Below are 57,671 nucleotides of genomic sequence, written 5' to 3'. Positions count from 1 at the left end.
GCGCGGGATCACCTCGTAATGGCTCGTGACCTTGCCGTCATGCAGCAAGGCAACGGAGCAAGCTTCAGTCGCGGTGTCCAGGGCCAGCAAGGTGCTCATCGATGTATCCGTAACAAGAGGTCAGAAAAAGTGCGTCAGTATAAACAACTACGGCCCGCAAGCGGGCCGTGGAAGATGAAGCGATTCAGACTTTTCAGCTCAGGGCTTCAAGCACCTTGGCGGTGATCGCTTCAACCGAACCGACGCCTTCGATATGGCTGTACTGCGGCTTGCCATTGGCGGCCGACAGCTTCTGGTAGAAATCCACCAGCGGCTTGGTCTGGGAGTGGTAGACCGACAGGCGATGACGCACGGTTTCTTCGGTGTCGTCCTTGCGCTGTACCAGCTCTTCACCGGTGATGTCGTCCTTGCCGGCGATTTTCGGCGGGTTGTAGACGATGTGGTACACGCGGCCGCTGGCCTCGTGAACACGACGACCGGCGATACGCTGGACGATTTCTTCGTCCTCGACGGCGATTTCAACCACTGCGTCCAGCTCGACGCCGGCAGTCACCAGGGCTTCGGCCTGGGGAATGGTGCGCGGGAAGCCGTCGAACAGGAAACCGTTGGCGCAGTCGGACTGGGCGATGCGGTCCTTGACCAGTGCGATGATCAGGTCATCGGACACCAGGCCACCGGCATCCATGATGCTCTTGGCCTTGATGCCCAGCTCGGTGCCGGCCTTGACCGCTGCACGCAGCATGTCGCCGGTGGAGATTTGCGGAATGCCGAATTTTTCGGTGATGAACTTAGCCTGAGTACCTTTACCGGCCCCGGGAGCTCCCAGCAGAATGACGCGCATCGATGTGCTCCTCAATTTTTTATATGGATAACGTCAGATTCGCCTCGTGGGGCCAATCTCAAAAAAGGGTCGTGGCCGCCCAAACGGCCAAAGGCTGATCAAGATACACAGCAGGCTGCGCCCACACAAGACGCCAAAAGTCGGAGAAACCGCTGCCTCCTGCGACCATTGCGCACGGTTCCCCAAGTCGCAACCCCAACATTAACTGTCGCCTGACAGCACTTTTCAACCCGTCCTGCGGCGGCATCCGCCTCACCTGCCGGATGCCTGACCCCACGGCAAAAACCTTAGCCGGTGTTACGCAAACCGGCGGCAATCCCCGCGACAGACACCAGCAGGGCCTGTTCTACCGGGCTGCCCTGCGCGACATCCTGCAATCGTGAACGGGCCAGCAACTCGGCCTGCAATAGATGAAGCGGGTCGAGGTAGGTGTTGCGCAAGCGGATGAATTCAAGGGTCGCTGGGCTATGTGCCAGCAGCTGCGACTGCCCGGTCAGGCCGAGAACGATGGAGCATGCCTGCGACAATAGGTCGCGTAAGTGCGCACCCAATGGCAACAGATTCGGCTCCACCAGACGCTCGTCATAAGACCGGGCAATGTCGGCATCCGCCTTGGCCAGGACCATCTCCAGCATATCGATGCGGGTGCGGAAGAACGGCCATTGCTCACGCATCTGCCCCAGCAGTTCACCTTCACCACGCTCCAGCGCCTTGCTCAGGGCGGCTTCCCAACCCAGCCAGGCCGGCAGCATCAGACGCGTCTGGGTCCAGCCGAAGATCCACGGAATCGCCCGCAGGCTTTCGATCCCCCCGGCCCGGCGCTTGGCCGGGCGACTGCCCAGGGGCAAACGACCGAGTTCCTGTTCCGGCGTGGACTGGCGGAAATACTCCACGAACTGCGGATTTTCCCGCACCACGGCGCGGTAAGCGCTGACACCATCGGCGGCCAGTTCGTCCATCAAATGGCGCCACTCGGGCGTCGGTGGCGGCGGCGGCAGCAAGGTCGCCTCAAGCACGGCGGCCAGGTACAGGTTGAGGTTTTGCTCGGCGATGTCCGGCAGGCCGAATTTGAATCGAATCATTTCACCCTGTTCGGTGGTGCGGAAGCGCCCCGCCACCGAACCCGGCGGCTGCGACAGGATCGCCGCGTGGGCCGGTCCGCCGCCACGCCCCACTGTGCCGCCGCGGCCGTGGAACAGCAGCAGTTCCACTTGTTGTTCGCGGCAGATATCCACCAGTCGTTCCTGCGCCCGGTACTGCGCCCAGGCCGCCGCGGTGGTGCCGGCGTCCTTGGCCGAATCGGAATAGCCGATCATCACTTCCTGCGGACCTTGCAGACGCGAGCGATAGCCCGGCAACAGCAGCAGCTTCTCGATCACCGGACCGGCGTTGTCGAGATCGGCCAAGGTTTCGAACAGCGGCACCACGCGCATCGGCCGCAGCACGCCGGATTCCTTGAGCAACAATTGCACCGCCAGCACATCGGAAGCGGCACCGGCCATCGAGATCACATAGGAACCGAGGGACGCCCCCGGTGCAGCGGCAATTTCCCGGCAGGTCGCCAGCACCTCGGCGGTATCGGCAGAGGGCTTGAAGTACGCCGGCAACAACGGCCGGCGGTTATTCAGTTCGCGCATCAGGAAGGCGATGCGTTCTTCCTCGCCCCAGTCCTCGTAGCGCCCCAGGCCGAGGTAGTCGGTGATTTCGGTCATGGCAGCGGTGTGTCGCGACGAGTCCTGGCGCACATCCAGACGAACCAGGAACAGGCCAAAGGTCACCGCCCGGCGCAGGCAGTCGAGCAACGGTCCGTCGGCGATCACGCCCATGCCGCATTCATGCAGCGAGTGGTAGCACAGCTCCAGCGGGTCGAGCAGTTCGCGGTTGTTTTGCAGCACGTCGGCCGGTGCCGGCGTGGGTGTCGACAACGAGGTGTGCGCCCAGTTGCGCGTCGCCCGCAGGCGTTCGCGCAGCTGTTTGAGCACAGCCCGGTAAGGTTCGGCGCTGTCACCCGCCTTGGCCTTCAATTCATCGCTGGCCTGCTGCATCGACAGCTCAGCCGCCAGCTGATCGACATCGCGCAGGTACAGATCAGCCGCCATCCAGCGCGCCAACAGTAAAACCTCTCGGGTAACCGCCGCCGTCACATTGGGGTTGCCGTCGCGGTCGCCGCCCATCCACGAGGCAAAGCGAATCGGCGCCGCCTCCAGTGGCAAGTGCAGACCGGTGGCAGCGTGCAGGGCCTGGTCGGCCTTGCGCAGGTAATTGGGAATGGCCTGCCACAGCGAATGCTCGATCACCGCGAAACCCCACTTGGCTTCGTCCACCGGTGTCGGACGCGTGCGGCGGATTTCCTCGGTGTGCCAGGCTTCGGCGATCAGGCGCTGCAAGGTGGTTTTGATCTGCTCGCGCTCGGCACTGGTCAAGTCGCGGTGATCCTGAGCCGCCAGTTGCGCGGCGATGGCGTCGTACTTCTGGATCAGCGTGCGGCGCGCGACTTCGGTCGGGTGCGCGGTCAGCACCAGCTCAATCTCCAGTCGCCCCAATTGCCGGGCCAGTGCTTCGGCACCATGACCCTCGGCACGCAGGCGAGCGAGCAATTCGGGCAACACCCGGGCTTCGAACGGCGCCTGTTGAGACGCCTCCCGACGGTGAATCAACTGGTATTGCTCGGCGATATTGGCCAGGTTGAGAAACTGATTGAACGCCCGCGCTACCGGCAACAGTTCATCTTCGGTCAACTGGTTGAGGCTGGCGCTGAGCTCGGCGTCCATGGAGCCGCGCCGGTCCGCCTTGGCGCCCTTGCGGATCTGCTCGATCTTGTCGAGAAAACCGTCGCCATATTGTTCACGAATGGTGTTGCCCAACAGCTCACCCAACAGGTGAACGTCCTCGCGCAAGCGTGCATCAATATCGGTCATCAGCAGGTCTCCAGCAAAGAATCCGGGCGGCTTGGAACCTAGAGAGTGCCGCCCCAGACAGGTTCTTACAAGCAAGACGACGAAGGGCCTTCAAACCTTGCCTGTTGAAGCTAGTCTGAAGATAAGCCGTACAACGGCTGTCGCCGGCCAACGCCGGACACTCACCCTGCCTGCCACGAGCGGTCGCGCCATGAGGTCACTATGAAAATTCGCGAGCTTGCCCACCACTGGGAAGAAAACGCCAAGGGTCGCCTGACCGACACCGGCTACTCGATTCATCTGGATGTGGAGTCTGCCGCACGGCTGGCCGCGCTCGTCGAGATGTACCCCAAGCGGCATCCCGAAGAACTGCTCGGCGATCTGATCGGCGCCGCGCTCGAAGAGCTGGAAAGAAGCTTCCCATACGTCAAGGGCTCGACCGTGGTCGCCACTGACGAAGAAGGTGATCCGCTGTACGAAGACATCGGGCCGACCCCGCGTTTTCTGGCGCTGTCCCGCCGGCATCTGCACGATATGTCAGTGCCTGACGACAAACAGAAACACTGAGGTTGCCTTGAACCCTGTGGGAGCGGGCTTGCTCGCGAAAGCGGTGTATCAGTCAACATTATTGTTGAATGTTAAACCTCATTCGCGAGCAAGCCCGCTCCCACATTGGCCCGTATTTCACTTCAAGAATTGCGTTACTCCGGGCCTGTAAAAGGTCCGGTATACCGCTGTGCGTGACGCAAATCTCCGACTTAGAGCCCTGTCGATTCGGTCAAAGTTTTTTCGATAGCTGGCTAAATTCTCTGAACTTTCAAAAAAAGCCTCGGGTCAACCCAAGTAACCATGCCTGGGACGAGCGTTTCAAAACACCCCGCAATTGATGGCTTCAGCGCCCTGCCCAGGATGGATTCAACGCTTTTCAGGAGTTAGCCCAATGGAGTTGAAGACCATGAAAACCCGAACCGGCACATCCTCGTTCACTCATTCGCGCGGCCTCCAGCTGGCGGCGCTGGCCCTCGGCAGCAGCCTGATCCTGGCCGGTTGCGCCGGCAACCCGCCGACCGAGCAGTACGCGGTGACCCAATCGGCCGTCAACGACGCCGTGAGCGCCGGCGGCACCGAGTTCGCCGCTGTGGAAATGAAGTCGGCCCAGGACAAGCTCAAGCAAGCCGAAATCGCCATGCACGACAAAAAATATGACCAGGCCCGGATGCTCGCCGAACAGGCCGAGTGGGACGCTCGTGTCGCAGAGCGCAAGGCCCAGGCGATGAAGGCCGAACAATCCGTGAAGGACGCGCAGAAAGGCGTTCAGGAATTGCGTCAGGAAAGCCAGCGCACCGTTCAGTAAGCGGCGCGGCCCCACGCATTCCCACTCGACTAAAAGGACGAAATCATGAAACACAATCAACTGATGATCCCTGCCCTGCTGGCTGCCAGCGTAGCCCTGGCGGCCTGCTCCACGCCGCCCAACGCCAACCTCGAACAGGCCCGCACCAACTACACCGGCCTGCAGGCCGACCCGCAGGCCAGCAAAGTCGCAGCCCTGGAAACCAAGGAAGCCAGCGATTATCTGGACAAGGCCGACCAGGCCTACAGGGACAAGGAAGACCCAGCAAATGTTGACCAGCTTGCCTATCTGACCAACCAGCGGGTTGAAGTGGCCAAGCAGACCATTGCCCTGCGCACCGCCGAAGCCAATCTGAAAAACACCTCGGCACAACGGGCCGAGGCCCGCCTGGCAGGCCGCGATCAGCAGATCAAGCAACTGAAGGACAGCCTCAACGCCAGGCAGACCGAGCGCGGGACGCTGGTGACCTTCGGGGATGTGCTGTTCGCCACGGACAAGGCCGAACTGAAATCCAACGGCCTGATGAACATCAACAAACTGGCGCAGTACCTCCAGGAAAACCCCGACCGCAAAGTGATTGTCGAGGGTTATACCGACAGCACCGGTACGGCGTCGCACAACCAGTCGCTGTCGGAACGTCGTGCGGACTCCGTGCGAGCAGCCCTGGTGAAGATGGGCGTCGATCCGGCGCGTATCGTTGCGCAGGGGTACGGCAAGGAGTATCCGGTGGCGGATAACTCAAGCACCTCGGGCCGGGCGATGAACCGTCGGGTGGAGGTGACCATTTCCAATGATAACCAGCCGGTGATGCCGCGTTCGGCGGTGAGTTCATACACCCAATAATCAACCACAACACAAATACCTGTGGGAGCGAGCCTGCTCGCGAAGAGGCCATAACATTCAACATCCATGTTGACTGTTACACCGCTATCGCGAGCAAGCCCGCTCCCACATTTGGATCTGTACTGTCCTTACTGCTCCAGCTTCTGCGGCGTCTCCTGCCCCATACAACGCACGGCTTTTTTCTTGCTGTCGACCAGCACGCCGGTCAGGCCTTTCTGTTCCATGTCAAACAGCACCAGCACGCCATCGATGCACTGCGCCACTTGCGCGGCCGGCTCCAGTGAGACTTTGTAGTCTTCGCCCGGAATGGTCTTGAGCATGGTGAACTCGTTGAGCAGCAACGCATCCTCGGGCTTGGCGAAGTGCAGGTAGCCGTACCACCACAGGGCACCGACTGTGCCGAGGATGCTGCAGATACCGGTGATGATCAGCGGGATGGCGTTACGTTCTTCACTCATTGCGGACTCTCTGGTGGTTCATCTTCAGAATTCGGGGGTGCCGGGTAATTGGGGATTTCACCCAGGCGGCGCAGGCCGTTGAAATGCTGCGGGTCATCGAGATAGCGCAGCATGACGTTACGCCAGACCGGGTCGGCGAATGTCTGCACATGACCGCCACGGGTCAGTTGCAGCACCCGCGGCGGCGGCGCAGCTTGATACAGTCGGATGCCGTTGGAAAGAGGCACGATCGGATCGTCGATGCTGTGGTAGATCAGTTTCGGCACATCTTTAAGTTGCGCCATGGAGTTGATCGCGCTGTCGCCGTCCGGCACCAGCCACGATAACGGCACCTGGAACGTCCAGAACACCCATGAATTACTGAGCGCATAGCGGCCGACACTGCGATAACTGGCGGGTACACCATCGAGGACAAACGCCTTGAGTTGTTTCTGCCGTTGCGGGTGCTGGACCAGGTAATGCACGGCCATCGAGCCACCGAGACTCTGGCCGAGCAGGATCAGCGGCTTGCCTTGAACCTGCGGCGCCTTGTCCAGCCAGGCGAACGCCGCATCGATGTCCTGGTAGATCGCCGGCAGGCTGGGTTCGCCTTCGGACAGGCCGTAACCGCGATAGTCCACAAGCAACACCTGGTAACCATTTTTCGGCAACCAGAAGCTGCCGCCAAGGTGCATGGGCAGGTTTCCGCCATTGCCGTGCAAGTGCAGCACCGTGCCCTTGACCTCAACCCCCTGCTTCACCGGCAGCCACCAGGCATTGAGCTTGAGGCCATCGGCGGTGTTCAGAGTGACGGTGCGGTATTCAAGCCCGGCCTTTTCCGGGGTGAACAACTGGCCGGGTTCCGGGTAGAACAGCAGCGAGCTGCAGCCGCTCAAGGCCAGGAAAAGGCAGAGGATGCCGAGGATTCTCATCCGTTGAAACCTCGCAAGTATTGAGCTGGAACACATCACCTGTGGGAGCGAGCTTGCTCGCGATGGCGGTGTATCAGACAACAGAAGTGTTGAATGTGAGACCGCTATCGCGAGCAAGCTCGCTCCCACAGGGGAATTCATTGTTCACAAGATATTCGAGTAATCCGCCTCGATCCGGTCCAGGCTCAGGTGGTTGAGGAAGTTGGAGAAGCACATCCACGCCGACAACGCATTCATGTCGCGGAACTGTTCCGGCAGGTACTTGGGCGGCACCACCAGGCCTTCGTCCACCAACTGACGCAAGGTACGCATGTCTTCCAGGGTGGTCTTGCCGCAGAACAACAGCGGTATCTGCTCCAGCTTGCCTTTACGCACGGCCAGTTGAATGTAGTTGTAAATCATGATGAAGCCCTTGAGGTAGGACAAGTCTTTGGTAAATGGCAGACCTGTCGGCACCGAGCCGCGGAACACGCGGCTGGCGTTGCTGTAGCTCTCGGGCATTTCGAAGCCTTGTTCACGGAAGAACTCGAACACCTGCAGGAAATCCGCGCCCTCCTCCACCATGTGAATCGCGCGCGTGCGGTTGGTGAGCTTGCGCAGGCGACTGGGGTAGGAGGCGAAGGTGATGATCTCCATCAGGATCGCCAGGCCTTCCTGGGTCACCGTCGACGAGGGCGGGCCTTTGGCCAGGAAGGTGCAGATCGGCTGGTTCAGGCCGTTGAGGGTGGTGCCGACGTGCACCAGCCCTTCGTGGACCTCCAGGGCGCGCACATCGCGCTGGTTGAACATCGCGTCGGAGCGGATCTTGATGTAGTCGGCGCCGGCCGCCGCATCGGCGACGATGCCGTCGGACTCGAACACCCGAATGGTTTCCTCGGCTTCGCCAAACACCTTGTTCAACCGGTGCTGCAACAGGTCGACCGCCTCCTTGGCCGTCAGCGTCTTCGGTTCGTCCTTGAGGTCGCCACGGCCGTCGATGTTGTTCAGGTATTCGGACAGCATCATGCCCAGGTCGGACAGGGTCGGGTCGCCGGCATGGAACGCGTCGGACGCGGCGCCGTACAATTCCTGAGAAATCAGGCCGAAATCCTCGGTACCGCGCGCTTCGAGCATGCGCACCACCATGCGGTACTCCTTGCACATGCGCCGCATGATCTGGCCGACGGGGTTGAACTGGCCGAGCTGGCGGGTGATGTCGCGCTCGATGTTCTGGAACTCCAGCTTCACTTTGCTGGAGTCGAACGCCAACGGCCGGTTGAGGTAGTAGTCGCGGTCCACCGCCGGCATTTCCTTGCCCTTGGCCTTGAGGAAACCCTTGCGAATGTTGTCGTCCCATTTGACCGCATCGAGTACGCGGATCGGCGTCTGCGCCAACACGATGCGATCGGACAAAATGCGTATCGACTGTTGGTAATCGTCCACGCGAAACTCCTGTAGAAACCTGTGGGTGCTGCTTACTTGGCTTTGGCCTGGCGCTGATAGCGCACCGCTTCGACGAACACATCGGAATTGGCCGGGTCGTCGAGGTAGGCGGCGACTTGATCCATGTGGCTGTCGATCAATACGCCATCGCCATCGCTGGTCTTGAAGCTTTCACCGCTCAGGACGTTTTGCTTGATGGCCTGATTGATCTGTTCGAGGTCGAGGTTGTAAACCACCAACTCATGTTTGTCGGTCAGCTCAAAACCGCCGAGGGTGAAATGCCCGCCGAACTGCGCCGGCACCTTCGCCGACAGGTACCAGCGGCTGCCATGACGCGACACCGTGAAAGGATAGGCTTCCCGCTCCCCGGGCCTGGCCCGGTAATAGCTGACGGCCTGATAACGATTGTCGCCAATGCGGGTCAGTTCGAGGTTGAGCGCCTCACCCCAGGCATTGGTGCTGGTCCATTTGCCGAGTAACCCTTTGGGCGCGGGGTCGCTTGCAGGCAGCGGCTCCTTGAAGGACACCAGACAGCCACTGAGCAGCAAGAACGACAAGGCGATCACAACGACACGCCAGGCTTTCATTCAATACTCCCTTTGAACACACACCGCCCTAAGGTGGACACATTCCCCTGTGGGAGCGAGCTTGCTCGCGATGACGGTGTGTCAGACAACATTAATGTTGAATGGTAAACCGCTATCGCGAGCAAGCTCGCTCCCACAGGGGAAAGCACCAGCCGGGACTACACCGACGCCAGCACCAGGTGCATGTAGCGCGTCAGGATGCCGAGCATTTCCTCTTCGGCGGCAGGCTCGTCTACGTTGAGCAGGCCCTGATATTCCATCCGGCCGATAATCGCCGTCAACACCTTGGCATCCTGATGCGGCTCGCGCGAGCCCAGCACCTGGAACAGCTGGCAAGAGCCCTGCAACAGGATTTGCTGATGCGAACGCACCAGTTCGGCCAGGCGCGGGTTGAGCAACGCTTCCTGGCGGAACGCCTGCTCGGCCATCAGGTGTTCGCGGCGATTGATCAGTTGCCGGTGAACGTAATCGGTCATCAGCCGTGCAATATCGTCCGCCAGTTTCGAGCGCGCCTGCGGGCTGCCATCGCCACTGGCGATCATGTCACGCAGCAGGCCCTCGTTGTTCACCCACAGCTTGCCCATGTACGCGGCACTGCGCTCCACGTATTGGGCGAAGGTATCGGTGAGCAGGTCATCGATATCCTTGAAATAGTAAGTGGTCGCCGACAACGGCACCTGCGCCTCGGCAGCCACCGCACGGTGCCGTACGGCGCGCACGCCATCGCGCACGACAATGCGCATCGCAGCGTCGAGAATGTCCTGTCGACGCTGCTCACTGCCCTGTCGGCTGGCCTTGCGACCCTGGTACTGAACACTTTCAGCGACCGCAGTGGCGATACCCGCTGCACCTTCTTGAGCCATTGCACGAATCACGACAGGTATTTCCTCTCAGATGAAACTAACAAGTTGATACGTTTGTACCAGACAGGCAATAAAAAAGCCGCCTGAAAAGGCGGCTTTTTAGTCGAAACACTTACGCTTGCGGCCGCATGTGCGGGAACAGGATCACGTCGCGGATCGACGGGGAGTTGGTCAGCAGCATCACCAGACGGTCGATACCGATGCCTTCACCCGCCGTTGGCGGCATGCCGTACTCCAGCGCACGCACGAAGTCAGCGTCGTAGTGCATGGCTTCGTCGTCGCCGGCGTCCTTGTCGGCCACCTGGGCCATGAAGCGCTCGGCCTGGTCTTCCGCGTCGTTCAACTCGGAGTAGGCGTTGGCGATTTCACGACCACCGATGAACAGCTCGAATCGGTCGGTGACGTTCGGGTTCTCGTCGTTACGACGTGCCAGTGGCGACACTTCGAACGGATACTGGGTAATGAAGTGCGGCTGTTCCAGCTTGTGCTCGACCAGCTCTTCGAAAATCATCACCTGCAGCTTGCCCAGGCCTTCGAAGCCCAGCACCTTGGCGCCGGCTTTCTTGGCAATGGCGCGAGCCTTGTCGATGTCGTTCAGGTCGTCAGCGGTCAGCTCGGGGTTGTACTTGAGGATCGAGTCGAATACCGACAGGCGCACGAACGGCTCGCCGAAGTGGAACACCTTGTCGCCGTACGGCACGTCGGTGCTGCCCAGAACCAGCTGCGCCAGTTCACGGAACAACTCTTCGGTCAGGTCCATGTTGTCTTCGTAGTCGGCGTAGGCCTGGTAGAACTCCAACATGGTGAATTCAGGGTTGTGACGAGTCGAAACGCCTTCGTTACGGAAGTTGCGGTTGATCTCGAACACTTTTTCAAACCCGCCGACAACAAGCCGCTTGAGGTACAACTCAGGCGCAATGCGCAAGAACATTTCCATGTCCAGCGCGTTGTGGTGGGTTTCGAACGGCTTGGCTGCCGCGCCGCCCGGAATGGTCTGCAGCATCGGCGTTTCCACTTCCAGGAAGTCACGCTTCATCAGGAAGCTGCGGATGTGGGCGATGACTTGCGAACGCACGCGGAACGTCTGGCGCACGTCTTCGTTGACGATCAGGTCAACGTAGCGCTGGCGGTAGCGCTGTTCGGTGTCGGTCAGGCCGTGGTGCTTGTCCGGCAGCGGGCGCAGGGATTTGGTCAGCAGGCGCACGTTGGTCATTTCAACGTACAGGTCACCCTTGCCGGAACGGGCCAGGGTGCCTTCGGCGGCAATGATGTCGCCCATGTCCCAGGTTTTCACCGCGGCCAGGGTTTCTTCGGACAGGGTCTTGCGATTGACGTAGACCTGGATACGACCGGTCATGTCCTGGATCACCATGAACGAGCCACGGTTGAGCATGATACGACCGGCAACCTTGACCGGGATCGCAGCCTCTGCCAGCTCTTCCTTGGTCTTGTCCGCATACTGTTTCTGCAGTTGTTCGCAGTAGTTTTCGCGGCGGAAGTCATTCGGGAAGGCATTGCCCTTGGCGCGCTCGGCAGCAAGCTTTTCCTTGCGCAGGGCGATCAGGGAGTTTTCTTCCTGTTGCAGGGCTTGCGGATCGAGTTCTAGGTCGCTCATGTCTTTAAATATTCCATCTGGTTCGTTTTCCCCGGCCTGCGGCCGGGGATCGCCGGCAAGCCGGCTCCTACAGGGGATCGCGGTGTGTCAGTAACTTACAGCCCGGACTTCAGGCTCGCTTCCAGGTATTCGTCGATGTCGCCATCGAGCACCTTGTCACAGTCGCTGCGTTCGATGTTGGTGCGCAGATCCTTGATCCGCGAGGCATCGAGCACGTACGAACGGATCTGATGACCCCAGCCGATATCGGACTTGGTGTCTTCCAGCGCCTGGGACGCCGCGTTGCGCTTCTGCATTTCCTGCTCGTACAACTTGGCCCGCAGCATTTTCATGGCGGTGTCCTTGTTGGCGTGCTGGGAACGTTCGTTCTGGCAGCTGACCACGGTGTTGGTCGGTACGTGGGTGATACGTACGGCCGAGTCGGTGGTGTTTACGTGCTGACCACCGGCACCCGAGGAACGATAGGTGTCGATCCGCAAGTCTGCCGGGTTGATTTCGATTTCCACCTTGTCATCGATCTCTGGCGAGACGAACACCGCGGAAAACGAGGTGTGACGACGGTTGCCGGAGTCGAACGGGCTCTTGCGCACCAGGCGGTGCACGCCGATCTCGGTCCGCAACCAGCCAAACGCGTATTCGCCCTTGATGTGCACGGTCGCGCCCTTGATCCCGGCGACTTCACCGGCGGACAGTTCCATGATGGTCGCGTCGAAACCGCGTTTGTCGGCCCAGCGCAGGTACATGCGCAGCAGAATGTTGGCCCAGTCCTGGGCTTCGGTGCCGCCGGAACCGGCCTGGATGTCCAGGTAGGCGTTGTTCGGGTCCATTTCGTGGCTGAACATGCGACGGAATTCCAGCTTGGCCAGACTTTCCTCGAGTCGGGCCAGCTCGGCGACGACATCGTCCACTGCGCCTTCGTCGTTTTCTTCGACGGCCATGTCCAGCAGGTCGCGGCAATCGGCCAGACCAGTGTTCAGTTCGTCCAGGGTATCGACGATTTGCGCCAGCGCAGCGCGCTCGCGGCCCAACTCCTGGGCGTATTCAGGTTTGTTCCAGACACTCGGATCTTCAAGCTCGCGATTGACTTCGGTCAGACGCTCATGCTTTTGATCGTAGTCAAAGATACCCCGAATGGTTTCGGAGCGCTCGGACAGGTCCTTGATGGTGTTCAGGATCGGGTTGATTTCCATGACGGGCAGCACTCGTTGGCGAACTTTTGAAAGCCGGCGAGTATACCGGGAAACAGCCGAAAACGGCAGTCCGCTTGGCCGAAATGCCAAGTCCCTGTAGGAGCGAGCTTGCTCGCGAGAAACGCTCAGGCACCGCGTTTATTCAGATAGCCATCGTCATCGTTAACGGCCATCGCGAGCAGGCTCGCTCCTACAAGGGGGAGGCTGTTCAGCCGATCCCCACCTGATTACGCCCACTATTCTTCGCCAAATACAGCCCCTTGTCCGCCGCCAGGATCAGGTCGCGGCAGTTGCTGCCCGCTTTCGGGGTGATGGTCGACAGGCCGATGCTGATGGTCAGGCTCGACCCTTCGGTTGGCGAGTTATGCGGGATCTTAAGGGCTGCCACGGTCTGGCGCAGCTTCTCGGCGACAAGCCGCGCGCCGCCCTGGGAGGTGTTGGGCAGCACCAGGGCAAACTCTTCGCCGCCGTAGCGGGCCGGCAGGTCCGAAGGCCGGGCACTGGCCTCCTTGATCGCCGTGGCGACCTTGCGCAGGGCTTCATCGCCTTCCAGGTGGCCGAAACTGTCGTTGTAGGTCTTGAAGTAGTCGACATCGATCATCAGCAACGACAACTGGCTCTGCTCACGCAGCGAGCGGCGCCACTCCAGTTCCATGTACTCGTCGAAGTGCCGACGGTTCGACAACCCGGTCAGGCCATCGGAGTTCATCAGGCGTTGCAGGACCAGGTTGGTGTCGAGCAGTTGCTGCTGGCTGACCCGCAACGCGCGGTAGGCCGCGTCCCGTTGCAGCAACGTCATGTAGGACCGCGAGTGATAGCGGATGCGCGCGACCAGTTCGATGTTGTCCGGCAGCTTGACCAGGTAATCGTTGGCCCCGGCGGCGAAGGCCGCGCTCTTGATCAGCGGGTCTTCCTTGGTCGACAGGACGATGATCGGAATGTCCTTGGTCGCCGGGTGATTGCGGTATTCGCGCACCAGGCTCAGGCCGTCAAGGCCGGGCATGACCAGATCCTGCAGGATCACCGTCGGCTTGATGCGCACCGCGTGGGCGATGGCCTGGTGCGGGTCGGCGCAGAAGTGGAAATCGATGTTCTCTTCGTTCGCCAGCCCCCGGCGCACGGCTTCGCCGATCATGGCCTGATCGTCCACCAGCAACACCATGGCGGCGTTTTCGTCGGTCTTGAAGTCGTCGAGCTGTAATTCATTCATGTGCGGTCACCTGAGTACTACTTGAGCCAGGAATGAGGAAAAAGGTGCTCATTTGGCGAAAATCTCCAGCAATCGTGGCGCTATCTTGTCCAGCGGGCGAATCTCCACGGCAGCGTCGATGGCTGCGGCCGCCTTCGGCATGCCATACACCGCACTGCTGCCCTGGTCTTGTGCGATGGTCAGGTAGCCCTGTTGGCGCATGAGTTTAAGCCCCTGGGCGCCATCACGCCCCATGCCGGTGAGTAATACCCCCACGGCGTCACCGTTCCAGTAACTGGCCACGCTCTCGAAGAACACATCGATGGAGGGCCGGTAGATTTCGTTGACCGGTTCGGCGGTGTAGGCCAGCGTGCCGTTTTTCAGCAAGCGAATATGGTGATTGGTGCCGGCCAGCAATACCGTGCCGCTTTGCGGCTTCTCGCCTTCCTCGGCCAGGCGCACGTTGAGGCCGCTGGCGCTGCCGAGCCATTCAGCCATGCCGGCGGCAAACACCTGGTCAACGTGCTGCACCAGCACGATGGCCGGAGAGAAATCACGCGGCAGGCCCTTGAGCAAGACTTCCAGCGCCGCCGGCCCACCGGCAGATGAGCCAATGGCGATCAGGCTCTGGCGTGAGCCCGAACTGCGCAACGGTGCCGGCGCCGGGCGCGGGCGGTTGCCCTTGTCGCCGATCAGCCAGCCAATGTTAATGATCTTGCGCAACAACGGCGCAGCCGCCTCCTGGGCATTGCCGGCGCCGACGGTCGGGGTGTCGACTACGTCCAGCGCACCGTGGCCCATGGCCTCGAACACCCGGTGCACGTTCTGCTGGCGATCCACGGTGACGATGACAATGGCGCACGGGGTCTCGGCCATGATCCGCCGCGTGGCCTCGACGCCATCCATCACTGGCATGATCAGGTCCATCAGGATCAGGTCCGGCGTGTCCTGCGCGCACAGGCGCACCGCTTCGGCGCCATTGCCGGCGACCCAGACCACCTCGTGTGTCGGCTCGAATGCCAGGGCGCGGCGCAGGGCCTCTACCGCCATGGGCATGTCGTTGACGATTGCAATCCTCATGCCCGCGCTCCTCCGATGAGCTCGACCACTGCATCGAGCAAGGCGTCGTCATGAAAACTGGCCTTGGCTAGATAATAGTCGGCCCCGGCATCCAGTCCACGGCGCCGGTCCTCCTCACGATCCTTGTAGGACACCACCATCACCGGCAGCGATTGCAGGCGATTGTCCCGACGCAGCAACGTAACCAGTTCGATGCCGTCCATGCGCGGCATATCAATGTCGGTGATCAACAGATCGAAATCCTCCGAACGCAACGCGTTCCAGCCGTCCATGCCGTCTACCGCAACCGCCACGTCGTATCCGCGATTGAGCAACAGCTTGCGCTGCAACTCTCGCACGGTCAGGGAATCGTCCACCACCAGAATTCGTTTGCGGGCCGCCTCGACCACCTGGTTGCTGTGGCGGGCGATGCGTTCCAGGCGCCCGGTGTTGAGCAGTTTTTCCACGGACCGCAGCATGTCTTCGACGTCGACGATCAGCACCACCGAGCCGTCGTCGAGCAGGGCCCCGGCGGAAATGTCCTGCACCTTGCCCAGACGCTCATCCAGCGGCAGCACCACCAATGTCCGTTCCCCGATAAACCGCTCCACGGCCACACCGTAGATCGCATCGCGCTCGCGAATCACCACGACTTTCAGGGTTTGCCCGCTGTTCTGGCTGGCCGGGCGATGCAGCAACTGGCTGGCCGCCACCAGCCCGACATGCCGGCCTTCGTGCCAGAAATGCTGGCGACCTTCGACCTGCACGATGTCCGCCGGCTCCAGATCACACATGCGCTCAATGTGCGCCAGCGGAAAGGCATAGGCCTCGTCGCCGACTTCCACCACCAGGCTGCGCACCACCGACAGGGTCAACGGCACTTCAAGATGGAAACGACTGCCCTCGCCCGCCGTCTGCTCCAGCACCACCGCACCGCGCAACTGCCGGACCATGTGCTGCACCGCATCCAGGCCGACGCCACGACCGGACACCTCGGTGACCCTGTCGCGCAGGCTGAAACCGGGCAGGAACAGGAACGTCAGCAACTCTTCTTCGCTCAACTGCGCGGCGGTTTCTGCGGGGGACAGATTTCGTTCAACGATACTGCGACGGACCTTTTCCAGATCCACGCCGTTACCGTCATCGCTCAATTCAAGCACCAGCAAACCAGCCTGATGCGAAGCGCGCAGGCGAATCAAACCTTCTGCCGGCTTGCCGGCCAGCAGGCGTTGTTCCGGGAGTTCGATGCCGTGGTCGACCGCGTTGCGCAGCAGGTGAGTCAGCGGCGCCTCGAGCTTTTCCAGCACGTCGCGATCGACCTGGGTCTTCTCGCCTTCAATTTCCAGTCGCACTTGTTTGCCCAGGTCGCGCCCCAGATCACGAACCATGCGCACCTGCCCGGTCAGCACATCGGCAAAGGGCCGCATGCGACAGGCCAGCGCCGTGTCGTACAACACCTGCGCCCGCTGGCTGGCATGCCAGGCGAACTCATCGAGTTCGGCGTTCTTCTCCATGAGCAATTGCTGGGATTGCGCGAGCAGGCGTCGCGCATCCTCAAGGGCTTCCTGGGCTTCCAGGCTCAAGGCGTGATCCTTGAGGTGAACGTTGAGATTCTCCAGCGCTCGCAGGCTGTTGCTCTGCATGCGCTTGAGTCGTTGCATGGTCGCCAGGTACGGTTTGAGGCGCTGGGTTTCCACCAGGGATTTGCTCGACAGATCGAGCAGGCTGTTCAGGCGCTCGGCGGTGACGCGCAACACACGTTCGCCATTTTCGGTGGTGCGTTTGGTCTTGCGCAGGGCGGGCGCCGCAGGCGGTTCGACGACAGGCGCCGGCGGCTCGATCTCGGGCGCGGGTGATTCGAGCATGAGCTCGGAGATAATCCGTTCGGCCATGACCGGTTCGGCAGGCGCAACCAGCGGCGCTGTCGAATCCAGCAAGCGTGCCATCAAGGATACGTAAGCCTCAATGTCCGCGGCCTGCGGATTGTTTTCCGGCGTGGCGATGCGCATCAGCAAATCGGTGCCTTGCAGCAACGCATCGATGTGTTCGGGACGCAGCAACAGGCGCCCTTCCTGGGCACTGACCAGGCAATCTTCCATGACGTGGGCGACGCTGACCCCGGCATCGACGCCCACGATCCGCGCCGCTCCCTTGAGCGAGTGCGCCGCACGCATGCACGATTCAAGCTGATCGGCCAGGGTCGGATCGCGCTCAAGCGCCAGCAGGCCGGCACTCAAGACCTGGGTCTGAGCTTCGGCCTCCAGGCTGAACAGCTCCAGCAAAGAGGCGTCGCGCATTTGCTCGGGGGTCATGTGAGGCTCCGGGTCACGGCGGACAACAGCTGTTCTTCATCCAGCCAACGCAGGCTGCGACCTTTGAATTGCAACACGCCACGGGTGTATCTGGCGCTGGCCTGGGCCCCCGAGCGCGATGCGCTATCGAGGATATGCTCGTCGATGGCGTGAATTCCGTCGACTTCGTCCACCGGCACCACCACCGGCCCGCCGTGGGCCGCGATGATCAGCATGCGCGGCATGACCCGCGCACCCGGTGCCACATTGCTGGTTCCGTCGAGCCCGAGCAGCTCCACCAGCGACAGGCAGGCGACCAGCGCGCCGCGCACATTCGCCACGCCGAGCAAGGCCCGGGAGCGCTGGTGCGGCAAAGAGTGAATCGCCTGCAACGGCGACACTTCCACCAGGCTGCGTGTGGCCAGGCCCAACCACTCTTCTCCCAGACGGAACATCAACAACGAGCGGGTTTTCACCTCGCTCTCGAGCGCGACGGTCACTGGCCCGCGCTCTTGCTGCTGCAAGGCATAACGATCGAGCAGACGCGTCGCGGCTGCCGAATACACCGCACAATTGCGGCAATGAATATGTTCGGCCAGCAACGGGCAGGACTTGTCGCCGTGGATACCGATGCGGTTCCAGCAATCGTCGATGGCCTGAGCATCCCGGGTGACGCTGAAGGTGTCGGAGGCGATCATCGTTTACGCTCACTGTCGGCGGCGCGTGCGCTGCGGGCGGCACGTTCCTGCAATCGTCTGGCCCCCGCCGCGTCACCCTGGGCCTGCAGCAAGGCGGCCAGATGCATCAACGCTTCGGGATGTTGCGGTTCGAGGTACAACGCCTTGCGATAAAAGCCCTGGGCTTCCAGGACGTTTCCCGCTACATCACTGAGCAGTCCCAGCCAATAGAACACCTGGGCTACCGGTTCATGACTGCGCAAATAGCTGTCACACGCAGCCTTTGCCTCGGCGCTTTTGCCTTCGTTGGCCAGCCCGGCGATGTTCGCCAGCAGCACGGCCGTATCGGCGCCAGAGGATTTCGGCACAGGCGCCAGTGGCACAACAGCGGCGAACGGACGACTGCGCACCGGCGCAGTTGGTCGATTGCGCAACGGTTGCGGCACAGGCAAGGGGGTTGGAACGAATGTCGGCAGGGGTTCAGGCTCCGAAGCCCCTTGTCGACTGAAGGCGAAGGACTGCGCGATACCGATCGAGCGCATCCCCAAACGCCCCAGCAGACTGCCTTCGGCCGGGCCGATAAACAGCACGCCGTCATCATGGGTCAGGCGCTTGAGCACTTCAAAGACTTGCTTCTGGGTCGGCTGGTCGAAATAGATCAGCAGGTTGCGACAAAACACGAAATCGAATGGCGGTTCACCAGCCAGCAAGGCCGGGTCCAGCAGATTACCGACCTGCAAGCGCACCTGTTCCTGCACACGCGGGTCCAGGCGATAGCCGTCGCCTTCGGCAATGAAATGGCGGTCGCGGAACGCAATGTCGTCGCCCCGAAAGGAATTCTTGCCGTACAAGGCTCGCCTGGCTTTATCCACCGACAACGGGCTGACGTCCATGCCGTCGACCTTGAACTGGTGCGGCTTGAGCCCGGCATCGAGCAACGCCATGGCGATTGAGTACGGTTCTTCACCGGTGGAACACGGCAGGCTGAGAATCCGCAGTGCGCGCAGGTTGTTGATTTCAGCCAGACGCTTGCTCGCCAGTTTCGCCAGGGTGGCGAAGGACTCCGGATACCGGAAGAACCAGGTTTCCGGAACGATCACCGCTTCGATCAATGCCTGTTGCTCGTCCCGTGAGCCCTGCAAGGTGAGCCAATACTCATCGGCCGAGACTGCTTGCGCAGCCACGCTGCGCTGGCGCACCGCCCGCTCGATGATGGCCGGCCCCACCGAGGTCACGTCGAGTCCGATTCGCTCCTTGAGGAAGTCGAAAAAACGCTGATCGCTGCTCATGGCCGCACCTCCAACAGCGCCGGATCCATTGGCGGCGAAGGAAACAACAAGGCGCGTACCTGATCGTTCAGCAGATCACTGACCCGAACCCATTGCAGCAAGCCTTGCTCGTCTTTGCGCACCGGCCCCAGGTAAGGCGTCTGGCGATTGTCCAGGCCGTAGGGCTGAAAATCCGCCGGATCGCAGCGCAAGGTGTCGGTCGCCTGTTCCAGAATCAGCCCGAGCAGCTGTGTCTCGCCGGTTTCATCCGGGCAGTAGTTGACCAGCACCAGCCGGGTGCTGGTACGGGCCTGTGCCGGCGCGCCAAACGTCAGCGCACTCAGGTCGATCACCGGCACCACGGCGCCCCGGTAGGCGAACACCCCGGCGACCCAGGCGGGGGCATGGGCAATGGGCTTCAAGGGCAGGCGCGGCAGCACTTCAGCCACTTCGACAGCCTTCAAGGCATAGCGCTCGCTGCCGATGCGAAACACCAGAAACAATGCATGCAGCGCCTGCTTCACGGCAGAGCGCTTGGCCGTGATTTCGCTCATCAGACTTTGAATCGCGAAACGCCGCTGCGCAGCCCGACGGCCACCTGGCTCAGTTCATCGATGGCGAAACTGGCCTGGCGCAGAGACTCGACCGTCTGGCTGCTGGCATCACCCAACTGCACCAGCGCATGGTTGATCTGCTCGGCACCGGTAGCCTGGGCCTGCATCCCTTCGTTGACCATCAGCACCCGTGGCGCCAGCGCCTGGACCTGATGGATGATCTGCGACAATTGCTCGCCGACCTGCTGCACCTCGGACATGCCGCGCCGCACTTCTTCGGAGAACTTGTCCATGCCCATGACCCCGGCCGATACCGCTGACTGGATCTCGCGCACCATTTGCTCGATGTCGTAGGTGGCCACCGCCGTCTGGTCCGCCAGGCGCCGTACTTCGGTGGCGACCACGGCAAAACCGCGCCCGTACTCACCGGCCTTCTCGGCCTCGATGGCGGCGTTGAGCGACAGCAGGTTGGTCTGGTCGGCCACCTTGACGATGGTCACCACCACCTGATTGATGTTGCCGGCCTTCTCGTTGAGGATCGCCAGCTTGGCATTGACCAGATCGGCCGCGCCCATCACCGAGTGCATGGTTTCCTCCATGCGCGCCAGGCCCTGTTGCCCGGAGCCGGCGGCCACGGAAGCCTGATCGGCGGCGGTGGAAACCTCGGTCATGGTGCGCACCAGATCCCGGGAGGTGGCGGCGATTTCACGGGAGGTCGCGCCGATTTCCGTGGTGGTGGCGGCGGTTTCCGTGGCAGTTGCCTGTTGCTGCTTGGAGGTGGCGGCGATCTCGGTGACCGACGTGGTCACCTGCACCGACGAGCGCTGTGCCTGGGACACCAGCGAAGTCAGCTCGGTCATCATGTCGTTGAAACCAGTCTCTACCGCGCCGAATTCGTCCTTGCGCTCCAGGTTCAGGCGGCCACTGAGGTCACCGGTGCGCATGACTTCGAGAATATTCACGATACGGTTCATCGGCGCCATGATTGCGCGCATCAACAACAGACCGCAGAGACCGGCGGCCAGAACCGCTACCAGCAGGGAAATGCCCATGATGGTTTTTGCGGTGAGCACCGCATCATCGATGGCCGCAACATCCTGGTCTGCCACCGCTTTGTTATGACGCAGAATCTCACTGAGCTTCGTTCGACCAGCCGTCCAGACCGGGGTCAGTTCTTCTTTGAACATTTTGATGGCTTCGGCGTCCTGGTTGCGTTTATGCAACTCGGCAACGGCAAGCAGGATCCGGTGGTAATCCCTTTGGATGGCTTCAAACGCGCCGTACTCGACCTTGTCTTCTTCCGTCGTGATCGTATGACGATAAAACTCCATCTGCTCTTGCAGACGCTCGGAGAAATCCTTGAACTCCGATGCATCCTTGTCGGTGAAGCCCTGTCCCTGCTCCAGTCCCAGCATCCTCATCATCCGCAAATAACTGTCGGACCAGGCGCCGCGGATCATCGAGCTGTAATACAACCCCGGCAGAGCATCCTCGCGAACGCTGGCTTCGCTGGTTTCGATTTTCAACAGCCGCGAATACGAGACGACCACCATCAACAACATGATGGCGATAATTACCGCAAAGCTCGCCAAAATGCGTTGGCGTAACGTCCAGTTCTTCACAGTCAATCCTCGGGCCTGATTCGAAATGCGGGGAGTATAGCCGAGGGCGGTGTTTCACTTATAAGACAGATGCAACCCACTTCTCATCCCGTTGAAAAAAGCGGGATTGGCTCTGGGTGGGACTGTCCGCTAATTGAGGGAATGGGTGTTAGGGGTGATTGGGTAGAATCGGGCGACGGATCGGCCATTGGGGATGTGGTGCGGCTGAAAACGCCATCCCGAGCAGGCTCGCTCCCACAGTGGATCTGTGTTCGCCGAACATCGTGGGAGCGAGCCTGCTCGCGAAGGCGGACGGAAGGTTTACAGGGAAGCCTGGCGAACCTGCTTCTCCAGCTCAGCCTTCAACCCCGGCTCCAGCTTGAGTTGCCGCGCCAGTTCATCCAGGTAGGACTTCTCCATGAAGTTCTCCTCGTCGACCATCATCACACTCGCGATGTACATCTCGGCGGCGGTCTCCGGCGTGCGCGCGGCACGGGCGACGTCGGCAGGGTCCAGCGGCTTGTTGAGTTCGGCGTGCAGCCAGTGTTGGAGCTCCTGGTCATTGTCGAGCTTGATGAACTCGCCCTCGATCAGCGCGCGCTCACGCTCGTCGACATGCCCGTCAGCCTTGGCCGCGGCCACCAGCGCCTTGAGAATCGCCTGGCTGTGCTGCTCGACTTGCGCGGCAGGCAAGCGGTCGAGGGTTTGCGGTTCAGTTTCTGGCGCAGTGCCCTGCTGGGCCTGCCAGTTGCCGTAGGCCTTGTAGGCCAGCACGCCCAACGCGGCGAGACCGCCGTAGACCGCAACCTTGCCGCCGACCTTGCGGGCCTTCTTGCTGCCGAGCAGCAAGCCCATGGCGCCTGCCGCCAATGCCCCGCCGCTCGCGCCGGAGAGCAAACCGCCGAGGGCACCGGTGCCACCGCTCGCGCCTTTTTGCTGTGAGCCACCAGCCTTGTTCTGAAGCAGATCCTGACCGGACTTGAGTAGTTGATCGAGCAATCCACGGGTGTTCATTTGCTGCCTCCACAGGACGTTTAGCCTGAAATCAAGGGCACCAGCCTAGATCGAAAGTTCACGACAGCTGCCCGCAAGAGTGCTTCGAGATGTTGCTCCGCCTTTCTGCCAGCCGCTTGAAGCCTGCGGCATAAAGCTGCGTTTAAAAAAAACGATATACACTCCAACAAATCGATAAAAACAGCCCACTGGTTGCCTCCCCATGATGACCTTGCGTCAGATCCGCCATTTCATCGCTGTGGCCGAGACCGGTTCGATCTCCGCCGCCGCACAAACCGCGTTCATTTCCCAGTCGACCCTGACCCTGGCCATCCAGCAACTGGAGGAGGAAATCGGCGTCAGCCTGTTCAGCCGCCATGCCAAGGGCATGACCCTGACCCACCAGGGCCATCAATTCCTGCGTCAGGCGCACTTGATCCTGGCCACCGTGGATAACGCCAAGCGCAGCCTGCAACAGAGCACCGACCAGGTTGCCGGACAGTTGATCGTCGGTGTGACCAGCCTGGTGGCCGGTTATTACCTGGCGGATTTGCTCACTCGCTTCCAGCGCGCCTACCCCAACGTGGAAATCCGCGTGATGGAAGATGAACGCCCGTACATCGAGCATTTGCTGGTCAGCGGCGAGATCGATGTCGGCGTGCTGATCCTCTCCAACCTCGAAGACCGCCACGCCTTGCAGACCGAAGTGCTGACCCACTCGCCGCACCGGCTATGGCTGCCGGCCCAGCATCCATTGCTGGAACACGACAGCATCAACCTCGCCGATGTGGCCCGGGAGCCATTGATTCAACTGAACGTCGATGAAATGGACCGCAATGCCCAGCGCATGTGGTCGGCAGCCTCTTTGCAACCGCGCATCACCCTGCGCACGGCCTCGACCGAAGCAGTGCGAAGCCTGGTGGCCGCCGGATTGGGCGTATCCATCCAGCCCGACATGACCTATCGCCCGTGGTCACTTGAGGGCGACATCATCGAAGCGCGGCCGATTGCCGACCTCAGCCAGACCCTGGACGTCGGCCTCGCCTGGCGTCGCGGCACGGCCCGACCGGCGCTGGTAGACCCGTTCCTGACGGTCGCCCGCGAACAACCCCATGGCGGACGCAAGCCATCTATTTAATCGAACGCCACCTTCAGTATTTAGTATTTGTTGTCCTCGGGCCCGCGAACTAGTCTTGTTACATCTATATAAGACGGCCGGGTCCCAACCACTGGGAACACCATGGCCACACAAGAAAAGAGAACCCGAAAAATGGCTGGCGCGCAGACCCCGTTGTTCACCGCATTGTTGATCGATGGTGAATTAGTCGCCGGTCAGGGCTGTGTCGAGCCGATTCTCAACCCGGCCACTGGCGAAGTCATCACGCAAATCGCCGAAGCCAGCACCGAGCAAGTCGAAGCCGCTATCCTCGCCGCCCACCGCGCCTTTGCCGGTTGGTCACGGACCACGCCACAGCAACGTTCGAACCTGTTGCTGGACATCGCCAACGCCATCGAAAAAAACGCCGACCTGCTGGCCCGCCTCGAATCCATGAACTGCGGCAAGCCGTTGCACCTGGCCCGTCAGGATGACCTGAGTGCCACGGTCGACGTGTTCCGCTTCTTCGCCGGCGCCGTGCGTTGCCAGACCGGCCAGCTCAGCGGCGAATACCTGCCGGGCTACACCAGCATGGTGCGCCGCGACCCTATCGGGGTGGTGGCGTCGATTGCGCCGTGGAACTACCCGATCATGATGGCCGCGTGGAAAATCGCCCCGGCCCTCGCCGCCGGCAACACCCTGGTATTCAAACCGTCGGAACACACGCCGTTGTCGATCCTGGCCCTGGCACCCGCGCTCGCCGAGATCCTGCCACGGGGTGTGATCAATATCGTTTGCGGGGGTGGCGAAGGCGTCGGCAGCCACCTGGTGAGCCACCCTAAAGTGCGCATGGTGTCGCTGACCGGCGATATCGTCACCGGGCAAAAAATCCTCCAGGCCGCATCGAAAACCCTCAAGCGTACCCACCTGGAACTCGGCGGCAAGGCTCCGGTGATCGTCTGCAACGATGCCGACATTCAGGCCGTGATCGAAGGTGTGCGCACTTATGGCTACTACAACGCCGGTCAGGATTGCACCGCCGCTTGCCGCATTTATGCCCAGGCCGGGATTCACGACCGTCTGGTGGCCGAACTCGGCGCGGCCGTCAGCAGCCTGCGCTTTGCCGGCAAACGCGACGCCGACAACGAAATCGGCCCGCTGATCAGCACCCGCCAGCGCGACCGCGTGGCCAGCTTTGTCGAACGCGCCCTCGGCCAGCCGCACATCGAGCGGGTGACCGGCGCGGCCGTGCATTCCGGCGCCGGCTTCTATTACCAGCCGACCCTGCTGGCCGGCTGCAAGCAAAGCGATGAGATCGTCCAGCGCGAAGTGTTCGGACCGGTGGTCACCGTGACCCGTTTCGATGAACTGGAACAAGCGGTGGACTGGGCCAACGATTCGGAATACGGCCTGGCGTCGTCGGTCTGGACCCAGAACCTCGACAAGGCCATGCAGGTCGCGGCGCGCCTGCAGTACGGCTGCACCTGGATCAACAGCCATTTCATGCTGGTCAGCGAAATGCCCCATGGCGGCCTGAAGCGTTCGGGCTACGGCAAGGACCTGTCCAGCGATTCGCTTCAGGACTACAGCGTGGTGCGGCACATCATGGCCCGCCATGGCGAGCATCTCTGACTACGCTAATAACAAGCCACCAACGGCATGCTTCACCACGTTCAAAACACTGCCCCGACCATAATTAAAGAAGAGGGAATTCCCATGTTCGTGCACAAGACCGCACTGCTCAGTGCAATCACCACCGCGCTGCTGGCCAGTGCCAGCATCCAGGCCGCCGAGCCGCTCAAAGCTGTCGGGGCTGGCGAGGGCCAACTGGATATTGTGGCCTGGCCTGGCTACATCGAACGTGGCGAGAGCGACAAGGCCTACGACTGGGTGACCGGTTTCGAGAAGGAAACCGGCTGCAAGGTCAACGTCAAGACCGCAGCCACTTCCGATGAAATGGTCAGCCTGATGGCCAAGGGCGGTTACGATCTGGTGACGGCGTCGGGCGACGCCTCCCTGCGCCTGATCGTCGGCAAGCGTGTGCAGCCGATCAACACCGCGTTGATCCCGAACTGGAAAAACCTCGACCCGCGCCTCAAGGATGCACCCTGGTACGTGGTCAACAAGCAGACCTACGGCACCCCGTATCAGTGGGGCCCGAACGTGCTGATGTACAACACCAACGTGTTCAAGACCGCGCCCACCAGCTGGGGCGTGCTGTTCAATGCCGAAAACCTGCCGGACGGCAAGCCGAACAAGGGTCGCGTGCAAGCCTATGACGGCCCGATCTACATCGCCGACGCGGCGCTGTACCTCAAGACCGCCAAACCGGAACTGGGCATCCAGAGCCCGTACGAACTGACCGAAGCCCAGTACAAGGCCGTGCTCGACCTGCTGCGCGCCCAGCAGCCGTTGATCCACCGCTACTGGCACGACACCACCGTGCAAATGAGCGACTTCAAGAACGAAGGCGTGGTCGCCTCCGGCGCGTGGCCGTATCAGGTCAACGGCCTGATGAACGAGAAACAGCCAATCGCCTCGACCATCCCGAAAGAAGGCGCCACCGGTTGGGCCGACACCACCATGTTGCACACCGAGGCCAAGCACCCGAACTGCGCCTACAAGTGGATGGACTGGTCGCTGCAACCGAAAGTCCAGGGCGACGTAGCGGCGTGGTTCGGCTCGCTGCCAGCGGTCCCAGCGGCGTGCAAGGAGAGCGAACTGCTCGGCGCCGAAGGCTGCAAGACCAACGGTTTCGACCAGTTCGACAAGATCGCCTTCTGGAAAACCCCGCAGGCTGAAGGCGGCAAGTTCGTGCCGTACAGCCGCTGGACCCAGGACTACATCGCGATCATGGGCGGTAGATAACCCACCCTCCCCTGTGGGAGCGAGCTTGCTCGCGATGAGGGCACTCCAGTCAATATTGTTACTGACTGACACTCCGCCATCGCGAGCAAGCTCGCTCCAACAGTAGATCACCGTCGTTGCCGCTACCGCGCTCGGCCGACAGATAAAAGTTTTTGTTTTTTCAGAAGTCCAGGCAGGGCCGCTGCGACGGCCTTCGCCTTTTTGGAGCACCGCACCATGACGCTTGCAGTCCAGTTCACCAACGTTTCCCGTCAATTCGGCGAAGTGAAAGCCGTAGACCGGGTTTCCATCGACATCCAGGACGGCGAGTTCTTCTCCATGCTGGGGCCTTCCGGCTCGGGCAAGACCACCTGTTTGCGCCTGATCGCCGGTTTTGAACAACCGAGCGCAGGTTCCATCCGCATTCATGGCGAAGAGGCCGCCGGCCTGCCGCCGTACCAGCGTGACGTGAACACCGTGTTCCAGGATTACGCGCTGTTCCCGCACATGAACGTTCGCGACAACGTCGCCTACGGTTTGAAAGTCAAAGGCGTGGGCAAGGCCGAACGTCTGAAACGCGCCGAAGAAGCCCTCGACATGGTCGCCCTCGGCGGCTATGGCGACCGCAAGCCGGTGCAGCTTTCCGGTGGCCAGCGCCAGCGTGTGGCCCTGGCCCGCGCCCTGGTCAACCGTCCTCGGGTACTGTTGCTCGACGAGCCACTCGGCGCACTCGACCTGAAACTGCGCGAGCAAATGCAGAGCGAGCTGAAAAAACTGCAGCGCCAGCTCGGCATCACCTTCATCTTCGTCACCCACGACCAGACCGAAGCGCTGTCGATGTCCGACCGCGTGGCGGTATTCAACAAGGGTCGCATCGAACAGGTCGACAGCCCGCGCAACCTGTACATGAAACCGGCCACCACCTTCGTGGCGGAATTCGTCGGCACCTCCAACGTGATCCGCGGTGATCTGGCGAAGCAAATCAGTGGCAATCCACAGCCGTTCTCGATTCGCCCGGAACACGTGCGTTTCGCCGAAGGCCCGCTGGCCAGCCACGAAATCGAAGTCACCGGCTTGCTCCACGATATCCAATACCAGGGCAGCGCCACCCGCTATGAACTGAAACTGGAAAACGGCCAGACCCTGAACATCAGCCAGGCCAACAATCAGTGGCTGGACACCAGCGCGCAACACCAGACCGGTCAGCGCATCAGCGCGCGCTGGGCACGCGAAGCCATGATTCCGTTGCACGACACCGTTGCAGGCGGGGTGTGAGATGAACACCGTGGCTATCCCTCAATCTCCGGCCAGCGGCTCGCTGTTGCGCAGGTTTTCCAACCTGTTGTATCGCCGGCCGAATTTTTACCTGTCGCTCCTGCTGGTACCGCCGCTGCTGTGGTTCGGCGCGATCTACCTGGGTTCATTGCTGGTTCTGCTGTGGCAAGGTTTCTACACCTTCGATGACTTCACCATGGCGGTCACTCCCGACCTGACCCTGGCCAACTTCACCGCGCTGTTCCAGCCGTCGAACTTCGACATCATCCTGCGCACTCTGGGCATGGCGATTGCCGTGTCGATTGCCAGCGCCATCGTCGCATTCCCGATCGCCTACTACATGGCGCGCTACACCACGGGCAAGACCAAGGCGTTTTTCTACATCGCGGTGATGATGCCGATGTGGGCCAGTTACATCGTCAAGGCCTACGCCTGGACCTTGCTGCTGGCCAAGGGCGGCGTGGCACAGTGGTTCGTGCAGCACCTGGGGCTGGAACCGGTCCTGCAGTTCGTGCTGGGCATTCCGGGCGTTGGCGGCAGCACCTTGTCGACCTCGCACCTGGGCCGCTTCATGGTGTTCGTCTACATCTGGCTGCCGTTCATGATCCTGCCGATCCAGGCTTCGCTGGAACGCCTGCCGCCCTCGCTGCTGCAAGCCTCCGCCGACCTCGGGGCCAAGCCGCGCCAGACCTTCATGCAAGTGATTCTGCCGCTGTCGATCCCGGGCATTGCCGCCGGTTCCATCTTCACCTTCTCGCTGACCCTGGGCGACTTCATCGTGCCGCAACTGGTCGGCCCGCCCGGCTACTTCGTCGGCAGCATGGTCTACGCCCAGCAAGGCGCCATCGGCAACATGCCAATGGCTGCCGCGTTCACCCTGGTGCCAATCGTGCTGATCGCCATCTACCTGTCCATCGTCAAACGTCTGGGGGCCTTCGATGCACTCTGAAAAAGCATCTCTCGGGCTACGCATCGCGGCCTGGGGCGGATTGGTGTTCCTGCACTTCCCGATCCTGATCATCTTCCTGTACGCCTTCAACACCGAAGACGCGGCGTTCAGCTTTCCGCCCAAGGGCTTCACTTGGAAGTGGATCGGCGTGGCGTTCTCCCGGCCGGACGTGCTCGAAGCCATCAAGCTGTCGTTGCAGATCGCCTCGATTGCCACGCTGATCGCCATGGTCCTTGGCACGCTGGCTTCGGCAGCACTGTACCGCCGGGACTTCTTCGGCAAGCAGGGCATCTCGCTGATGCTGATCCTGCCGATCGCCTTGCCGGGGATCATCACCGGGATCGCGTTGCTGGCAACCTTCAAGACACTGGGCATCGAGCCGGGGATGTTCACCATCATCGTCGGCCACGCGACCTTCTGCGTGGTGATCGTCTACAACAACGTCATCGCCCGCTTGCGCCGCACGTCCCACAGCTTGATCGAGGCCTCGATGGACCTCGGCGCCGACGGCTGGCAAACCTTCCGCTACATCATCCTGCCGAACCTCGGCTCGGCGTTGCTGGCCGGCGGCATGCTGGCGTTCGCCCTGTCGTTCGACGAAATCATCGTCACCACCTTCACCGCCGGCCATGAACGGACCCTGCCGCTGTGGCTGCTCAACCAGTTGAGCCGCCCACGGGACGTGCCAGTGACCAACGTCGTGGCGATGCTGGTGATGATCGTGACCATGCTGCCGATCCTTGGCGCCTATTACCTGACCCGTGGCGGTGAAAGCGTTGCGGGCAGTGGCGGGAAATAAATCAATAACTGACAACAACTACCCCTTGTGGGAGCGAGCCTGCTCGCGAATAGGCCATCACATTCAACACTGATGTGCCTGATCCACCGCTTTCGCGAGCAGGCTCGCTCCCACAGGGGCCGGTTTCAAAACAAGATCTGCTTTGAAGAGGACAACGCCATGCAAACCAAACTCTTGATCAACGGCCAACTGCAAGTCGGCGAAGGCCCCGCCCAACCGGTGTTCAACCCTGCGCTGGGTCGTGTGCTGGTGGAAATCAACGAAGCCAGCGAAGCCCAGGTCGATGCCGCAGTGCGTGCCGCCGACGCCGCCTTCGACAGCTGGTCGCAGACCCCGCCGAAAGAGCGTTCGCTGCTGCTGCTCAAACTCGCCGATGCCATCGAGGCCCACGGCGAAGAGCTGGCCAAACTGGAATCGGACAACTGCGGCAAGCCTTACAGCGCCGCGCTGAACGATGAGATCCCGGCGATTGCCGACGTGTTCCGCTTCTTTGCCGGCGCCAGCCGCTGCATGAGCGGCTCGGCCGGTGGCGAATACCTGCCGGGCCACACCTCGATGATCCGCCGCGACCCGGTAGGCGTGATCGCCTCCATCGCGCCGTGGAACTACCCGCTGATGATGGTCGCCTGGAAAATCGCCCCGGCCCTGGCCGCCGGTAATACCGTGGTGCTCAAACCGTCGGAACAAACCCCGCTGACTGCGCTACGCCTGGCCGAACTGGCGTCGGACATCTTCCCGGCCGGCGTGCTCAACCTGGTGTTCGGCCGTGGTCCTAGCGTCGGCAGCCCGCTGGTCACCCACCCGAAAGTGCGCATGGTGTCGCTGACCGGTTCGATCGCCACCGGCTCGAACATCATTTCCAGCACCGCCGACAGCGTCAAACGCATGCACATGGAACTGGGCGGCAAGGCCCCGGTGATCATCTTCGACGACGCCGACATCGACGCGGCCGTCGAAGGCATCCGCACCTTCGGGTTCTACAACGCCGGCCAGGACTGCACCGCCGCCTGCCGCATCTACGCGCAGGAAGGCATCTACGAGAAATTCGTCGAGAAACTCGGTGCCTCCGTCAGCAGCATCAAGTACGGCGTGCAGGACGATCCGTCGACCGAACTCGGCCCGCTGATCACCGCGCAACACCGCGACCGCGTGGCCGGTTTCGTCGAACGCGCCGTGGCCCAGCCGCACATTCGCCTGATCACTGGCGGCAAGGCTGTCGAGGGCAGTGGTTTCTTCTTCGAACCGACCGTGCTGGCCGACGCCCAGCAGGATGACGAGATCGTGCGGCGTGAAGTGTTCGGGCCGGTGGTGTCGGTGACCAGGTTCAGCGATGAAGCGCAGGTGCTGGGCTGGGCCAACGATTCGGACTACGGCCTGGCCTCCTCAGTGTGGACCGCCGACGTCGGCCGCGCTCATCGGATGTCGGCGCGCTTGCAGTACGGCTGCACCTGGGTCAATACGCACTTCATGCTGGTCAGCGAAATGCCTCATGGCGGTCAGAAGTTGTCCGGGTATGGCAAGGACATGTCCATGTATGGGCTGGAGGATTACACCGTTGTGCGGCATGTGATGTTCAAGCACTAAGAAACGCATCGCCTGTAGGAGCGAGCCTGCTCGCGATGGACGTCAACGTTGACGCGGGGATCCTGACGCCCCGCGGTGTCCTCGGTTTTTTCGCGAGCAAGCTCGCTCCTACAGCGAATGGGTCACCTCGGTTTCAAGGCAGAAACCGGCAATACGCACCACCAGGCTCCACAGCAAAAAAACAAAACAATAACCACCTATCCTGGCGGTGCCCTCAAGGCCCCGTCACGGATTCGGACATCCGAAATCTGCCGATTTTCCGGAGCAATCACACATGAGTGCATCACCCGATCTCTCTGCAGCCCTTGCCGACAGCGATGCCGAGCAACTGCGCAAACTGGGTTACACCTCCAACTTCAATCGCAGCATGAGCCTGTGGGAAAACTTCGCCTTGGGCTTCACCTACCTGTCCCCGGTCGTCGGGGTTTATACCCTGTTCGGCCTGTGCCTGGCCGCGGGCGGGCCACCGATGTTCTGGGCCTACTTGCTGGTCGGTTGCGGCCAATTGCTGGTGTGCCTGATCTTCGGCGAAGTGGTTTCGCAGTTCCCGATTTCCGGCGGCGTGTACCCGTGGGCCCGCCGCCTGGTGGGCAAACGCTGGGCGTGGATGGTCGGCTGGATCTACTCCATCGCCCTGTGTGTGACCATCGCGGCGGTTGCCGTGGGTGCCGGTCCGTACCTCGCCGCCATGATGGGCTTTGAACCGAGCAACAACACCAACATCATCATCGCCCTGTTCCTGACGCTCTTCGCCACCCTGGTCAACCTCAGCGGCACCAAAGTACTGGCGCGGATTGCCATGTTCGGCTTCCTCTGCGAATTGGTGGGCGCGGTGATCGTCGGCGTTTACCTGCTGATCTTCGAGCGTCATCAGCCGATCAGTGTGTTGTTCAACACCTTCGATATCAGCGTCGACGGATCGTACCTGCCGGCCTTCCTCACCGCGTCGCTGGCGGGGATGTTCCTGTACTACGGCTTCGAGGCTTGCGGTGATGTTGCCGAAGAAACCCCGAACCCGAGCAAGAAAATCCCGGTGGCCATGCGCATGACCATCTACATCGGCGGCATCGCGGCAATGTTCGCCTGCCTGGCGCTGATCCTCGCCGTGCCGGACATGCAGGCGGTGATCAACGGCACCGACAAGGACCCGGTCAGCACCATCCTCAACAACGCGTTCGGGCCAGTGGGTTCGAAAGTGGTGATGGGCGTAGTGATGATTTCCTTCATCTCCTGCGTCATCAGCCTGCAAGCGGCAGCCAGTCGCCTGCTGTATTCCTACGCCCGTGACGAGATGGTCATCGGCAGCCGACTGCTGAAGAAGATTTCCCCTACGACGCAGGTTCCGGTTGCCGCGCTGTTCGTCTCCGGTGTCCTGCCGGCGCTTATCATCATCCTCGGCTTCTTTCTGCAGGATGCGGTCGCCACCATCGTCAGCTTCGCGGCCATCGGCATCTACCTGGCGTTCCAGATGATCGTACTCGCGGCCCTGTACGCCCGCATGAAGGGCTGGAAACCGAGCGGAAAATTCACCCTCGGCGCCTGGGGCTGGGCGGTGAACATCGGCGCACTGGTCTATGGTGTCGGGGCCATTATCAACATGGCCTGGCCACGGACACCGGATGCCGCGTGGTACATCAACTACGCCATGGTACTGAGCACGGCCATCGTGATTGGCCTGGGCTTGCTCTACATGTGGATCGCCAAGCCGTATGACCACGGCACCGCCCCGGCGGGCGATGCGTGGAAAGTCAGCCGGTAACGGCATTCGCCCCGGTGCCGTTGTGGCGCCGGGGCGATTTGAAAAACCAACAAGGATTGAATATGGATATCACCCGCCGCGACTTTCTCAACGGCGTCGCTGTCACCATCGCTGCCGGCATGACCCCTCTGCAACTTCTCCAGGCCGCCCCTGACGGGCGCTACTACCCTCCGGCACTGACCGGTCTGCGGGGTAACCACGTCGGCTCGTTCGAAATGGCCCACCAGATGGGCTGGGAGAAAAAGGTCTTCGACACCGACAAGCTGCCGATCACCGAGGAATATGACCTGGTGGTGGTAGGAGGCGGCCTCAGCGGACTGTCCGCTGCGTGGTTCTACCGTGAGAAACATCCGAAAGCGCGCATCCTGATTCTGGAAAACCACGACGACTTCGGCGGCCACGCCAAGCGCAACGAATTCTCCGCCGGTGGTCGCATGATCATCGGCTACGGCGGCAGTGAAGCCTTCCAGTCGCCAAATCATCTGTACAGCCAGGAAGTGAACGGCCTGCTGAAGAAACTCGGGGTGAACATCAAACGCTTCGAGACCGCGTTTGACCGCCAGTTCTACCCGGGCCTGGGCCTGTCGCGCGGGGTGTTCTTCGACAAGGAAAACTTCGGCGAAGACAAACTGGTGACCGGTGACCCGACGCCTATGGTGGCCGACGACATCGCCCCGGACCAGTTGCACGCCCGCTCCATCCCGGACTTCATCAACGACTTCCCGCTGCCGCAAGCCGACCGCCAGGCGTTGATCGCCTTGCACATGACGCCCAAGGATTACCTGCCCGGCAAAACCACCGAGGAAAAAACCGCGCACCTGGAAGCCATCAGCTACCAGGACTTCCTGCTCAAGGACGTAGGCTTGTCAGCTCAAGCGGTGAAGTATTTCCAAAGCCGCACCAACGACTTCATGGCCCTGAGCATCGATGCGGTTGCCGCGTCCGACGCCTACTCAGTCGGTTTCCCAGGCTTCAGCGCGATGAATCTGCAGCCGATCAGCGAAGAAGCCCAGGCGGAAATGGAAGAGCCCTACATCTACCACTTCCCCGACGGCAACGCCTCGCTGGCGCGCTTGCTGGTGCGCAGCCTGATCCCGACCGTGGCACCGGGGCACACCATGGACGATATCGTCCTCGCCCCGTTCGACTACGCCAAACTCGATCAGGCCAAAGCCCCGGTACGCATCCGTCTCAACAGCACAGCGGTGAGCGTGCGCAACGTCGGCAGCGGCGTGAACGTCGGCTACAGCCGCGGCGGCCAGCTCAGCCAGGTGCGCGGCAAGCACTGCATCATGGCCTGCTACAACATGATCATCCCGTACCTGCTGCGCGACCTGCCGCCGGAGCAATCCCACGCCCTGAGCCAGAACGTGAAGTTCCCGCTGGTGTACACCAAGGTCGTGATCCGCAACTGGCAGTCGTTCCAGAAACTCGGTGTGCATGAAATCTATGCGGCGACCCAACCCTACAGCCGGATCAAACTCGATTACCCGGTAAGCATGGGCGGCTACGACCACCCGAATGACCCGACGCAGCCGATCGGCCTGCACATGGTCTACGTGCCCACCAGCCCCAACAGCGGCATGAACGCCCGCGACCAGGCCCGCGCCGGCCGTGGCCGCCTGTACGGCCAGAGCTTCGAACAACTGGAAGCGCAACTGCGTGACCAGCTGCAACGCATGCTCGGCCCTGGCGGCTTCAACCACCAAACCGACATCCTCGCCATCACCGTCAACCGCTGGTCACACGGCTACGCGTACTTCTCCAACAGCCTGTTCGACGATGCCGACGAAAGCGAAAAACTGATGAACCTGGCCCGTCAGCCGGTTGGACGGGTGAGCATCGCCAACTCGGACGCGGCGTGGAGTGCGTACGCCCATGCGGCGATTGATGAGGCGTATCGGGCGGTGGGGGAAGTGGGCTGATTGAGCACCCTGCCCGCAGCGATGCGGGCAGGGTTTGATGTTAAATCGGTTGCGGCTTGGAGAGGCTTTCGAATTCATCCATTAGCAAGTGGATTTCGGTGCTGGGGTTTGGCTCGCCGCTGATGGCAACGTCCTCGAGGATCTTCGGTGCCAAGGTTCTTGCCGTTAGGAACGGCGCTCCCAACAGCTGGGCAAAGTAGTTGATGTCTTTGCCCTTCTCATATTTTTCCATGGTTGGCTTTTCTCGCAAACTCTTGCTCACCAACTCGCCAGGGGAATGTTTCCCGACAGCTCTGAAGGGTTTTCGGTTGAAACCAAAGTGCAGCAGTAGCCAAAACTCAAAACAGGGATACGATGCAATGACTTTGATCTTTGGATGAGACTGCGCAACATTCAATGCACGCTGAAAGCAAAGGTGTGTATCTCGATCCAATACACAAAACACTTTGTCGAAGTACTTCTGCCGGCTGATTGCTCGCTCAACAATGCCACTCGGATGTGTGACGCCGCAGTGAGCAATTTCCACCTGGGCCTTGGCCCGAAAATAAAAGGCAGCCTCCTCCAGATAGCGTTTTCCTGACTTGCTGTCTTCACAGAGCACCAACACCTTAGGTTGAGGCTTGTACCCTGAACTCCTGCGATCAAATGACTTGCCTGAACTCACCATTGCTCAGCCCTGCCTTATCAACGGTAGCCCGCGATAACGGCCTTCAAAGTAGCGCTTCTCGACATCCTCACTTTCGCCCCCCTCAAAATCGTGAATGGAAAACAAACTGGTCGCGCCGTTGGCATCACGTTCGGTAATCCAGAACTGATCCCGCCGCAAAATCTTTTCGTTCATCAGATGAGTGTCGTGCGTTGTAAAAATCAGCTGGGTATCGAGGCCACTGTCCAGATGCTTGTCGATCAAGTCAGCGACGATGTCGGGATGAAGGCTGCTGTTGAGTTCATCGACACAAAGCACTCCACTGCCCCCCGCTTGATTCATCATGAACCAGGGCAACCAAAAGCCAATCAGGTTCTTTGTACCGCACGACTCCTCCGAAAAATCAAACTCCGCAGTACCTAAATGACTGGAATGTGTGAGGGTCACCTTGTTCTTTTGAACTGCCGCGAAGATCTCCTTCAGGGTAGGTTCTTTATTGTTCTGAATGGCATCGACCTCGTCTGAATTGAGCTCAATGATAGAGACCGGAATGTCCAATGCCTTGAGAAAGTCCCGAAGATCGTTCGTATGGCTCGATACCATCTGAAGAAATCGGATCGACGCCGTCGACAGCTCCATCATGCTGTTCTGCTCGACCACGAGAAGTCCGGTTTGGAACCAACTGAACGGCATTCGCAACTGAGTCATTTCTTCATTGCTGTTCTTCACGGCCTGCGCGAGGAAGAGCATTTTTGGGCTCGTCAGACGCCGCCAGGCGCCATGCACTTCTTTCCCGCCCTCCAGCGCCGTCCCGAAAACATAACGCTCCCCTTCGGCGTCGAATTGGCGGTCATACAGAAGCGTTTCGGTCCCTCCTGGATAAGAGAGCAACTGCTCTTGGACGATCCGCTGCCCAGTTAACCCCAGCACAAACCGATAGCGCTGCCCTCCTTGAATGAAGTTGTATTCAAATACACTGGGCGCATCCTTCAACGCGCGATCAAAACGAAAAGGCGAAACCGATAGCAACGCGTCACTTGGATTGGTTTCCATGACAAGCAAGCGCCCGACGACCCCCATCGCGCGGACCAATGAAGACTTGCCGGAAGCATTTGGGCCGTAAATCGCAGCCACCTTCAACAGGTCGGGGAGTTTTTCTGCGCAGGGCGGCTTGAATGTATTACGCGTTTTGCTCAGGAGAGGAGTCGCCGCCATGGACAAGGTTTGCTTGTCACGGAACGAGCGGTAATTGGAAACCGAGAATTCGATCAGCATGGAAAAAACCTGCAGTTCGTTTGCTGGACTCGAATACATAAAGGAAAAAATGCGCTTCAGGTGCCGCTTCTCTGCAGCCAATGCAAAAACAGGAAAATCCTACAGATCGAACCTTCGAATACCGGCGCCGATTCCTACAACAAGCGTCGCCAGAGTAGACTTGGCGCCGCGAGCGCCTGACCGATAGGCTTCAATCCGTCGCTGCCAAATCAGCGGCCCGGAGTCGAAGCCGGAACATATCAACATGGCGCATCCGCGCCCCCATATGAGCTGGGGCATTTTTTTGCCTTTCAGTTTCGCGTTATGGCGGGCCGTGTGGCGCGGGCCTCTCGGCTTCCATGTTGATCGAGAATGTTCCGACTTCGAACGCCCCACGGTCCGCCACCCAAATCTTTCGAAGGATTAGTGGCGGCTCCTTTTTCAACATGGAGTCGAAAAATGCACAAGCACACATCACATCCAACTGAAATTCCTTCCTGCTTCATCCCTAAAGTCTTCACCCGCCACAACCGCTTCCTCCATGCCTTCATGCAAGACAGGCAAGCCTGGTTCTGCGCCCAGGATCTGGGTCGCTTGATGGGCAAACCACTCAATGAACGCCTGACCCTGAAACTCGATCCCGACCAACGTCGCACCGTCTGGCTGCTCAAGGACGGCAAAACGGTCGAAACACTGATGGTCAGCGAATCAGGCATGTACGCCTTGTTGGTTCACCACTTCGTCCCGGAAAACCGCAACCTGCGCCAGTGGTTGAGCAACGAAGTCATACCCTCGCTGCGTGATGCGAAATCAGAGCCTGTGGAAAACCTGCCAAGCCTGAGCTCCTTGAATTGGGCGGGAGTTTCGGTGCCCTTGCTGCATTACCAACATCACGCCTGGATCAAGTGGCGAGACATGCCTGAGTTGATGCAGGTGCAGCGCCCCTTCCCAATCGCTGGCACTTGCCGTTGAAGGGATAAATCGAGCTGATTAAAAAGGGACAGACTTCACAGTCCGTCCCTTTGGTTTGAGTCCTCTCAATTAATTGTCCTGCTGAATGAGCTATATCCACATGAACGAGACTCACAGCGTCAAACGAAACATCATAGAAATGATTCCATGTGATAGCTCGTTTGCAGAAGCGTATCTCCATAAGCTCGACCAACAATCTGCCCGACAGCAAGCAATAGACGCTGGCATAGCCGACGCTGATGCAGGCAGGTTAACCAGTCTGGCCACCGTGAAGGCCAAATGGCTCTCACGGTAACCCGCCCTGCTTCAAAACCTCGAAACACTCCTCATCGCATCCACCAGATACCTCATCGCGATCCTGTCGCTCTCCGACAACTCCCGATACCGCTCCACCAGTTTCATTTCCTCGTTATTAAGCCGGCGCCTGCGTCGCCCGATGGCCAGGCACGGAAAGATTCCCAACATTTCGGTGATGCCTTGTACTTTCGACATGGACGATGTCCTTCTCTATACGTCAAAGAAAACTGCAAAAAACTGCATCGCCCTATCCCTTTTTCAGCAGCCGCTGGGTGCCCGCTGAACCGCACCGGTCCGAAGGGCATAAACCGGTCATGTGCACAGAATAGAAATATTCCGGGCGCTGAAAAGCGGTTTTTAGAGTAATTAGTCGAAAAAAGCAGAAATGCCCTGTAAATCAGAAACCCCTGTCGGAATTGTTTCCCGACATTTCTTGTTTCATTGCCGAGCCAGCGCTGTGCCATCAATCAATTCTGCTCTGCAATCGAACGGTTTAAGCTGTCGGGCATCTGTTCTACAGTCCGTTGCGTTTGGCCGAAGGCATGTCCGAACCGTATTTTCTGATCCAGCACGTGCCAGGAACGGCGCGGGATTGCTCACGACAGGTTGTATTTATGCACCGCAGGAACTTGCTCAAAGCCTCCATGGCCATCGCGGCCTACACCGGTTTGTCCGCCACGGGCCTGTTGGCCGCCCAAGCCTGGGCCGCCAGCGGCGGCACCGCCGATGGCGAGGCCAGCGCATTCGATTTCGAGGCGCTGAAGCTCCAGGCCAAACAGCTCGCCAGCAATCGCTACCAGGACACCAAGCAACAGTTGCCGCCGACCCTGGCGAGCATGACGCCGCAGAACTTCAATGCGATCCGCTACGACGGCAATCATTCGTTGTGGAAAGAACTCAAGGGTCAGCTGGACGTGCAGTTCTTCCACGTCGGCATGGGCTTCAAGCAGCCGGTGCGCATGTACAGCGTCGATCCGAAAACCCGGATGGCCCGCGAGGTGCATTTCCGCCCGTCGCTGTTCAACTATGAAAACACCACGGTCGACACCGCACAGCTCAAGGGCGACCTGGGTTTCTCCGGCTTCAAGTTGTTCAAGGCCCCGGAACTGGACAAGCACGACGTCGTGTCCTTCCTCGGCGCCAGTTACTTCCGTGCGGTGGACGCCACCGGCCAGTACGGCTTGTCGGCCCGCGGGCTGGCCATCGACACCTACGCCAAGAAACGTGAAGAATTCCCCGACTTCACCAAGTTCTGGTTCGAGACGCCGGACAAGGACAGCACCCGCTTCGTGGTCTACGCCCTGCTCGACTCTCCAAGTGCCACCGGTGCCTACCGCTTCGATATCGATTGCCAGGCCGAGCGCGTGGTGATGGAGATCGATGCCCACGTCAACGCACGTACCGCCATCGACCAACTGGGCATCGCACCGATGACCAGCATGTTCAGCTGCGGCACCCACGAGCGCCGCATGTGCGACACCATTCACCCGCAAATCCACGACTCCGACCGCCTGGCCATGTGGCGCGGCAACGGCGAGTGGATCTGCCGCCCGCTGAACAACCCGGCGACCCTGCAATTCAATGCCTTCGCCGACAAGGACCCGAAAGGTTTCGGCTTGGTGCAGACCGACCACGAGTTCGCCAGCTATCAGGACACCGTCGACTGGTACAGCCGCCGCCCGAGCCTGTGGGTCGAGCCGACCACCGCATGGGGCGAAGGCTCGGTCGATCTGCTGGAAATCCCTACCACCGGCGAAACCATGGACAACATCGTCGCCTTCTGGACTCCGAAGAAACCTGTGGCTGCGGGGGATTCGCTGAACTACGGCTACAAGCTGTACTGGAGCGCATTGCCGCCAGTCGGAACGCCGTTGGCACGGGTCAACGCAACCCGTTCCGGGATGGGCGGTTTCACCGAAGGCTGGGCGCCGGGCGAGCATTACCCGCCCGTCTGGGCCCGTCGTTTTGCCGTGGACTTCACCGGTGGTGGCCTGGATCGCTTGCCTGAAGGCACAGGCATCGAGCCGGTGGTCACTTGCTCGAACGGCGAGGTCAAGGATTTCAGCGTGCTCAAGCTCGATGACATCAAGGGCTACCGCATCCTGTTTGACTGGTACCCGACCAATGACAGCGTGGAGCCCGTCGAGCTGCGCCTGTTCATCCGCACCAACGACCGCACGCTGAGTGAAACCTGGTTGTACCAGTACTTCCCGCCAGCGCCGGACAAACGCAAGTACACCTGATGATCGGGTAGCACCCCGCCACCATTCGGTTTTCCGAACGCGACCCGCGGGTCGGTTCGGTTAACCGGATCACCCCGCTGAAATTTCAGCGCAAGAAAAAATTAATTTCCTTGTAAATCAATACTTTGACCAATACCGACTGGTCTGGCACGAGTCATGCTCTACACTTCTTCGACGAATGTCCTTTGCGCTCACTCATCGTAGCGCTCAGGTGTTTTGCAGCACAAAAGGGCCGATGAACTGGCTCCATAAAAAAACAATGTCGAGGAAAATTTGATGCGCATCGTTCCCCATATCCTGAGCGCAGCCATTGCTGCCGCTCTGATCAGCACGCCAGTTTTCGCCGCCGAACTCACCGGCACCCTGAAGAAGATCAAAGAATCCGGCACCATCACCCTGGGCCATCGCGACGCTTCCATTCCGTTTTCCTATATCGCGGATGCTTCCGGCAAACCGGTCGGCTACTCCCACGACATCCAGCTGAAAGTCGTCGAAGCCCTGAAAAAAGACCTCGACATGCCGAACCTCCAGGTCAAATACAACCTGGTGACTTCGCAAACCCGTATCCCGCTGGTGCAGAACGGCACCGTGGACCTCGAGTGCGGTTCCACCACCAACAACGTCGAGCGTCAGCAGCAGGTTGACTTCTCCGTCGGCATCTTCGAAATCGGTACTCGCCTGCTGTCCAAGGCAGACTCCAAGTACAAGGATTTCCCTGACCTGGCCGGCAAGAACGTCGTGACCACCGCCGGCACCACGTCCGAGCGCATCCTCAAGGCGATGAACGCCGACAAGCAGATGGGCATGAACGTCATCTCCGCCAAAGATCACGGCGAGTCGTTCCAGATGCTGGAAACCGGCCGTGCCGTTGCGTTCATGATGGACGACGCCCTGCTGGCAGGTGAAGCGGCCAAGGCCAAGAAGGCAAGCGACTGGGCCGTGACCGGCACTCCACAGTCCTACGAAATCTACGGCTGCATGGTGCGCAAAGGCGACGAGCCGTTCAAGAAGGCTGTGGATGACGCCATCAAGGCCACCTACGCATCGGGCGAGATCAACAAGATCTACGAAAAATGGTTCATGCAGCCGATCCCGCCAAAAGGCCTGAACCTGAACTTCCCGATGAGCGACGAACTCAAGGCCCTGATCGCCAATCCGACTGATAAAGCGGCTGACGACAAGAAGTCCTGATTTCTGACTAACCTTATCCCCTGAAAGGGCCTTAGCCCTTCCAGGGGAATGCACTCCCTGCTGGCATTTCTGGAAACACTCGAACCGGTGGCTGTCGAGCCGAGCGCGTGTGCCTGTCCCCCAAGGACAGGCGGGAACGGAGCTTCCCCCAAGCGGGCATTTGTACATCGATCGAATCCGAGGGGAGACCCTAATGAATTACAACTGGGACTGGGGCGTGTTCTTCAAGTCCACCGGCGTGGGCAGCGAGACCTATCTCGACTGGTACGTGTCCGGTCTGGGCTGGACCATCGGCATCGCCATCGCGGCCTGGATCATCGCCCTGACACTGGGCTCGATCCTGGGCGTCATGCGTACCGTGCCGAACCGCATCGTATCGGGCATCGCCACCTGCTACGTCGAACTCTTCCGTAACGTGCCGCTGCTGGTTCAGCTGTTCATCTGGTACTTCCTGGTACCCGACCTGCTGCCGGCCGACCTGCAAGAGTGGTACAAGCAGGACCTGAACCCGACCACCTCGGCCTTCCTCAGCGTCGTCGTGTGCCTGGGCCTGTTCACCACCGCCCGGGTTTGCGAACAGGTGCGCACCGGTATCCAGGCCCTGCCCAAAGGCCAGGAATCCGCGGCCCGCGCCATGGGTTTCAAGCTGCCGCAGATCTACTGGAACGTGCTGCTGCCCCAGGCTTACCGGATCATCATTCCGCCGCTCACCTCGGAATTCCTGAACGTCTTCAAGAACACTTCCGTGGCGTCGCTGATCGGCTTGATGGAATTGCTCGCGCAGACCAAACAGACCGCCGAGTTCTCCGCCAACCTGTTCGAAGCCTTTACCCTGGCCACGCTGATCTACTTCACCCTGAACATGAGCCTGATGTTGCTGATGCGCCTGGTCGAGAAGAAAGTCGCCGTACCGGGCCTGATCTCCGTAGGGGGTAAATGATGGAATTCGATTTCTCGGGCATCATCCCGTCCCTGCCGGGCCTGTGGAACGGCATGGTCATGACCCTCAAGCTGATGGCCATGGGCGTGGTCGGTGGCATCATCCTCGGCACCATCCTGGCGTTGATGCGCCTGTCCCACAACAAGCTGCTGTCGAACCTCGCCGGCGCCTACGTCAACTACTTCCGCTCGATCCCGCTGCTGCTGGTAATCACCTGGTTCTACCTGGCGGTACCGTTCGTGCTGCGCTGGATTACCGGCGAAGACACCCCGATCGGCGCGTTCGCCTCGTGCATCGTGGCGTTCATGATGTTCGAAGCGGCGTACTTCTGCGAAATCGTCCGTGCCGGCGTGCAGTCGATTCCCAAGGGTCAGATGGGCGCTGCCCAGGCCCTGGGCATGTCCTACGGCCAGATGATGCGCCTGATCATCCTGCCGCAGGCGTTCCGCAAGATGACGCCGCTGTTGCTGCAACAGAGCATCATCCTGTTTCAGGACACCTCGCTGGTCTACGCCGTCGGCCTGGTGGACTTCCTCAATGCTTCGCGCGCCAGTGGCGACATCATTGGCCGCTCCAATGAGTTCCTGATTTTCGCGGGTCTCGTGTACTTCATCATCAGCTTTGCCGCCTCGCAGCTGGTCAAGCGTCTGCAAAAAAGGTTCGCCGTATGATCTCTATCAAAAGCATCAACAAGTGGTATGGGGACTTCCAGGTTCTGACTGATTGCAGCACCGAGGTCAAAAAAGGCGAAGTGATCGTGGTGTGCGGGCCATCCGGTTCCGGCAAGTCGACCCTGATCAAGTGCGTCAACGCCCTGGAACCCTTCCAGAAAGGCGACATCGTGGTCGACGGCACCTCCATCGCCGACCCGAAGACCAACCTGCCGAAACTGCGTTCGCGCGTGGGCATGGTGTTCCAGCACTTCGAGCTGTTCCCACACCTGACCATTACCGAAAACCTGACCATCGCGCAGATCAAGGTATTGGGCCGCAGCAAGGAAGAAGCCACCAAGAAAGGCCTGCAACTGCTTGAGCGCGTCGGCCTCTCGGCTCACGCCCACAAGCACCCGGGCCAATTGTCCGGTGGTCAGCAGCAGCGCGTGGCGATTGCCCGTGCGCTGGCGATGGACCCGATCGTCATGCTGTTCGACGAACCGACCTCGGCGCTGGACCCGGAAATGGTCAACGAAGTGCTCGACGTGATGGTGCAACTGGCCCACGAAGGCATGACCATGATGTGCGTGACCCACGAAATGGGCTTCGCCCGTAAAGTGGCCGACCGGGTGATTTTCATGGACCAGGGCAAGATCATCGAAGACTGCAAGAAAGAAGAATTCTTCGGTGACATCAGCCACCGTGCCGAGCGTACGCAGCACTTCCTCAACAAGATTCTGCAGCACTAAAGCCACACCGCCGCCTGTAGGAGCGAGCTTGCTCGCGATGGTCGTTAACGATGACGCGTTCATCCTGAATGCACGCGTTGTCCTTGAGTTCTTCGCGAGCAAGCTCGCTCCTACAGTAGAGGTAGGCAGGCAAGTGGTGGTTGACCCAAGGCATCTGTGATGAAATGCGACCCTAATCTTTATCGCGCAGCGTCGCCGTCACTCGCCGTGAAACCCCGTCTGGTTCGTCATTTGTTCCTGCCGCCACTGATCATCGCCATGATGATCGGCCTGGGCTATATCGGCTTCTGGATCAGTGAGCACTATGGCATTCGCAGCCTTGGCGAGAACGGCCAGCGTCAGCTGGAACTGCACGCCCGTGCCGTCGAAAGCGAAATCAGCAAATACACCTACCTGCCCAGCCTGCTGGAGCTCGAAACCAGTGTTTCGCAGCTGCTGGCCGACCCGACCCCGGAACACCGGCAAACGGTCAACGATTACCTCGAAGGCCTGAACCGGCGCAGCCGCAGTCGGGCCATCTACGTGATGGACACCACCGGCCGCGTCATGGCCACCAGCAACTGGCGCGATGTCGACAGTTACCTGGGTGAAGACCTGTCCTTTCGCGCCTATTTCCAGAACGCCGTGCGCGGTCAGCCGGGGCGTTTCTACGGCATCGGCAGCACCAACGGCGAACCCGGTTACTACCTGGCCCATGGCCTGGAAGAACACGGCAAGATCATCGGCGTCGCGGTGGTCAAGGTGCGTCTGGAAGCCATGGAAGAGCGCTGGCAGCGCGCGCGGCTGGAAGCCTTCGTCAGCGACGAGAACGGCATCATCATTCTCTCCAGCGATCCGGCTCGACGCTTGAAATCGGTGGTGCCGCTGAGTGAAGAAACCAAGGAAAAACTTGCCCGCAGCCTGCAGTACTACTGGTTCCCGCTCAACGAATTGCAACCGCTGGCCCGGGAAACCCTGTCCGAAGGCGTGGAAAAACTCACGTTCCCGGCCAACAGTGAACTGCTGCTCCAACAAGATCGCGACGATGAAAACATCAGCTACCTGTCGCAAACCCGGCCGTTGAGCGATACGCCATGGAATTTCACCCTGCTCACGCCGCTTCAGGACTTGCGCCGCGAAGCGATCAACCAGGGGATTCTGGTGGCCGTGGCGTTTGCCCTCTGCGCCTTTCTGTTGATCGCCTGGAACGAGCGGCGCAAGGTGATCGCCACCCGCCTCGCGGCCCGGGAAGCCTTGCAGGAAGCCAACAACCAGCTGGAACGTCGGATTACCGAACGCACCACCGACCTGCGCGCCAGCAACGAACGGCTCAAGGGGCAGATCCGCGAACGCCGGCACGCCGAAGAGACCTTGCGCCGCGCCCAGGATGAACTGGTACAGGCCGGAAAACTCGCGGCCATCGGCCAGATGTCCACCAGCATCGCCCACGAACTGAACCAGCCGCTGGCGGCGCTGCGCACCTTGTCCGGCAATACCGTGCGCTTCCTCGAACGCGGCCAGCTCGATGTCGCCAGCACCAACCTCAAGACCATCAACGAACTGATCGACCGCATGGGCCGCATCACCGCCAGCCTGCGCTCGTTCGCCCGGCGCGGTGACGACAAGGGTCAGGCCTGCCTTGGCAAAGCGGTGGACGCGGCCTTGCAATTGCACGGCGCACGGGTGGAAAACACACCTCTGCAATTGCACCGCCATTTTGACGCTGTGCAGGTACAGATCGATCAGACCCGCCTGGAGCAGATTCTGGTCAACCTGATCGGCAACGCCCTCGACGCCATGCAAGCGCAGCCGCAACCCGAGCTGTGGCTCGAAGGCGAAACCTTCGATGGCAAATACCGCCTGCGCGTGCGTGACAACGGCCACGGCATCGACGCCGAAGCACGCAAGCACCTGTTCGAACCCTTCTTCACCACCAAACCCGGCGAACAGGGCCTGGGCCTTGGCCTGACCCTTTCCGCCAGCCTGGCCGCCGCCACCGGCGGTCACCTGGGTGTCGAGCACCCGGCCAGCGGTGGTACCGCATTCGTCCTCAGTTTACCGTTGGTAAGCCCCACTCCCGCCGAGCCAATATGAACAACGACCTTAGTGTATTGATCGTCGAAGACGACCCCCATGTGCTGCTCGGCTGCCAGCAGGCGCTGACCCTGGAAGACATTCCCTGCATTGGCGTGGGCAGCGCCGAAGAAGCCCTGGAGCGGGTCGGCGACAACTTCGCCGGCATTGTCGTCAGCGACATTCGCCTGCCGGGCATCGATGGCCTGGAGTTGCTGACCCGGCTCAAGGAGCGCGACCGCAGCCTGCCGGTGGTGCTGATCACCGGCCACGGCGACATCTCCATGGCCGTCGGTGCGATGCAGAAAGGCGCCTACGACTTCATGGAAAAGCCGTTCTCCCCGGAACGCTTGGTGGATGTGGCCCGCCGCGCTCTCGAGCAACGCAGCCTGGCGCGGGAAGTGTCGTCGCTGCGCCGGCAACTGGCCGAGCGCGACTCCCTCGAAGGGCGGATCATCGGGCGCTCGCCGGCCATGCAGAACCTGCGGGAGCTGATCGCCAACGTCGCCGATACGTCGGCCAACGTGTTGATCGAAGGCGAGACCGGCACCGGCAAGGAACTGGTCGCTCGCTGCCTGCATGATTTCAGTCGGCGGCACACCAAGCAGTTCGTCGCCTTGAACTGCGGCGGCCTGCCGGAGAACCTCTTTGAAAGCGAAATCTTCGGCCACGAAGCCAACGCTTTTACCGGTGCCGGCAAACGACGGATCGGCAAGATCGAACACGCCGACGGCGGCACGCTGTTCCTCGACGAAGTGGAAAGCATGCCCCTGCCCTTGCAGATCAAACTGCTGCGGGTATTGCAGGAACGCACCCTCGAACGCCTCGGTTCGAACCAGAGCGTGGCGGTGGATTGCCGCGTCATCGCGGCGACCAAGTCCGACCTCGTCGAGTCGAGCAAGGCCGGCGAATTCCGCAGCGACCTGTACTACCGCCTCAACGTGGTGACCCTGGAACTGCCGCCGCTGCGCGAGCGCCGCGAGGACATCCTGCAACTGTTCGAACACTTTCTGCAGCAGTCGTCCCTGCGCTTCGACCGCGCGGTGCCGGAGCTGGACAACCAGACCCTTTCAAACCTGATGAGCCACGACTGGCCGGGCAACGTGCGTGAATTGCGCAACGTTGCCGAGCGCTTTGCCCTGGGCCTGCCGGCGTTCAAGAAAACCGGTGCCGGCGGAAGCAATCAAGGCCTGGCGTTTGCCGAAGCGGTGGAAGCCTTCGAGCGCAACCTGCTCAGCGATGCCTTGCAACGCAGCGGCGGCAACCTGACCCAGGCCAGCCAGGAACTGGGCATGGCCAAGACCACGCTGTTCGACAAAGTGAAAAAGTACGGCCTGAGCCATTGAGCTGTGTGGACCTGATTCTCAAAACACCCCTGGGCGCGGCGGTGGTGGTGAGCCTCGCTGGCCTGGCTACGCTTTCACAGAGAAATACATTCTCCTGTGGGAGCGGGCTTGCTCGCGAAAGCGGTGTGTCAGTCAACTCAAATGCCAACTGATACTCCCTCTTCGCGAGCAAGCCCGCTCCCACATTGGACCGAGGGAGTTAGAGGAGATTGTGATCAGCCACAGGCTCGATCTGCGCCCAGTGCGAAGTGTCTTCACGGTGCTCGCGCAAGTACGGCAACACCGCCCCCAGCAACGGCGCCTTGAACGCCTCCTGGAAACGATGGGCCAGACCCGGAATCAAGACCAACTGGCTGCCACGCAGATGCGCCGCCAGATGCACCCCGTGCATCACCGGCAGCAAGGGGTCGGCCGTTCCATGCACCACCAGCGCCGGCACCCGCAACTGGTTGAGCAGCGCGACCCGGCTCGGCTCGGCGAGAATGGCCATGATCTGGCGTTTCACGCCCTCGGGATTGAACGCCCGGTCATAGGACTGCGCCGCCTGATGCAACAGCACCTGACGATCATCGCTCACCATCGGGCTGCCGAGCGCCGCCAGCAAGTCGGCCTGTTGTTCCAGGGCCACCTCGCGGTTCGCTGCGCCACGTCGCGCCAGTAATTGCACCAGCGCCGCACTAGGCGCGGGCAAGCCTTCAGCCCCGGAGCTGGTCATGATCAGGGTCAGGCTCTCGACCCGCTGCGGGGCCATGGCCGCCATGTGCTGGGCGATCATCCCGCCCATGCTGGCGCCCAACACGTGGAATTGATCGATGTGCAAGGCATCCATCAAGCCCAGGCCATCGTCGGCCATGTCGGTCAGCGAGTACGGCGACGACACCGGCAATCCGAGTTTGTAGCGCAGCACTTCGAACGTCAGGTTGGCTTCGGCCGGTGCTTGCCGCCAGGTCGACAGGCCGACATCGCGATTGTCATAGCGAATTACCCGGAACCCCTGCTGGCACAGGGCAACCACCACCTCGTCCGGCCAGTGGATCAACTGCCCGCCCAGGCCCATCACCAGCAGCAAGGCCGGATCCGACGCACGGCCGATGCTCTGGTACGCCAGGCTTACCTCGGCCAGATCCACCCGCTCGGTCGGAACATTGACGTCACAACGCGAGGCCGCCAACGACGGCAGGCCGAACAACAGCGCGGCCAGAAATATGATTCGTGAAAAGAATGCAGCACCCATGAAAAAACACCAAAACGCAGAACCCCAGTAGAGCGCGAGTCTGATGAAGTTTGCTCAAGCGCGCTGCCACAGTTCCATGACAGTTTGATGAACGGCGCCGGGCGGTCATCCGGCGTCACAACCGGTTTGGCGATAACTATGTACCACCCCTCCTCCTGCCGACTGCCGCCTAATGCCCGTACCGCCGGCACGGCCCGGCTTTCTGGAGATTCATCGTCATGGTTGACGAAACCACCCCCCTTACGGCCGATTTCGGCCTCATCTACCCATTGCCCGCCAACCCGGACCAGGGCCTGAGCCTGAGCGCCTCGGCACGCTGGGAAGAATGCTGCGAGCAGTGGCTCAGCCTCATGGCGCAAAGCTCGCAAGCCCAGCTCGACACCGCTTGGTGGAGCGCACGTGCGCTCGGCACCGATCACTCGCGTCGGGAGCAAGCCATCCGCTTGTATCGCCAGCATTTCGAGGCGTCGAGCCAATGGGCGTTTGCCCAAGGCATCCTCGATGCCGGGCAGATCAAAACGTTACTGACGCTCATCGACCCGCCAACACCAACGCCTGACCAGCACCCCGTGTACGTCGAACAGCTGAACCTCAAAGATGACAATGGTCTGTCTGCCCCGCTGTCGGGCGCGCTGGTCATCACCCGGGATACCGATCAACCGGTCGCTCAGCTGTTGTATCTGCCTTCACACTCATCCGCCTGGATGACCTTTCAAAGCCGGATTGAACTGGAGCGCTGGTTGACCGAGCATCAACCACAGCGGTTCGACCAGCCCCGGCTGTCGATGGACAAGGGCAGCGTCGATTACACGGTCCTCGACACAGCTGTGCTGCGCACTGGCGCCGAAGCCCTGTTGTCCCGATTGTCCGTCGCCCCCGCGGACCGGCCCGGCAATGCTGCCGTGCTGGCCGCGCCCCCTGACCTGCCACTGGTGGAGACAGACGACAACGCGGCCCTGTTCGGCCAGCTCAGCCCCGATATTCCCTTGGGCGTGCGTCACCGCGCGCTGGCACAACAGCGGACGGCCCTGGAGAGTCTGCTCGGCGATGACTTTTCCGGTGATGCCAAGGATCCACGTCTGCAACGCCTGCAACAGCAACTCGAGACCCTCAGCGCTGCCGAGCAGGCCAGCAGCGCCGCCGCGACGGCGCTACTGGACGCCGCCGATGGCCTCAAATGGCTGGAGCTGCGCCACCAGCCGGGCCCGCATTACGCAGCCCTGCTCCAGGCACGCCAAGACGGTTTGCGCGCCGAAGCCGAACTGCAATTGAGCCTGAATCAGATCAACAGTGAAGAGCATCAATGGCTCATCAGTGTGCTGGATGCCCCCGATCAGCCCCGAGCGGCCGACCTGGTGGTCGCGCGGCTGGAACTGTCGGCAACCGACACCGAAGACGACACCCGCCGCACGCAAACCGAGGAACTGGACGGCGTTCTGCTGTTTGCCAAACCCTCGGCGCTGCTGGCAAATTCGACCGACAGCCTGTTGCTGTACTGGCCCGGACGCTTCGGTGGACTGCAACGGTTTGCCTCTCGACAGCTGCTGGAACAGTCGCTGTTCAAACGCCCGGTCAACGACCCTGCCCTGGCAGTGCACGTTTTGCCACTCAGCGGCTCGCCTTTTAAATACGCCCTGCAAATCCAGCTCCACAGCTGTGAACAACAAGCGGCCCGGATCATTGCAGCCAATCCTGTTCCGCTTCGTACCAGCCAGCGTGCGGCCGAACTGGAAAAACTGCGCGAGCAGACCCTCGCCTGCCTGACCGTCCCCCAATCCGCCGCCCGGGACTGGGTATACGCACGCATCGTCGAGCAAAACCAGAGCAGTGCGCTGGCCGCTCAATTGCCGTCGTGGCATCGCGAACTGCCTGCCGTGCAGCGTGACCGGCTCAAGACGCTGTTCAAATCCTGGATCGGCGCGATGCAGCGCTCCCACGCGTGGCTGGAACGTGAACTGCCGCCACGGGAAGCCTTCGCCATCAAGGCTGTCGACGCCCGGCTGCGCGTGGAATTCGACCTCACTCAACGGGTGGAGGTGCAGCTCGACGTTCCCGATTCCACGCTGTGGCAGAAAGTGGTGACTGAAGGCGCCGCTCCAGGCACCCCTCAACAAAATGTGCTGGTCGCCAGCGAGCAGCGCAGCAAGCTGTCCCTGGGTGAGCTGGCGCTGGGCAACATCGATCAGGAAATGGGGTGGCGACTGTCGTTCATGCAGGTCGAGGTCAGCGGTGCCGACGCCGCACAACAGCAGAAACTGAAAGGCGCCATCACGACGTCCTGGCTGAGCAAGCTGGTCACCGAGCTGGATCTGGCCGGGCAATATGAAAGGCTGATCCGCGAGACGTTCCTCGGCACCTCGACGGCATCGACGTTCAGTAATGAACATCGGCGCGAATGCCTGAGTGAGCCGTGGCGCCTGATGCTTCGCCTGCAAGGCGAATTCGCCGAGTTGGCAAAGGACATCGATGCCAACGGCCGGCAAGTGCTGGAAATCGCCATCGACGCCAACAGCCGTGAAGCCTTTGCCAGCGACGGCAAGCGCATCGAGTTGCTGCCCGCGCACCTGACCGTGGGCGGCAAGGACACCCACGCCCAGGGACCGAGCACCTTGACCGGCGTCACCTTTATCGTGGAGCACTTCAGCGGCCTGACCCTGCTGTTTCTGCCCGACAGCCCCGACGGCATTTATCTGCGCCAGTTCGACAGCCTTGAACAGGCACGGATGCGCCTGTTCAACGATTGCCTGCGCAGTCCGATGGTCAACTACCTGGCCGGCCGCGCCTTGACGGGTGATGTCGCCCACCACGTCAGTCGGATCAACCAGGCCCTATTGAAAAACTTCGACGGGCTGATCGGCGTCGGTACGCCCTGGCCAGCCAGCACTTCCCTGGCAGCGCATCTGCTGAATGTACACATGGGCCGTTTGCTGGAGGCCCATCGGGCGACGTCGCGCTCAAATGATGCGTTGTACCTGGAACAGGTCGCCTTGAAGTCCGGCGCAATGTTTAACTACCTGAAAATGGCTGTGGGCATGCTGCCCTTTGTCGGTACGACCATCGCCCTGTACGACGCCTGGAACAGCGCCAACCTGGCGGTGGCGGCCTTTCTGCGCGGTGATGTCGGCCATGGCCTGGCCGAGGTGGAGGCGGTGCTGTTGTCGCTGATCGACGCGGCCATGGACATTCTCCCCGGCACCACTGCCACCCCCGGTGTCGCTCGCGTCGCCACGCGCAATCGTCAGTGGCGGGCGCTGGGCAAAAGTCCGCGGGCCCTGCAGGTATCGACGCAACCCCAGGCGCGGCGGTCGCTGGAGCGCTTCAAGGGTTATGAATATGAAAAACCGATTTCCCTCGCGGGCCTGCAACCAGGCAGCGAAGGCATTTATCGCAACGTGTATCGCCACGCCGACGGCGACTTCATGCTCAGCCAGGGAAGAATCTATCGCATCGAACTGGAAGGCGAACTACCCCGCTGGCGCTTGAGTGGCACCAGCAGCCGGACCTACAAACAGCCAGTCGCCCTCGATGAATCAGGCCACTGGAACACCCACTTCGCGGTGTACGGCACCGTGATCGAAGGTGGAGGCGTGGGCGGTGGCGCGGTGCTCGGGCACATGGCCGACGGATTGGACCCACTCTGGCCGGCCGCCATTCGCCGCTGGCTGCCGCGCTGGTGGACCGACCGAGCCTTGCGCCGGCAATTGACCCTGACCAATACCGCCGACGCCTACTCGCTACGGCTTGATACCCAGACCCGCAGCAGCAACACCCTGCTTGAGCACTACTTCGGCCTCGAACTCCAGCAGCGCCCGGCCCTTCGCTCCCGTGCCGATGTCGCCTGCGCGAACGATATCGACCTTGCCCAGGCCCAATACCTGAATCTCGATGAGCTGATGCTGTATAGCCATGGCCGCAAACGCGTGCAGATCGAAGACATCCAAAGTCGCTGCGCCTGGATCATCGTCGACCGTTCGGTGCGGCGGATCAACCTGGCCAAGGAACGGCTGGTGGAACACCTCAATCGTATCGATCAGCTGATCGCCCGGTCAGATGCCACAGCGATCACCGATACCGCCGCGCACTTGCAGTTCATGGCGCAACGCAAGGAGATCCGCAAAAACTTTCTCAAAGATTTCGATCAGCTGCATACGACGGTCGAGGAAGCCAATCGCTGGAACCGCCGTATCACTAACCCGGCGCAAAAAAAGGAGATTGCGAAGGCCATGACGAACGTGAATGAGAAACTCAGCGAGGCCAATCACTACTACCTGAAAACGGCGCACACCCTGGAAATCATCACCCGTTATGACGCGGTGACCGACCTGTCCTGGATGTACTTCCACGTGCAGTTGAAAACAGCCCGCAACAAGGTCGGCCGCGCGCTGCTGACGCAACATCAGCTACCCCAGGTGAGCGCCAGCGTCAGTCAGCGCAGTAAAGTCCTCAAAGACTGCCTGGCCAGCTATACCGAGTTCCGGCGTCAGCTGGGCGCCTGGACCCTCGGCTATCCGCAGCATTTGGACCTGGAACAGGTCACCGCGTTTCTGGACAACCTGGACAAGGTTGAAGATTTTGCACGCCGGGCCATCAAGACGCGACCTTCGGTGGTGCCCAAAGAAGGCCGGCCCGGACAGCAACTGTTCGAGACCGAAGACAACCAGTTGCTGATCGGCATCGCCAGCACCGACGCCGTCACCCGACAAAAGCGCATCACCATCGAAGGTGTCGATGGCCACACGGAAACCTGGCTGCCGCGCTCCAGCGGCAAATATCGCCTCAGCGAGCCAACCGGTTCCGTGCAGCCGGAACTGCCCACCGATGTCGGGCCACTGCTGACAGAAGCCAGGAACAGGCTGGAGGCGGCAAACGCCTATACCCGCAAAGTCGAAGGCTATGCGCGGCAGGACATGCTCCCGGTCGACCTTGAGCACATGATGGGCAGCGAGGCCACGGAGTTGACCATGCGTGCCCAGGCCATCGAACGCTTGTCGCCCACCGATGCCGTAGCGCTGCAACTGCGCAAGCGGGCGGATGAGATGTTGCGCACGGGGCGCACCCTGCGCATCAATCAAAGCATGAGCAGCAAAACCCCGACCGAAGGCTATCTGGACTATCTGCTTGAACAACAAGTGGTGGACATCCGCAAGGAAGGTGGCTTGCGCGACCTGGGCAAACGCGCCGACGGACGACGGGATTTCCTGCAGGAGTACGAAGTGCGCGACCTGCGCAACGAACCGGCGCAAACCCTGTGGTACGCCCACTTCCACTACACCTCGGCCCAGCCGGCATTCGGTGACTTCGTCAAAGGCCATCTGAAACTGCCGGAACAACGCAACCTCGGCCTGAAATGGCAGCAGGACGTGGCCGCCAGTGGCGGTACGGTCGAGGCGATCTGGCGCGGCGACATCGGCAAACCGCTGGGCAACAAACACTTTTCGACGCTGTAAAATGACAACGACGGGGCACGCAATGTGCCCCGTCGTGGACAGCGGCACCAACATGAGACAAACTCAACCTTTTCGGTTTATCTACAAATTTTACTCATGGAGCAACCCGGTGCTTGAAATCCGTCACCTCAAGACCCTGCACGCCTTGCGCGAAGCCGACAGCCTGGTGGATGCAGCCGATCGCCTGCACCTGACCCAGTCGGCCCTGTCTCACCAGTTCAAGGAGCTGGAAGAGCGCATGGGCATGCCGTTGTTCGTGCGCAAGACCAAACCGGTGCGTTTCACCAGCGCCGGTTTGCGCCTGCTGCAATTGGCCGACGCCACCTTGCCATTGCTGCGCGCCGCCGAACGCGACATCAGTCGCCTGGCCGGGGGCACCGCCGGGCGCCTGCACATGGCCATTGAATGCCACAGTTGCTTCCAGTGGCTGATGCCAACCATCGACCAGTTCCGCGATGCATGGCCGGAAGTCGAGCTGGACCTGGCCTCGGGTTTTTCCTTCGCCCCGCTGCCGGCCCTGGCCCGTGGTGACCTGGACCTGGTGGTGACCTCCGACCCGCTGGATCTGGCCGGGATCACCTATGTACCGCTGTTCACTTATGAAGCGATGCTCGCAGTGGCCAACCAGCACCGCCTGGCCGGCAAGGCCTATATCGTCCCCGAAGACTTGCTCCCGGAAACCCTGATCACCTACCCCGTGGAACGGGACCGGCTGGACATCTTTACCCGCTTCCTCGAACCCGCCGACATCGAACCGGCCCAGGTCCGCACCTCGGAACTGACGGTGATGATGATGCAACTGGTGGCCAGCGGTCGTGGCGTGTGCGGCATGCCCCATTGGGCGCTGCATGAATACAGTTCGCGGGGTTATGTGAAAGCCAAGCGGCTGGGTGAGAAAGGTTTGTTCGCCACGCTGTATGCAGCGATCCGCGCCGACATGCTCGACGCACCGTACATGCGCGACTTCTTGCTGACGGCCAAGGACACGTCGTTTTCTACATTGGATGGGGTGAGTGCGGTTCGCTGAAATGCAATCAAATGTGGGAGCGGGCTTGCTCGCGAAAGCGGTGTATCAGCCAACATCATTGTTGAATGCAAGACCGTATTCGCGAGCAAGCCCGCTCCCACAAGGGATCTTGGTGATCCTTAGAGCTCGCGCCACATGTGGATCTTGTCGAAGTAATCCTCCCCAACCCGCACGGCCATCGGTTCCAGGCCGAACTGGACGAAACCGCAGCGCCGGTAGAGGTTGAACGCGGCATCGTTGCCAGCAGTGACGGTCAACTGGATCAGGCGCAAACCTGCATGGTGCTGCGCCTCGGCCAATGCCGCCTGAACCAGTTCATGGCCGAGCCCACGCTGGCGGACCCCGGGGGTCACGTACATGCCAAACAGCGTCACCTTGTGCCGGGCCTTCTCCCGAGACTCGAAGGCAAGGCCGACAATGCCGGCCAACCGGCCGGCCTCGAACGCCCCGAGCACCACGTCCAGCTTGCTCGTCAGGCGCGACTCCCACCAACCCAGCGGCATCGCCGCCCGCTCACGCACACTCGAGGTAAATGCCTGCGGGTGCAGATCGAAGGCTTCGAGCATCAGTGCCCGGTAGTCCAGGGCATGGCTGGCGTCCAGTCGCTCGATCCACATCCTCAGGCCATCCGTTTTTGCTCAAGCATCAGCCGCAGCGCCAGCCCCGACAATACGAAGCCCATGAAATAGCGCTGCATCGCCAGCCAGGTCGGATTGTTGACGAACCACGAGGCGATACCCGCGGCAAACATGGCGATCAGCAGGTTGACGCAGAAGCTGACGCTGATCTGGGTCAGCCCGAGGATGATGCTCTGGCTGAACACCGAACCGTGCTCCGGCGTGATGAACTGCGGAAACACCGACAGATAGAACACCGCGATTTTCGGGTTCAGGGCACTGGTCAGAAAACCCATGGTGATCAACTTGCGCGACGAATCCGGGGGCAACTGCTGGGCCTCGAACGGCGAGCGCGCACCGGGTTTGACCGCCTGCCAGGCCAGCCACAACAGGTACAACGCACCGGCCCACTTCAACACCTCATAGGCCATCGGCACCGCCAGGAACACCGCAGTCAGACCGGCGGCCGCAGCAAACAGGTGCACGAAAAAACCCGCGACCACACCGAGCAAGGAGATCACCCCGGCCTTGCGCCCCTGGCAGATCGAACGGGAGATCAGGTAGATCATGTTCGGCCCCGGGGTCAGTACCATCAGCAACGCGGCAGCAGCAAAAATCAGCAGGTCTTGAAGCGGGATCATGGGCGAGGTCCTTTGCGTGATGATCAGGCGATCGCAGTCAGCGATGCCCGATAAAACGGCAGGATCAGGTCCCTTGTCAATGGCGCCAGACAGACACCGCCGTCGGTCACCGGGTCGATCCAGATCACTTCTTCGATCTCCGCCGCCGGGGTGACGTCTGAATCAATCTTCAGCTGAAACAGCTCGGCGTGTACGACAAAACCCGGCTCATTGGCCGCCGGTGCCGAAAAGTGACCGAGGTAAACGGCCTGCGCCGGGTCGATGTCCAGACCCAGTTCTTCCTCCAGCTCCCGAGCCAGCGCATGAACCGGCAATTCATGGGGTTCGATCTTGCCACCGGGCTGCATGAACGCCGTGGTACCGCGCTTGCGCACCAGCAATGTGCGGCCATCGGGGCCGATCAACAGGGCGGCGGCGATGCGGATGAGTCTGGAGTGATTGGGTGAAACATTTATAGAAGAGGGCATCGCTGACCATAGGTCCATGTTGAGGGATGCACAGAATCCCATGCCTTCAAAACTCGGCCAAGAGTGAATCCAGAACTCTCCGCCAACGAGCCCGGAAATTTCCCACAAGCGACTTTGGTAGCGTGTTATGCCTTCACCGGTCAATCGCCCTCCGCCGCCACTGGAACCCCTCGCATGTCCGACATTTCAACGCTGAAAGAAAAAATCAACATCAAGACATTTCACTTCCTTCTCTTGTCGATGCTGACGTTTGGGCTCTACTCGTACGTCTGGCTATACAGGGTTTCGACGGCTGTTGAAGAGGTCACCCGCACAAAGGTCATGACCGAGACATTTCTGGTCGGATTTCTGACGCTGTCGGGGTTGGGGACTTTGCTGATCGTTATTCCCGTCGCCTATACCGAGGAGCTAAGCCTTTTGTGGAACGTTACGACTTTGCTGGTTTCTTTGGTCTGGTGCTTCCGCGTACGCAGGGCAATCCGGGCGTATGCGTTGGCCAAATACAATTTCGAACCACCAATGAATCGTGTCTACACGGTGTTGTTCGTTTTTTGCCATATCAATTACTGCATCAACGCCCTGCCCGACGACAAAAAGAAACACGAACTGGGCCAAGAACCGACCGACCGCTCCATGGACGCTTGAGTTTCATGTAAGAGCCGCCGCCAGGGTGATGAAATGACAGGGTGCGTTGCAACGAGCCATGAGCGACTACTCCGAATTTTATTGGATTTATGGCAGAGCCGAGTTCGGCGCAAATTACGGGTGTTGCGTTGTAGCTCTTCGGTCAGACAGGTGTGTCATCCAAGAGGGCCTCATCGCGAGCAGGCTCGCTCCCACAGTGGATCTTCGGTGAATACAAACCCGGTGAACGACTGCAATCAAATGTGGGAGCGAGCCTGCTCGCGAAGGCGTCAGTCCAGCCAACACAGAACCGGGGTCAGCGCGAAGGAATCAGCAGCTCCAGCAATCCAGATGCATGCTCGACCACCTCCCCCGGCAACTTCAGCCGCTGATCATCCAGGTACCGATAATCCTGACGCGCCGC

The 57,671-nt window shown here is 60.8% G+C and carries 48 protein-coding genes and 2 pseudogenes (2 of these 50 only partly in view); 24 read left to right on the top strand and 26 right to left on the bottom strand.

Annotation, left to right across the window (positions count from 1 at the left end):
• The 3 genes from tsaB to ppc all read right to left on the bottom strand — a co-directional run.
• Positions 1 to 99: the 5' end (the start) of a tRNA (adenosine(37)-N6)-threonylcarbamoyltransferase complex dimerization subunit type 1 TsaB gene (tsaB, locus tag PPUTUW4_RS05425; protein ID WP_015093735.1), read on the bottom strand. Its footprint begins 576 nt before the window's first position; the window shows 99 of its 675 coding nt (coding positions 1-99); it begins with the start codon at positions 97 to 99; the stop codon falls past the left edge of the window.
• 94 nt (positions 100 to 193) lie between these two features.
• On the bottom strand, positions 194 to 841 hold the full coding sequence (gene adk / locus PPUTUW4_RS05420; protein ID WP_015093734.1) for an adenylate kinase: 648 nt from the start codon (positions 839 to 841) through the stop codon (positions 194 to 196).
• A gap of 287 nt (positions 842 to 1,128) precedes the next feature.
• Complete coding sequence (gene ppc, locus PPUTUW4_RS05410) at positions 1,129 to 3,759, bottom strand: phosphoenolpyruvate carboxylase (protein WP_015093733.1); 2,631 nt, start codon at positions 3,757 to 3,759, stop codon at positions 1,129 to 1,131.
• Between the two features lie 201 nt (positions 3,760 to 3,960).
• Here ppc and PPUTUW4_RS05405 point away from each other — a divergent pair, with 201 nt between their 5' ends.
• From PPUTUW4_RS05405 to PPUTUW4_RS05395, 3 genes are all read left to right on the top strand, one after another.
• Positions 3,961 to 4,305 (top strand): hypothetical protein, encoded by a 345-nt coding sequence (locus tag PPUTUW4_RS05405; RefSeq protein WP_015093732.1) that lies wholly within the window; start codon positions 3,961 to 3,963, stop codon positions 4,303 to 4,305.
• A gap of 373 nt (positions 4,306 to 4,678) precedes the next feature.
• Positions 4,679 to 5,092: a DUF4398 domain-containing protein gene (locus tag PPUTUW4_RS05400; protein WP_007975021.1), complete on the top strand. Its 414-nt coding sequence runs from the start codon at positions 4,679 to 4,681 to the stop codon at positions 5,090 to 5,092.
• Between the two features lie 45 nt (positions 5,093 to 5,137).
• Positions 5,138 to 5,935 (top strand): OmpA family protein, encoded by a 798-nt coding sequence (locus PPUTUW4_RS05395; RefSeq protein WP_015093731.1) that lies wholly within the window; start codon positions 5,138 to 5,140, stop codon positions 5,933 to 5,935.
• Between the two features lie 128 nt (positions 5,936 to 6,063).
• Here the strand turns inward: PPUTUW4_RS05395 and PPUTUW4_RS05390 are convergent, their stop codons facing one another.
• The 15 genes and pseudogenes from PPUTUW4_RS05390 to PPUTUW4_RS05320 form a co-directional block, all read right to left on the bottom strand.
• Positions 6,064 to 6,393 (bottom strand): hypothetical protein, encoded by a 330-nt coding sequence (locus PPUTUW4_RS05390; RefSeq protein ID WP_008051386.1) that lies wholly within the window; start codon positions 6,391 to 6,393, stop codon positions 6,064 to 6,066.
• Positions 6,390 to 7,304, bottom strand: coding sequence for an alpha/beta hydrolase (locus PPUTUW4_RS05385; RefSeq protein WP_015093730.1), 915 nt, complete (start codon positions 7,302 to 7,304; stop codon positions 6,390 to 6,392). Before PPUTUW4_RS05385 ends, PPUTUW4_RS05390 begins: the two co-directional genes overlap by 4 nt.
• 144 nt (positions 7,305 to 7,448) lie before the next feature.
• Positions 7,449 to 8,726, bottom strand: coding sequence for a flavohemoglobin expression-modulating QEGLA motif protein (locus PPUTUW4_RS05380; protein ID WP_015093729.1), 1,278 nt, complete (start codon positions 8,724 to 8,726; stop codon positions 7,449 to 7,451).
• Between the two features lie 32 nt (positions 8,727 to 8,758).
• On the bottom strand, positions 8,759 to 9,313 hold the full coding sequence (locus tag PPUTUW4_RS05375) for a hypothetical protein (RefSeq protein ID WP_015093728.1): 555 nt from the start codon (positions 9,311 to 9,313) through the stop codon (positions 8,759 to 8,761).
• A 158-nt stretch (positions 9,314 to 9,471) separates the two neighbouring features.
• A complete protein-coding gene (locus PPUTUW4_RS05370; protein WP_041474790.1) occupies positions 9,472 to 10,188 on the bottom strand; it encodes a TetR family transcriptional regulator in 717 nt (238 codons plus the stop codon).
• Between the two features lie 100 nt (positions 10,189 to 10,288).
• Positions 10,289 to 11,791 carry a lysine--tRNA ligase gene (lysS, locus tag PPUTUW4_RS05365; protein ID WP_015093726.1) on the bottom strand — a complete coding sequence of 501 codons (1,503 nt, stop codon included), beginning with the start codon at positions 11,789 to 11,791 and terminating at the stop codon, positions 10,289 to 10,291.
• Positions 11,792 to 11,886: 95 nt separating this feature from the next.
• Positions 11,887 to 12,981 (bottom strand): peptide chain release factor 2, encoded by a 1,095-nt coding sequence (gene prfB, locus PPUTUW4_RS28595; protein WP_015093725.1) that lies wholly within the window; start codon positions 12,979 to 12,981, stop codon positions 11,887 to 11,889.
• Positions 12,982 to 13,143: 162 nt separating this feature from the next.
• Positions 13,144 to 14,191, bottom strand: a pseudogene (locus PPUTUW4_RS05355) (PleD family two-component system response regulator).
• A gap of 48 nt (positions 14,192 to 14,239) precedes the next feature.
• Entirely contained in the window at positions 14,240 to 15,250 is a 1,011-nt protein-coding gene (locus tag PPUTUW4_RS05350) for a chemotaxis response regulator protein-glutamate methylesterase (RefSeq protein ID WP_015093723.1), read from the bottom strand.
• Positions 15,247 to 17,541 carry a hybrid sensor histidine kinase/response regulator gene (locus PPUTUW4_RS05345; protein ID WP_015093722.1) on the bottom strand — a complete coding sequence of 765 codons (2,295 nt, stop codon included), beginning with the start codon at positions 17,539 to 17,541 and terminating at the stop codon, positions 15,247 to 15,249. Before PPUTUW4_RS05345 ends, PPUTUW4_RS05350 begins: the two co-directional genes overlap by 4 nt.
• On the bottom strand, positions 17,538 to 18,218 hold the full coding sequence (locus tag PPUTUW4_RS05340) for a chemotaxis protein CheW (protein ID WP_015093721.1): 681 nt from the start codon (positions 18,216 to 18,218) through the stop codon (positions 17,538 to 17,540). Before PPUTUW4_RS05340 ends, PPUTUW4_RS05345 begins: the two co-directional genes overlap by 4 nt.
• Positions 18,215 to 19,486: a protein-glutamate O-methyltransferase CheR gene (locus tag PPUTUW4_RS05335; RefSeq protein ID WP_015093720.1), complete on the bottom strand. Its 1,272-nt coding sequence runs from the start codon at positions 19,484 to 19,486 to the stop codon at positions 18,215 to 18,217. The genes PPUTUW4_RS05340 and PPUTUW4_RS05335 overlap by 4 nt, the downstream gene beginning before the upstream one ends.
• The gene (locus PPUTUW4_RS05330) at positions 19,483 to 20,019 is read right to left on the bottom strand and encodes a chemotaxis protein CheW (RefSeq protein ID WP_015093719.1); all 537 of its coding nucleotides are present in this window, start codon (positions 20,017 to 20,019) and stop codon (positions 19,483 to 19,485) included. The genes PPUTUW4_RS05335 and PPUTUW4_RS05330 overlap by 4 nt, the downstream gene beginning before the upstream one ends.
• Entirely contained in the window at positions 20,019 to 21,641 is a 1,623-nt protein-coding gene (locus PPUTUW4_RS05325) for a methyl-accepting chemotaxis protein (RefSeq protein ID WP_015093718.1), read from the bottom strand. Before PPUTUW4_RS05325 ends, PPUTUW4_RS05330 begins: the two co-directional genes overlap by 1 nt.
• A 300-nt stretch (positions 21,642 to 21,941) precedes the next feature.
• Entirely contained in the window at positions 21,942 to 22,634 is a 693-nt protein-coding gene (locus PPUTUW4_RS05320) for a tellurite resistance TerB family protein (protein ID WP_015093717.1), read from the bottom strand.
• Between the two features lie 202 nt (positions 22,635 to 22,836).
• Between PPUTUW4_RS05320 and PPUTUW4_RS05315 the strand changes: the two genes are divergently transcribed.
• The 9 genes from PPUTUW4_RS05315 to PPUTUW4_RS05275 all read left to right on the top strand — a co-directional run bounded on the left by PPUTUW4_RS05315 (position 22,837) and on the right by PPUTUW4_RS05275 (position 34,847).
• Positions 22,837 to 23,751: a LysR family transcriptional regulator gene (locus PPUTUW4_RS05315; protein ID WP_007975056.1), complete on the top strand. Its 915-nt coding sequence runs from the start codon at positions 22,837 to 22,839 to the stop codon at positions 23,749 to 23,751.
• A gap of 102 nt (positions 23,752 to 23,853) precedes the next feature.
• Entirely contained in the window at positions 23,854 to 25,341 is a 1,488-nt protein-coding gene (locus PPUTUW4_RS05310; RefSeq protein WP_015093716.1) for a gamma-aminobutyraldehyde dehydrogenase, read from the top strand.
• A gap of 84 nt (positions 25,342 to 25,425) precedes the next feature.
• Positions 25,426 to 26,577, top strand: coding sequence for a putative ABC transporter substrate-binding protein YdcS (ydcS, locus tag PPUTUW4_RS05305; RefSeq protein WP_015093715.1), 1,152 nt, complete (start codon positions 25,426 to 25,428; stop codon positions 26,575 to 26,577).
• 216 nt (positions 26,578 to 26,793) lie between these two features.
• A complete protein-coding gene (locus PPUTUW4_RS05300) occupies positions 26,794 to 27,831 on the top strand; it encodes an ABC transporter ATP-binding protein (protein ID WP_015093714.1) in 1,038 nt (345 codons plus the stop codon).
• 1 nt (position 27,832) lies between these two features.
• On the top strand, positions 27,833 to 28,780 hold the full coding sequence (locus tag PPUTUW4_RS05295) for an ABC transporter permease (RefSeq protein ID WP_015093713.1): 948 nt from the start codon (positions 27,833 to 27,835) through the stop codon (positions 28,778 to 28,780).
• Positions 28,770 to 29,579 (top strand): ABC transporter permease, encoded by an 810-nt coding sequence (locus PPUTUW4_RS05290; protein ID WP_015093712.1) that lies wholly within the window; start codon positions 28,770 to 28,772, stop codon positions 29,577 to 29,579. Before PPUTUW4_RS05295 ends, PPUTUW4_RS05290 begins: the two co-directional genes overlap by 11 nt.
• Positions 29,580 to 29,738: 159 nt before the next feature.
• The gene (locus tag PPUTUW4_RS05285) at positions 29,739 to 31,163 is read left to right on the top strand and encodes a gamma-aminobutyraldehyde dehydrogenase (protein WP_015093711.1); all 1,425 of its coding nucleotides are present in this window, start codon (positions 29,739 to 29,741) and stop codon (positions 31,161 to 31,163) included.
• Positions 31,164 to 31,437: 274 nt separating this feature from the next.
• A complete protein-coding gene (locus PPUTUW4_RS05280) occupies positions 31,438 to 32,922 on the top strand; it encodes an amino acid permease (RefSeq protein WP_015093710.1) in 1,485 nt (494 codons plus the stop codon).
• A gap of 62 nt (positions 32,923 to 32,984) precedes the next feature.
• Positions 32,985 to 34,847: an NAD(P)-binding protein gene (locus PPUTUW4_RS05275; RefSeq protein WP_015093709.1), complete on the top strand. Its 1,863-nt coding sequence runs from the start codon at positions 32,985 to 32,987 to the stop codon at positions 34,845 to 34,847.
• A 40-nt stretch (positions 34,848 to 34,887) separates the two neighbouring features.
• Here the strand turns inward: PPUTUW4_RS05275 and PPUTUW4_RS05270 are convergent, their stop codons facing one another.
• On the bottom strand, positions 34,888 to 35,514 hold the full coding sequence (locus PPUTUW4_RS05270) for an RloB family protein (protein WP_015093708.1): 627 nt from the start codon (positions 35,512 to 35,514) through the stop codon (positions 34,888 to 34,890).
• Positions 35,515 to 35,517: 3 nt separating this feature from the next.
• Positions 35,518 to 36,768, bottom strand: a complete 1,251-nt coding sequence (locus PPUTUW4_RS05265) for an ATP-binding protein (RefSeq protein WP_015093707.1) — start codon at positions 36,766 to 36,768, stop codon at positions 35,518 to 35,520.
• Positions 36,769 to 37,206: 438 nt separating this feature from the next.
• On the opposite strand from PPUTUW4_RS05265, the gene PPUTUW4_RS05260 reads away from it, so the two are divergent.
• A complete protein-coding gene (locus PPUTUW4_RS05260; RefSeq protein ID WP_015093705.1) occupies positions 37,207 to 37,719 on the top strand; it encodes a Bro-N domain-containing protein in 513 nt (170 codons plus the stop codon).
• Positions 37,720 to 38,025: 306 nt separating this feature from the next.
• Here PPUTUW4_RS05260 and PPUTUW4_RS05250 read toward each other — a convergent pair whose 3' ends face one another.
• Positions 38,026 to 38,211: a hypothetical protein gene (locus PPUTUW4_RS05250; RefSeq protein WP_007975077.1), complete on the bottom strand. Its 186-nt coding sequence runs from the start codon at positions 38,209 to 38,211 to the stop codon at positions 38,026 to 38,028.
• A 419-nt stretch (positions 38,212 to 38,630) separates the two neighbouring features.
• Here PPUTUW4_RS05250 and PPUTUW4_RS05245 point away from each other — a divergent pair, with 419 nt between their 5' ends.
• From PPUTUW4_RS05245 to PPUTUW4_RS05215, 8 genes and pseudogenes are all read left to right on the top strand, one after another.
• Entirely contained in the window at positions 38,631 to 40,259 is a 1,629-nt protein-coding gene (locus PPUTUW4_RS05245; RefSeq protein WP_015093703.1) for a glucan biosynthesis protein D, read from the top strand.
• Positions 40,260 to 40,535: 276 nt separating this feature from the next.
• Positions 40,536 to 41,450, top strand: coding sequence for a glutamate/aspartate ABC transporter substrate-binding protein (locus PPUTUW4_RS05240; protein ID WP_015093702.1), 915 nt, complete (start codon positions 40,536 to 40,538; stop codon positions 41,448 to 41,450).
• Between the two features lie 193 nt (positions 41,451 to 41,643).
• The gene (locus PPUTUW4_RS05235; RefSeq protein WP_015093701.1) at positions 41,644 to 42,390 is read left to right on the top strand and encodes an amino acid ABC transporter permease; all 747 of its coding nucleotides are present in this window, start codon (positions 41,644 to 41,646) and stop codon (positions 42,388 to 42,390) included.
• Positions 42,390 to 43,061, top strand: coding sequence for an ABC transporter permease subunit (locus PPUTUW4_RS05230; protein WP_015093700.1), 672 nt, complete (start codon positions 42,390 to 42,392; stop codon positions 43,059 to 43,061). The genes PPUTUW4_RS05235 and PPUTUW4_RS05230 overlap by 1 nt, the downstream gene beginning before the upstream one ends.
• Positions 43,058 to 43,792 carry an amino acid ABC transporter ATP-binding protein gene (locus PPUTUW4_RS05225; protein WP_015093699.1) on the top strand — a complete coding sequence of 245 codons (735 nt, stop codon included), beginning with the start codon at positions 43,058 to 43,060 and terminating at the stop codon, positions 43,790 to 43,792. The genes PPUTUW4_RS05230 and PPUTUW4_RS05225 overlap by 4 nt, the downstream gene beginning before the upstream one ends.
• A 37-nt stretch (positions 43,793 to 43,829) precedes the next feature.
• Positions 43,830 to 43,910 (top strand): annotated as a pseudogene (locus PPUTUW4_RS30590) (outer membrane lipoprotein carrier protein LolA); the annotation flags it as partial.
• A 41-nt stretch (positions 43,911 to 43,951) separates the two neighbouring features.
• The gene (locus PPUTUW4_RS05220) at positions 43,952 to 45,865 is read left to right on the top strand and encodes a sensor histidine kinase (RefSeq protein WP_015093698.1); all 1,914 of its coding nucleotides are present in this window, start codon (positions 43,952 to 43,954) and stop codon (positions 45,863 to 45,865) included.
• The gene (locus PPUTUW4_RS05215) at positions 45,862 to 47,190 is read left to right on the top strand and encodes a sigma-54 dependent transcriptional regulator (protein WP_015093697.1); all 1,329 of its coding nucleotides are present in this window, start codon (positions 45,862 to 45,864) and stop codon (positions 47,188 to 47,190) included. The genes PPUTUW4_RS05220 and PPUTUW4_RS05215 overlap by 4 nt, the downstream gene beginning before the upstream one ends.
• Positions 47,191 to 47,389: 199 nt before the next feature.
• Here the strand turns inward: PPUTUW4_RS05215 and PPUTUW4_RS05210 are convergent, their stop codons facing one another.
• Complete coding sequence (locus PPUTUW4_RS05210) at positions 47,390 to 48,424, bottom strand: alpha/beta hydrolase (RefSeq protein ID WP_015093696.1); 1,035 nt, start codon at positions 48,422 to 48,424, stop codon at positions 47,390 to 47,392.
• A 218-nt stretch (positions 48,425 to 48,642) separates the two neighbouring features.
• Here PPUTUW4_RS05210 and PPUTUW4_RS05205 point away from each other — a divergent pair, with 218 nt between their 5' ends.
• Together PPUTUW4_RS05205 and metR are read left to right on the top strand one after the other, a co-directional pair.
• Entirely contained in the window at positions 48,643 to 53,871 is a 5,229-nt protein-coding gene (locus PPUTUW4_RS05205) for a DUF6543 domain-containing protein (protein WP_015093695.1), read from the top strand.
• Between the two features lie 109 nt (positions 53,872 to 53,980).
• Positions 53,981 to 54,898 (top strand): transcriptional regulator MetR, encoded by a 918-nt coding sequence (gene metR, locus PPUTUW4_RS05200; RefSeq protein WP_015093694.1) that lies wholly within the window; start codon positions 53,981 to 53,983, stop codon positions 54,896 to 54,898.
• 119 nt (positions 54,899 to 55,017) lie between these two features.
• Here metR and PPUTUW4_RS05195 read toward each other — a convergent pair whose 3' ends face one another.
• The 3 genes from PPUTUW4_RS05195 to PPUTUW4_RS05185 are packed head-to-tail and all read right to left on the bottom strand — an operon-like array spanning position 55,018 to position 56,623.
• On the bottom strand, positions 55,018 to 55,515 hold the full coding sequence (locus PPUTUW4_RS05195) for a GNAT family N-acetyltransferase (RefSeq protein ID WP_015093693.1): 498 nt from the start codon (positions 55,513 to 55,515) through the stop codon (positions 55,018 to 55,020).
• Between the two features lie 2 nt (positions 55,516 to 55,517).
• Entirely contained in the window at positions 55,518 to 56,156 is a 639-nt protein-coding gene (locus PPUTUW4_RS05190; RefSeq protein WP_015093692.1) for a LysE family translocator, read from the bottom strand.
• Positions 56,157 to 56,179: 23 nt separating this feature from the next.
• Positions 56,180 to 56,623: an NUDIX domain-containing protein gene (locus PPUTUW4_RS05185; RefSeq protein ID WP_015093691.1), complete on the bottom strand. Its 444-nt coding sequence runs from the start codon at positions 56,621 to 56,623 to the stop codon at positions 56,180 to 56,182.
• A 174-nt stretch (positions 56,624 to 56,797) separates the two neighbouring features.
• Between PPUTUW4_RS05185 and PPUTUW4_RS05180 the strand changes: the two genes are divergently transcribed.
• Positions 56,798 to 57,268, top strand: a complete 471-nt coding sequence (locus tag PPUTUW4_RS05180) for a DUF4234 domain-containing protein (protein ID WP_015093690.1) — start codon at positions 56,798 to 56,800, stop codon at positions 57,266 to 57,268.
• Positions 57,269 to 57,563: 295 nt separating this feature from the next.
• Here PPUTUW4_RS05180 and PPUTUW4_RS05175 read toward each other — a convergent pair whose 3' ends face one another.
• Positions 57,564 to 57,671, bottom strand: partial view of a carbon-nitrogen hydrolase family protein gene (locus PPUTUW4_RS05175; RefSeq protein WP_015093689.1) — the final stretch only. Its footprint extends 714 nt past the window's final position; only the last 108 of its 822 coding nucleotides appear in the window; its start codon lies off the right edge, out of view; it ends in the stop codon at positions 57,564 to 57,566.

Source organism: Pseudomonas sp. UW4, assembly GCF_000316175.1.
GTDB lineage: Bacteria > Pseudomonadota > Gammaproteobacteria > Pseudomonadales > Pseudomonadaceae > Aquipseudomonas > Aquipseudomonas laurylsulfatiphila.
This window is presented reverse-complemented; position numbering and strand designations above follow the sequence as displayed.

Excerpts from the sequence above, each read along its gene's own strand:
- adk (WP_015093734.1), bottom strand. The coding sequence starts at position 841 with ATGCGCGTCATTCTGCTGGGAGCTCCCGGGGCCGGTAAAGGTACTCAG.
- ppc (WP_015093733.1), bottom strand. The coding sequence starts at position 3,759 with ATGACCGATATTGATGCACGCTTGCGCGAGGACGTTCACCTGTTGGGT.
- PPUTUW4_RS05405 (WP_015093732.1), top strand. The coding sequence starts at position 3,961 with ATGAAAATTCGCGAGCTTGCCCACCACTGGGAAGAAAACGCCAAGGGT.
- PPUTUW4_RS05400 (WP_007975021.1), top strand. The coding sequence starts at position 4,679 with ATGGAGTTGAAGACCATGAAAACCCGAACCGGCACATCCTCGTTCACT.
- PPUTUW4_RS05395 (WP_015093731.1), top strand. The coding sequence starts at position 5,138 with ATGAAACACAATCAACTGATGATCCCTGCCCTGCTGGCTGCCAGCGTA.
- PPUTUW4_RS05390 (WP_008051386.1), bottom strand. The coding sequence starts at position 6,393 with ATGAGTGAAGAACGTAACGCCATCCCGCTGATCATCACCGGTATCTGC.
- PPUTUW4_RS05385 (WP_015093730.1), bottom strand. The coding sequence starts at position 7,304 with ATGAGAATCCTCGGCATCCTCTGCCTTTTCCTGGCCTTGAGCGGCTGC.
- PPUTUW4_RS05375 (WP_015093728.1), bottom strand. The coding sequence starts at position 9,313 with ATGAAAGCCTGGCGTGTCGTTGTGATCGCCTTGTCGTTCTTGCTGCTC.
- lysS (WP_015093726.1), bottom strand. The coding sequence starts at position 11,791 with ATGAGCGACCTAGAACTCGATCCGCAAGCCCTGCAACAGGAAGAAAAC.
- prfB (WP_015093725.1), bottom strand. The coding sequence starts at position 12,981 with ATGGAAATCAACCCGATCCTGAACACCATCAAGGACCTGTCCGAGCGC.
- PPUTUW4_RS05350 (WP_015093723.1), bottom strand. The coding sequence starts at position 15,250 with ATGAGGATTGCAATCGTCAACGACATGCCCATGGCGGTAGAGGCCCTG.
- PPUTUW4_RS05345 (WP_015093722.1), bottom strand. The coding sequence starts at position 17,541 with ATGACCCCCGAGCAAATGCGCGACGCCTCTTTGCTGGAGCTGTTCAGC.
- PPUTUW4_RS05340 (WP_015093721.1), bottom strand. The coding sequence starts at position 18,218 with ATGATCGCCTCCGACACCTTCAGCGTCACCCGGGATGCTCAGGCCATC.
- PPUTUW4_RS05335 (WP_015093720.1), bottom strand. The coding sequence starts at position 19,486 with ATGAGCAGCGATCAGCGTTTTTTCGACTTCCTCAAGGAGCGAATCGGA.
- PPUTUW4_RS05330 (WP_015093719.1), bottom strand. The coding sequence starts at position 20,019 with ATGAGCGAAATCACGGCCAAGCGCTCTGCCGTGAAGCAGGCGCTGCAT.
- PPUTUW4_RS05320 (WP_015093717.1), bottom strand. The coding sequence starts at position 22,634 with ATGAACACCCGTGGATTGCTCGATCAACTACTCAAGTCCGGTCAGGAT.
- PPUTUW4_RS05315 (WP_007975056.1), top strand. The coding sequence starts at position 22,837 with ATGATGACCTTGCGTCAGATCCGCCATTTCATCGCTGTGGCCGAGACC.
- PPUTUW4_RS05310 (WP_015093716.1), top strand. The coding sequence starts at position 23,854 with ATGGCCACACAAGAAAAGAGAACCCGAAAAATGGCTGGCGCGCAGACC.
- ydcS (WP_015093715.1), top strand. The coding sequence starts at position 25,426 with ATGTTCGTGCACAAGACCGCACTGCTCAGTGCAATCACCACCGCGCTG.
- PPUTUW4_RS05300 (WP_015093714.1), top strand. The coding sequence starts at position 26,794 with ATGACGCTTGCAGTCCAGTTCACCAACGTTTCCCGTCAATTCGGCGAA.
- PPUTUW4_RS05295 (WP_015093713.1), top strand. The coding sequence starts at position 27,833 with ATGAACACCGTGGCTATCCCTCAATCTCCGGCCAGCGGCTCGCTGTTG.
- PPUTUW4_RS05290 (WP_015093712.1), top strand. The coding sequence starts at position 28,770 with ATGCACTCTGAAAAAGCATCTCTCGGGCTACGCATCGCGGCCTGGGGC.
- PPUTUW4_RS05285 (WP_015093711.1), top strand. The coding sequence starts at position 29,739 with ATGCAAACCAAACTCTTGATCAACGGCCAACTGCAAGTCGGCGAAGGC.
- PPUTUW4_RS05280 (WP_015093710.1), top strand. The coding sequence starts at position 31,438 with ATGAGTGCATCACCCGATCTCTCTGCAGCCCTTGCCGACAGCGATGCC.
- PPUTUW4_RS05275 (WP_015093709.1), top strand. The coding sequence starts at position 32,985 with ATGGATATCACCCGCCGCGACTTTCTCAACGGCGTCGCTGTCACCATC.
- PPUTUW4_RS05270 (WP_015093708.1), bottom strand. The coding sequence starts at position 35,514 with ATGGTGAGTTCAGGCAAGTCATTTGATCGCAGGAGTTCAGGGTACAAG.
- PPUTUW4_RS05265 (WP_015093707.1), bottom strand. The coding sequence starts at position 36,768 with ATGCTGATCGAATTCTCGGTTTCCAATTACCGCTCGTTCCGTGACAAG.
- PPUTUW4_RS05260 (WP_015093705.1), top strand. The coding sequence starts at position 37,207 with ATGCACAAGCACACATCACATCCAACTGAAATTCCTTCCTGCTTCATC.
- PPUTUW4_RS05250 (WP_007975077.1), bottom strand. The coding sequence starts at position 38,211 with ATGTCGAAAGTACAAGGCATCACCGAAATGTTGGGAATCTTTCCGTGC.
- PPUTUW4_RS05245 (WP_015093703.1), top strand. The coding sequence starts at position 38,631 with ATGCACCGCAGGAACTTGCTCAAAGCCTCCATGGCCATCGCGGCCTAC.
- PPUTUW4_RS05240 (WP_015093702.1), top strand. The coding sequence starts at position 40,536 with ATGCGCATCGTTCCCCATATCCTGAGCGCAGCCATTGCTGCCGCTCTG.
- PPUTUW4_RS05235 (WP_015093701.1), top strand. The coding sequence starts at position 41,644 with ATGAATTACAACTGGGACTGGGGCGTGTTCTTCAAGTCCACCGGCGTG.
- PPUTUW4_RS05230 (WP_015093700.1), top strand. The coding sequence starts at position 42,390 with ATGGAATTCGATTTCTCGGGCATCATCCCGTCCCTGCCGGGCCTGTGG.
- PPUTUW4_RS05225 (WP_015093699.1), top strand. The coding sequence starts at position 43,058 with ATGATCTCTATCAAAAGCATCAACAAGTGGTATGGGGACTTCCAGGTT.
- PPUTUW4_RS05220 (WP_015093698.1), top strand. The coding sequence starts at position 43,952 with ATGAAATGCGACCCTAATCTTTATCGCGCAGCGTCGCCGTCACTCGCC.
- PPUTUW4_RS05215 (WP_015093697.1), top strand. The coding sequence starts at position 45,862 with ATGAACAACGACCTTAGTGTATTGATCGTCGAAGACGACCCCCATGTG.
- PPUTUW4_RS05210 (WP_015093696.1), bottom strand. The coding sequence starts at position 48,424 with ATGGGTGCTGCATTCTTTTCACGAATCATATTTCTGGCCGCGCTGTTG.
- PPUTUW4_RS05205 (WP_015093695.1), top strand. The coding sequence starts at position 48,643 with ATGGTTGACGAAACCACCCCCCTTACGGCCGATTTCGGCCTCATCTAC.
- PPUTUW4_RS05195 (WP_015093693.1), bottom strand. The coding sequence starts at position 55,515 with ATGTGGATCGAGCGACTGGACGCCAGCCATGCCCTGGACTACCGGGCA.
- PPUTUW4_RS05190 (WP_015093692.1), bottom strand. The coding sequence starts at position 56,156 with ATGATCCCGCTTCAAGACCTGCTGATTTTTGCTGCTGCCGCGTTGCTG.
- PPUTUW4_RS05185 (WP_015093691.1), bottom strand. The coding sequence starts at position 56,623 with ATGCCCTCTTCTATAAATGTTTCACCCAATCACTCCAGACTCATCCGC.
- PPUTUW4_RS05180 (WP_015093690.1), top strand. The coding sequence starts at position 56,798 with ATGTCCGACATTTCAACGCTGAAAGAAAAAATCAACATCAAGACATTT.